The organism is Amycolatopsis tucumanensis (genome assembly GCF_021654135.1).
Lineage (GTDB): Bacteria > Actinomycetota > Actinomycetes > Mycobacteriales > Pseudonocardiaceae > Amycolatopsis_E > Amycolatopsis_E tucumanensis.
Map to the genome: position 1 here is coordinate 13,231 of NZ_JAKGSD010000041.1, position 55,972 is coordinate 69,202.

Sequence of the window (55,972 nt, forward strand, 5' to 3'; positions counted from 1 at the left end):
CTCGGGCTGAGGCACGGTTGCTTCGCGTCGGATCGCAGCGCCGTGTTGGTCGCGGGAGGTTGTTGCGGGCCGAGTCGCAGTGCTGAGCTTGGGCTGCGTGAGGTTGCGTCGTGCCGGATCGCAGCGCCATGCTGGGCGCGCGAGGTTGTTGCGCGCTGAGCGCGTGCCCTGCGTCAGCTTCCCGCCGCGCCCGGTCGCGGCCCGCGGCGGCCCAGCGCCGCCCCGCCCTGCCATCGCTCACCGCAGGGCGCGATCCGAGCGCACCGGAGCGAGCCGAGCGCACCGGACTGCGGTGCGAGCCGAGCGCACTGGAACGAGCCGGCCGCACCCCTCGCGAGCCGAGCGCACCGGTCGCGAGCCGACCGCACCCGTCGCGAGCCGAGCGCACCCGTCGCGAGCCGATCGCACCGGAGTGCGGCGCGCGCCTCCCGCCGAAAACCCTGCCGTGGCAAGGAAACGCGCGCCGCCGCCGTCACTCCACCCAGTCGAAGGTCTTCGTCACCGCCTTCTTCCAGTTGTGGTACTGCGCCTCGCGGTGCTGGGCGTCCATCGACGGGTTCCACTCCTTGTCCTGGGCCCAGTTGTTGCGGATGTCGTCCTCGCTCGCCCAGAAACCGACCGCCAAGCCGGCGGCGTACGCGGCGCCGAGGGCCGTCGTCTCCGCCACCACCGGGCGGATCACCGGGACGTCCAGGATGTCGGCCTGGAACTGCATCAACAGCTCGTTCACGACCATCCCGCCGTCGACCTTCAGCGACTTCAGCGGCACGCCCGAGTCCGCGTTCATCGCCTCGATCACCTCGCGCGTCTGGAACGCCGTCGCCTCCAGGACCGCCCGCGCGATGTGCCCCTTGTTCACATACCGCGTCAACCCGGCGATCACGCCACGCGCGTCCGACCGCCAGTACGGCGCGAACAGGCCCGAGAACGCCGGCACGAAGTACGCCCCGCCGTTGTCCTCCACCGTGCGCGCCAGCTCCTCGATCTCGGCCGCATTGCGGATGATCCCGAGGTTGTCCCGCAGCCACTGCACCAGCGAACCGGTCACCGCGATGGAACCCTCCAGCGCGTACACCGTGTCGTTCGACCCGATCTTGTAACAGACCGTCGTGAGGAGGCCGTTCTCCGACATCACCTTCTCCGTGCCGGTGTTCAGCAGCACGAAGTTGCCGGTGCCGTAGGTGTTCTTGGCCTCGCCGGGGGACAGGCACGCCTGCCCGAACGTCGCGGCCTGCTGGTCACCGAGGATGCCGGCGATCGGCACACCCGACAGCACGCCACGCGGGCGCACCTTGCCGTACTCCTCGGACGACGACCGGATCTCCGGCAGCATCGACATGGGAATCCCCATGTCCGCCGCGATTTCCTCGTCCCAGCTCAGCGTGTCCAGGTCCATCAGCAGGGTGCGCGAGGCGTTCGTCGGGTCCGTCACGTGCACCCCGCCGTCCGGGCCGCCCGTCATGTTCCACACGGTCCAGGTGTCCATGTTGCCGAACACCAGATCGCCGGCCTCGGCGCGTTCCCGCGCGCCCTCCACGTTGTCCAGGATCCACTTGACCTTCGGCCCGGAGAAGTAGGTCGCCAGCGGCAAACCCGTCTTCGGCCGGTACCGCTCCTGGCCACCGCCGAGCTCGCCGAGCTGGTCGACGATCCGGTCGGTGCGGGTGTCCTGCCAGACGATCGCGTTGTAGACCGGCTTGCCCGTCTTCCGGTCCCACACCAGCGCCGTCTCGCGCTGGTTCGTGATGCCCACCGCGGCGATGTCCCCGGCCTGCAGGTCGGCCTTGGCGAGCGCGCCCGCGGTGACCGCACGCGTGTTCTCCCAGATCTCCTCCGCGTTGTGCTCGACCCACCCGGCCTGCGGGAAGATCTGCTCGTGCTCCCTCTGTTCGACGGCGACCACCCGGCCGGAGTGATCGAAGATCATCGCCCGCGTCGATGTGGTGCCCTGGTCGATGGCGGCGACATATGAGGCCATGGGACTCCTCCCGTTGATTTGCCTGCCTGTGGGCTACTCGGATCGCTGCACCTGCCGCCCGGACCGGGTCTGGTCCGTCTCGGGCAGAACGTCCCCCTCGGACCGGGCGCCGTCACCCGCGTCGCCGTCGGCGGAGCCGGGAACCCGGCCGGGCGGCGGCGTCGGTTCAGCACCCGGCGCCGGACGGACAGCCAGCACGCTGCCGATGAAGAAGTCGTAGACCAGAACACCGACCACACCGCCGACGAGCGGTCCCACTATCGGAATCCACCAGTACGAGCTGAACCACTCCCCGTTGCCCGGGAAGGCCGCATCACCCCACCCGGCGAAGAACGCCAGCAGCCGTGGCCCGAGGTCGCGGGCCGGGTTGATCGCGTACCCGGCGTTCGTCCCGTAGGTGAGGCCGATCGCGACCACGACCAGGCCGACCACGAACGGGGCGAGGTTGGCCGACGGGGGTTGGTTGCGGGCGTCGATGATCGCCGCGATGATGGCGACGAGGATCGCCGTTCCGACGATCTGGTCGACCAGCGGCCCCCACACACCGTTGCCGAAGTACTCCGCGGGGAACGTCGCGAAGATCGAGAACGTGCCCACCGAACCGTCCCGGCCCGTCGGGGGGTTCTGCGACGCGAGGAACGCGTCGATCGCGTTGTGGTACACCGCCAGGACCACGGCCGCGCCGGCGAACGCGCCGACCACCTGGGCCGCCCAGTAGGGCAGGACCTTCGCCCAGGGGAACTTGCGGCGGATGGCCCAGGCCAGGGTCACCGCCGGATTGATGTGGGCCCCGCTGACCCCGCCCGCCACGTAGACGGCGAAGACCACCGCGAGGCCCCAGCCCCACGCGATGATCAACCAGTTGGCGGGCCCGAAGTCGACGGTTTGGCGGCCCGAGCCCGGCAGGCCGACCACGGCCACGGCCACGGATCCGCAACCGAGGATGATGAGGATCGCGGTGCCGAGGAACTCGGCCAGTAGTTCACCCGCCGTGGTCTGCCGCATCCTCGTCCAGGGACGGGCTGTCCGGTCGGTCATGACACACCTCCCAATGCGCGAGACGACGTTGTCCCGAACGTCACATGGTGCTCGCCCGCCGACCGGACGACAAGCGCTTGCGCGGTGAGGACGTGCGGAAACGTGTCATGCTGGGTGGGTGCAGCGGACGTTCACGAGGGAAGGAACCGGAGTGACTGAGGCGAAGCTGGGGCCGGAGGCGAGGGAGGAGACCTGGCGGCGGCTCGGTGCGGAGACGTTCGACCTCGTGGTGATCGGCGGCGGGGTGGTCGGCGCGGGCACCGCGCTCGACGCGGCCACGCGCGGCCTGCGGGTCGCCCTGGTCGAGGCCCGTGACCTGGCGTCCGGCACGTCGAGCCGGTCGAGCAAGCTCTTCCACGGTGGCCTGCGGTACCTCGAACAGCTCGAGTTCGGTCTCGTCCGCGAGGCGCTGCGCGAGCGCGAGCTGATGCTCACCCGCATCGCGCCGCACCTGGTGAAGCCGGTCAGCTTCCTGTACCCGCTGCAGCACCGCGTCTGGGAACGTCCCTACACCGCGGCCGGCCTGTTCCTGTACGACACGATGGGCGGCGCGCGGTCGGTGCCGGGGCAGAAGCACCTCACCCGTGCGGGCGCACTTCGGCTGGTCCCCGCACTCAAACGCGATGCCCTGATCGGGGGAATCCGGTACTACGACTCGCAGGCCGACGACGCCCGCCACACCATGACCGTCGCCCGCACCGCCGCGCACTACGGCGCGGTGGTCCGGACCAGCACCCAGGTCGTCGGGTTCCTGCGGGAGGCCGACCGGGTGTCCGGTGTGCGCGTGCGGGACGTGGAGGACGGGCGCGAGACGGAGGTCCACGCGAACGCGGTCATCAACTGCACCGGGGTCTGGACCGACGAGCTGCAGCGCCTGTCCGGCAGCCGCGGCCGGTTCCGGGTGCGTGCGAGCAAGGGCGTGCACATCGTGGTGCCGCGGGACCGGATCGTGTCGGAGTCCGGGCTGATCCTGCGCACCGAGAAGTCCGTGTTGTTCGTGATCCCTTGGCGGAACCACTGGATCGTCGGCACGACGGACACCGACTGGAACCTCGACCTGGCGCACCCCGCGGCCACGAAGAACGACATCGACTACATCCTCGAGCACGTCAACTCGGTGCTCGCGACGCCGCTGACGCACGACGACATCGAGGGTGTCTACGCCGGACTGCGGCCGCTGCTGGCCGGGGAGAGCGAGGAGACGTCGAAGCTGTCCCGCGAGCACGCGGTGGCGCGCGTGGCGCCCGGGCTGGTCGCGATCGCGGGCGGCAAGTACACGACGTACCGGGTGATGGCCGCCGACGCGGTCGACGCCGCCGCGCCCGACCTGCCCGGCCGGTTGCAGCCGTCCATCACCGACAAGGTGCCGCTGCTCGGCGCCGACGGCTACCACGCGCTGGTCAACCAGGCCGACCACCTCGCCGCGCAGCACGGCCTGCACCCGTACCGGGTCCGGCACCTGCTCGACCGGTACGGCTCGCTGGTGCACGAGGTGCTGGCGCTCGGCGACGGCAAGCCGGAGCTGCTGCGGCCGATCGAGCACGCCCCGGACTACCTCGGGGTCGAGGCGGTGTACGCGGCCAGTCACGAGGGCGCGCTGCACCTGGAGGACATCCTCGCCCGGCGCACCCGCATCTCGATCGAGTACCCGCACCGCGGTGTGGATTGCGCCGAGGCGGTGGCGCGGATGGTCGCGGACGTGCTGGGCTGGTCCGAGGAGGCGGTCCGGCGCGAGGTCGAGGTGTACACCGCGAGGGTCGCCGCGGAGCGGGACTCGCAGACGCAGCCGAGCGACGAGGCAGCCGACGAGCGGCGGTCCAGCGCGCCGGAGGCCAGGGCCCGGTTGACCGCCCCGGTGGGGTGAGGTTTCCGGGCTGAGGGGCCACCCGGCGGGACGGCTGCCGCCGAGCTCGGCGTGCCGGGCTGACGGTGTGGCGGGGCTGACGGGCGCGGCCCGAGGGTGGTTCGCGGCCGTGCTGCGACCGGCCGAGCTCGGTGCGGCTGGGCCGGCGGCGCAGCCGCGCTGACGAGCGCGGCCCGAGGGTTGGTGGGTGGGCTGTGGTTCGCGACCGGCCGAGCTCGGTGCGGCTGGGCCGGCGGCGCCGCCGCGCTGACGAGCGCGGCCCAGGATTGGTGGGCGAGCGCTGTGGTTTGCGGCCGTGCCGCGACGGGAGCCGGGGCCTGCTGGTGGGAGTTCGTGGGCGCGCCGCTGGCGCGGCGTGTGCGTGCGGTCAGCTCGGGTGGGCGCGCTGGCGGCTGCGGCGCGCGGTCTCGCTGCGATCGGGGCTTGCCGGCCCCTTAACGGCAGGCCGCGAGTGCGCCGGGAGCGGTGGTAGCTCGCGTGGCGCGGCCTCGAGCGGGGCCGCGACCTGCCGCGAGCGGGGCTGACCCGCCGCGTGCAGCAGGCGCGGCGCACTGCGGCCGTGAGCGAGGTCTGTCAGGCTTCGCCGGCGAGGTTGGCCGCCGCGAAGCTTCCGGTGCCTGTGGTGCGCTCGTGCAGGACCACCGTGTCGCCGGCGAGCAGGGCCTTGCACGTCAGCCGGTTGCCGATCGGGTGCGACAGGGGCGCTATCAACAGCACCCGCTGCGGGCCCTCGGCGTTCGGTTGCGTCGTGCGGGCCATCTCCTCGTACACGTCCCGGTAGCAGACCAGGTTCGTGCCGTCGCCGGAGAACATCGTCTCGATCGAGCGCGGCAACGCGGTCTCCTCGTCCCGCCGCGGGGCGCGCGCGACCCGCGAAGTCACCAGCGGGCCTTCCGGATCCGTGGTCAGCACGTGGTCGACCTCGAGCAGCTCCAGCAAATCGGAACGGCCCTCGTCGATGTGCACCACCCGAGCACCGAGCAACTGGGAGGCGAACTGCAGGAGAATTGTTTCCGGCGCGTTTCCTCCGGTAATTGCGACCAGTTGCCCGGGGACGATCCCCTCGGATTTCAAAGTCGCATGCAGCCGCCGTAATGTGTCGAAGGTCTCCCGATACGTCATCGACCGGCCACGATGGGCGAAAGCGATCTGGTCGCCGCCATCTAACAGCACGTCGAGGATGCGGGTCAGAAAGACGCTGGACTCGCCCACGTTCCCCCCGTTCAGCGCTGAATCGGAATCTGAATCCAGATCACCACAACCCGCGACGGCGCGCGAGGAATTGTGTCAGCGAGCACAAGAGGACTGGGCCACATCCGGCTACGGACGCCGGACCGCCAGCCCGAGCGCGCCCGCCGCGAACCGGGCGACCGCGGCGACGGCGTCCCGCTCGGCCACCTCGTCGTCCGGAGAGGTCCAGACCTCGATGGTCCCGTCGGTGCCGAGCACGACCTCGCCCAGCATCGCACCGGTCCGCGGCTCCGCGATCACCCACGCGTAGCTCTCGTCCCGCGCCCACTCACGCGCCCGCCGCGCCACGTACTGGCTCGGCGCGGTCACCCCGGCCGCCGTCAGCGCCGGGCGGTCGTCCAGCTGGTCGTCGGATCGCAGCTGCCGCAGGTAGTACCGGCCGGCGTTGATCTCCACCGGATCCATCAGCGCCGCCAGCCCAGCACGACCGCCATCACCACCGGCACCAGCAGCACCACCCACATGCCGCGGGTCAGCACGAACACCGCCACCGCGGCGATCACCAGCAGCGGGAGCAGCCCGAGTCCGACCTTCCGCGCGGGCGGCCGGGCGGGCGCGGGCCGGTCGAGCACCCGCGGCCGAGGCGCGGGCAGGTCGGCGAACAACGGCGCGAGGTCCGACCGGGTCCGGGCCGCCGCGACCTGCGCCGAGCGCCGCCCGAACTCGTCGATGTCCAGCCTGCCGGTGCGGACGTGCTCGGACAAGGCGTCCATGGCCTCCGTGCGCTCGGCGTCGGACAGCCGCAGGTCCGGTTCGTCGCTCACCGGCGCCGGTCCCGCCTGCCGTGGGCGCCGTGCCGGTGCTTCTCCCAGTCCGAACCCCAGAAATTACTCGCGGCCGCGGTGAACACGAACGGCATGGCGACCCACCACCAGGTTGAGGTGGCGAAGGCCAGCACGATCGCCGCCACCCACAGGAACGGCACCGCGGCGGCCGCCACGCGCTGCGGCAACGGGCGGTCCGACCACTGCCGCGGCGGCCGGTCCGGCTTCTTCTCGACCGCCTTCGCCGGCTGCTCGAACACCGGGTGCGGCTCGGGGAGGTCGGCGAACAGCTCGGCGAGGTCCCGCCGCGTGCGGGCGGCGGTGACCTTCGCCGAACGGTCGCCGTACTCGTCGAGGTCCAGGCGCCCGGCGCTCAGGTGCTCGCCGAGAGCCTTCAGCGCGGACTCCCGGTCGTTGTCGCCGATGCGCAGATCGGGCGAGGGAACCTCGGTCACACCGTCAGGTTAGTCCTTGATTTCGAGCAGGGAAGCGCCTTGCGTGACAGCGGCGCCGACCTCGACGGAAAGTCCGGTCACGGTGCCCGACTTGTGCGCGGTGACCGGGTTCTCCATCTTCATCGCCTCGAGCACCACGAGCAGCTCGCCGGCCTCGACCTGCTGGCCGTCCTCGACCGCGACCTTGACGATGGTGCCCTGCATCGGCGCGGCCACGGTGTCGCCGCTCGCCGCGGCCTTCGTGCCACCGCCCCGCTTGCGCGGCTTGGCCTTCGCGCCACCGCCGCCCTTGCCGCCGCCGCTCGCCAGCGCGAGGTCGCCGGGCAGCGACACCTCCAGCCGACGACCGCCGACCTCGACGACCACCGTCTGACGTGGCTCGGCGTCCTCGTCGGCCTCCGCGGCCGCGGTGAACGGCTCGATCTGGTTGTCGAACTCCGTCTCGATCCAGCGGGTGTGCACGGAGAAGCCGTCCTCATCGCCGACGAACGCCGGGTCGCGCACGATGACGCGGTGGAACGGCAGGACCGTCGCCATGCCCTCGACGACCATCTCGTCCAGCGCGCGGCGGCTGCGCTCCAGCGCGTTCTGCCGGTCGGTGCCGGTGACGATGACCTTGGCCAGCATCGAGTCGAACTGGCCGCCGATGACGCTGCCGGTGACCACGCCGGAGTCGACGCGGACGCCGGGGCCCTCCGGGAAGACCAGCTTGGTGACGGTGCCCGGCGCGGGCAGGAAGTTGCGCCCGGCGTCCTCACCGTTGATGCGGAACTCGATGGAGTGGCCGCGCGGCTCGGGGTCCTCGGTGAACCGCAGCTTCTCGCCCTGGGCGATGCGGAACATCTCGCGCACCAGGTCGACGCCCGCGGTCTCCTCGGACACCGGGTGCTCGACCTGCAGGCGGGTGTTGACCTCCAGGAACGAGATCGTCCCGTCCAGGCCCACCAGGTACTCGACCGTGCCGGCGCCGGAGTAGCCGGCCTCCTTGCAGATCGCCTTGGCCGACTCGTGGATGGTGCGGCGCTGCTCGTCGGTCAGGAACGGCGCGGGCGCCTCCTCGACCAGCTTCTGGTGGCGGCGCTGCAGCGAGCAGTCACGGGTGCCGACGACCACGACGTTGCCGTGCAGGTCGGCCAGGACCTGCGCCTCGACGTGGCGAGGCTTGTCCAGGTAGCGCTCGACGAAGCACTCGCCCCGGCCGAACGCGGCGACCGCCTCGCGGGTGGCCGACTCGAACAGCTCGGGGATCTCCTCCTTGGTGCGGGCGACCTTCAGGCCGCGGCCGCCACCACCGAAGGCCGCCTTGATCGCGACGGGCAGGCCGTGCTCGTCGGCGAAGGCGATGATCTCGTCCGCGTTCGACACAGGGTCCTTGGTGCCCGGGACCAGCGGGGCACCGGCCTTGAGCGCGATGTGCCGCGCGGTGACCTTGTCGCCGAGGTCGCGGATCGCCTGCGGGCTCGGCCCGATCCAGGTCAGGCCCGCGTCGATGACCGCCTGCGCGAAGTCGGCGTTCTCGGAGAGGAAGCCGTAGCCGGGGTGGACGGAGTCGGCGCCGGAGCGCTTGGCCACGTCGATGAGCTTGTCGATGACGAGGTAGCTCTCCGCGGCCGTGGTGCCGCCGAGGGCGAACGCCTCGTCGGCGAGCTGGACGTGCGGCGCGTCCCGGTCGGGCTCGGCGTACACCGCGACACTCGCGAGCCCGGCGTCCTTGGCCGCTCTGATGACGCGGACCGCGATTTCACCCCGGTTGGCGACGAGGATCTTCGTCACCGGTCCGCCCTGGGTCGCGCTGGCCTGCTCGGGCACGCCCTTACCTCCATCTGGTCCTTCACGCAATCCCCCCGGAGCGTCGCGCGGCGCTTCCGCGGGCCTTTCCCGGAGTTTACGGCGGAGTAGTCGTGCTGCGGTGAGACCCGGCTCACGCTTACCCTGAAGGGGAAAGGGGTGGGCACGTGGGCAGGGGACGCGCGCCTCGTTCGGTTGTCGTGACCGCGGTCGTGGCGGCCGTCGTGGCGTTGTCTGCGCTGGTCACCGTGCGGTTGCTGCGCGAGGACGGGACGAGCGCGCAGGTGCCGGCCGACGGCGGCGGGACCAACGCGGTGACGGCGGGCGCGGACTGCGGCGAGGGGCCCTGCCAGGTGGTGGCGCGGGCGACCGTGGACGGCAAACCGGTCGAGCTGCTCGCCGATTCCCAAGGCGGCAACGGGCGATTTCAGGCGGGCGCGAACACGATCGAGGTGACGGTGACGGCGCTGGGCGGGCGCCTGGACGCGAACTCGTTGTCCTGCGTGAGCGGCACGGTGTCGGCCTGCCTGGTGCACGCCCGGCAGGAGGGGGCTGCGATCGCCCAGCTGCTCGTCGACCGCGCCGGGACCTGGCGCTCGGTCGACAAGCCCTACTACTCCAGCGGCGGGGTCGTGCGGCTGGACGACGTCGCCGGCGACACCGCGCCGGAGGTGGTGGTCGTGCAGACGTCGCCGGTGCTGGCGCGGGTGTTCGCGCTCGACGGCAGTGCGCTGGGCTGCACCCGGCGCTACACCTCGGTCAGCCAGTTGCGTGGCTGGCCCGAGGTGCAGCTCAACCCGGGCGACCTGCGCGCCTGCAGCTAGGCCCGCGCGGGCTGCGGCGCGTCGAGCAGCGGCGCCGCGGTGGGGGAGTTCAGGACCTCGTCGTCGAGGAGGCCCTCCGTGCGCGCGATCCACGTCGGGATCGCGATCTGGCCCGCCACGTTCGTCGCGGTGCGCATCATGTCCAGGATCGGGTCGATGCCGTAGATCACGGCGATCCCGGTGGCGATCACCTCGGGCGGCAGGTTCAGCGTGCTCAGCGTCAGCGTGAGCATCGTGAACCAGCCGGTCACCCCGGCCGTGGCGATCGCGCCGAACACCGCGACCACGACGATCAGCAGGTAGTCGCCGAAGGACAGCGAGATGCCGAACAGGTTCGCGATGAAGATCGTGGCCACCGCGGGGTAAACCGCGGCGCAACCGTCCATTTTGGTCGTCGTGCCGAGCGGGACCGCGAAGCTCGCGTAGCCCGGGTCGACGCCGAGGTTCACCGCCGTCTGGCGGCTCAGCGGCAGCGTCGCGCCGGACGAGCGGGACACGAACGCGAACTGCAGCGCCGTCCACGCCTTGCGGAAGAACACCGCCGGGCTCACCTTGCCGACGAAGCGCAGCAGCAGCGGGTACACGCCGAACAGCACCAGCAGCGTGCCCGCGTAGACGGCGACGATCAGCGACAGCAGCGGCCGCACGAACTGGTCGCCGTAGGTGGCGAACGCGTTGCCGATCAGGCCGAGCACACCCAGCGGCGCGAGCCGGATGATCCAGCCCAGCACCTTCTGCACGATGTCGAACACCGCGCGGTTGAAGTTCACGAACGGCTCGGCGCGGTCGCCCAGCGCGTACGCGGCGAGGCCGACGGCCAGCGACACGAGCACGACCTGCAGGATCTCGCCGTCGGCGAAGGCCTCGAACAGGTTGCTCGGCACCAGGTTGTTGATCAGGTCCAGCCACGATCCCTGGTCGCGCGAGGCGAGCTTCTCCACGGTCGAGGGCTGGGGCTGCAGCGAGACGCCGCTGCCCGGGTTCACGATCTTGCCGATGACGATGCCGATGAGCACCGCGATCAGCGAGGTCGTCGCGAACCACAGCACGGTCTTGCCCCCGAGCCGGGCCGCGGTGCGCGCGCCGCCGAGGCCGCGCAGGCTCACGATGCCGAGCACGATGGCGGTGAAGACCAGCGGCAGGACGGTGACCTGCAGCAGGTTCGTGAAGATCGACCCGATCGTGTCGAGGGTCGTGACGAGCCAGTCCTGGCCGGTCTGCTTCGCGAGGATGCCCAGCAGGGCGCCCACGACGAGGGCGACGACCACGATCAGGCCGAAGACCTTGGGTTTGGTGTAGGTCCGTAACAGGGACACGGGTTCGCTCCGGGGCGTGAAAGTCACTGGTTGTGCCGCGTGTGGTCAACACGCGGCGTCACCGGACTCTTCCCCATGACCCCTTCGTGTGGGGCAGTTCTCAGGATGTGGGAGACCAGAGGTCGGTCACGCTGATCCCGATCTCCGCGAGCAGCCGCCGGGTCAGCGGCAGGCTGATCCCGATCACGCTGGACGGGTCGCCGTCGATGCCCTCGACGAACCACCCGCCGAGCCCGTCGAGCGTGAACGCGCCCGCGACCCGCAGTGGTTCGCCGGTGCCGACGTAGGCGTCGATCTCGGCCTCGGTCGGCGACGAGAACCGCACTCGCGTGGTCTGGGTACCGACGGCCTGGCCGGCCTTCTCGCCGCCCTTGACCAGCAGCACCGCGTGGCCGGTGAGCAGGTCGCCGCTGCCGCCTGCCATCTGCGCCCACCGCTTGCGCGCGGTCTCCGCGTCGCCCGGCTTGCCGAGCATCTCGCCGTTGAACGAGAGCATCGAGTCGCAGCCGACGACCACCGCGTCCGCGTGCGTGCGGGCGACCTCGGCCAGCACGGCCTCGGCCTTGGCGAGCGCGAGGGCGGTGACGAGCTCCTCGCGGGACGGGTCGGTCAGGGCCGCGGCCACGGCGTCCTCGTCGACGCCGGAGACCACGACACTCGGTTCGATGCCCGCGGCGCGCAGAACCGCCAGGCGCGCGGGGGACTGTGAGGCGAGAACGAAGTGCACGTCGGGAGGGTATCCGTCAGGCACGCGCGGCGGCTGGGGCGGGCGCGGGCCGCGGCGCCGGGCGGCGCATGGCGGCCGCCGCGATGATTCCCAGCAGCAGCACGGCCACCGGGAGCAGCATCGTCTCGCGCGCCGCGTCCGTCAGCGCCTGTGCCTGGTTCCCGCCGCTGCTCGCCATGCCCGCGCTGATCCGGGCCTGCAGCAGCACCCCGCACGCCGCGCTGCCGAGCACGCCGCCGACCTGGCGGGCCGTGTTGAAGATGCCCGACGCGGTGCCGGCCAGCCGCGGCTCGACCGAGCTCATCGTCACGTTGCTCATCGGCGCGAACACCGAACCGGTGCCCACTCCGCACAGCAGCAGGCCGGGGAAGGTGACCCACCAGGTGCTCGTCTCCCGCGCCATCAACGCGATGAGCCCGAGCCCGGCGGCGAGCGCGACGATCCCGAAGATCACCAGGTACTTCGGGTTCGTCCGGTCCGACAAGCGGCCGATGAACGGCGCGATGATCCCGGACAGCAGCGACATCGGCGCGGTGACCAGCCCGGCCTCGGTGGGGGACAGCAGCAGCACGTCCTGCACGTAGATCACCAGCGGCAGGAACATCGCGGTCATGGTGAAGCCGATCGTGACCGAGGTCAGTGTGCCCGCGGAGAAGTTGCGGTTGGCGAACACCCGCAGCGGCAGCAGCGGCTCGCGGCGGTTGTAGCGCTGCCACACCACGAACCCGGCGAGCAGCAGCACTCCGGCGGCGATCACCTCGACCACGTTGACCGGGCCGGCGACCGTGCCCCAGTTGTAGTGCTGCCCGTTCTGCAGCCCGAAGACCAGCAGCGACAGCCCGGCGACCGACAGCAGGATGCCGGGCAGGTCGAACGAGTGGGAGTTGCGTGGCTGCCAGTCCGGCACCATCAGCGCCGCGAGCACCAGGCCGGCCACGCCCACCGGCACGTTGACGAAGAAGATCCACTCCCAGCCCAGCTGGTCGACCAGCACACCGCCGAGCAGCGGCCCGGCGATGGTGGCCAGGCCGGCGACCCCGCCCCACATGCCCATCGCCGGGCCGCGCTTGGCAGGCGGGAACAGGTGCGTGATGAACGCCAGCGTCTGCGGCGTCATCAGCGCCGCGCCCAGCCCCTGCACCGCGCGTGCCGCGATCAGCGTCTCGGCGGTGCCGGACAGGCCGCACCACAGCGACGCGAGCGTGAACACCGCGAGCCCGGCCAGGTACACGCGCTTCGGGCCGAAGCGGTCGCCGAGCCTGCTGGTGAACAGCATCGGCACCGCGTAGGTGAGCAGGTAGACGCTCATCACCCAGACGATGGCGTTGAGGTCGGTGTTCAGGCCCTTCACCATCGACGGGACCGCGATGGACACGATCGTGGTGTCCAGCAGGATCATGAAGAACCCGACGCACAGCGCGATCAGCGCCGCCCACGGGTTAGCTCGCTCTGTCATCGGATCTGTCCTCAGTGGATTCGGTGGGGACGAGGGAGAGTGCGGGGTCCTGGGTGTCGTAGTCGATCCACTGCAGGCGCCCGGACTTGATGTCGTGGACCAGTTCCCGGGTCCACTCGAGTTCGAACCGCACCTGCGCGGCGGTGTAGCGCCAGTCCACCCAGTAGATGGGCGGCACCTCGGCGGTCAGCTTGCGGGTGACGACCTCTTGCGCGGCGGCTTTCGCTTCGAGCTGCAGGAGGCGCTTTTCCAGCTGCTCCAGCGAGTCCTCGCGCCCGAGGTCGTCCATCACCCCGAGACCGCTGACGTACTCGGGGTACTCGGTCGCGATCGTGCTGAGCATCGTCCTGGCGCGGTCGATGAACGCGTCGCGGCCCTGTTCGGTGAGGGCGTAGACGGTCCGTTCCGGCCGTCGGCCCTCGCGCTGGGTCTCGAAGACCTCGATGTGCCCGACGGCCAGCAGGCGGTCGACCGTGTGGTAGAGCGAGCCGGTCTTGACCGCGACGCGGTGCTCCAGGTGCCGGTCGCGCATCAGCTGGGTCATTTCGTACGGGTGCATCGGCCGCTCGTTCAGCAGTTCCAGGACGGCCAGTGCCATGGGTGTGAGTTTGGGTGCGGCCATGATCGCTCCAGTCCGTTTATTCCGCGTGGACTATACGGCGCTGACTATTGGGCCGGCAAGGAGGGGGCGAGTGGCGGGGTGGCGTGGCGGGTCGGTCGGCGGGTGGCGCGGCGGGTCGACTGGCGCGGTGGCGTGGCGCGGCGGGTCGCCTGGTGCGGCGGGTCGCTTGGCGGGGTGGCGTGGCGGGTCGGCTGGCGGGATGGTGCGCCGGGTCGGTCGGCGGGTGGCGCGGCGGGTCGGCTGGCGCGGTGGCGCGGCGGGTCGCCTGGCGGGGTGGCGTGGCGGGTCGCCTGGCGGGGTGATGCGGCGGGTCGGTCGGCGGGTGGCGCGGCGAGTCGGCTGGCGGGGTGCGGCGGGTCGTCGGCGGGGTGGCGCGGCGGGTCGCCTGGTGCGGCGGGTCGCTTGGCGGGATGGTGCGCCGGGTCGGCTGGCGGGGTCGGTCGGCGGGCCGGCGCAGCGGCGTCAGTGCGCGGCTTCGTCCCGGACGGCGGCGATGTGGTTGCCGATCAGGGTCTGCAGGCCCTCGGCGTCACCGTCGGCGAGCAGGTCGCAGATGCGCTCGTGCTCGGTGAGGATGATCGGCGGGCGCACCGTGTTGTCGCGCAGCGCGGTGTTGACCATGCGCAGCTGGCGGTCGCGCAGGCCGGAGTAGAACTCGGCGAACAGGGCGTTGCCCGCGGCCTCGACGAGCGTGGCGTGGAACTCGCGGTCGAGCTGGGTGAAGCGGGCGGTGTGCTCGGGCATCGACACGGCGCGCTGCTCGTCGAGCACGGCACGCATCTTCGCGGCGACCTCGCGGTGCGTCCCAGCGGCGATGATCTTCGTGGCCGCGTGACGCTCCAGGAAGATCCTGGCCTCGGCGATGTCGTGCACCTCGTTCGGCGACACCGGGACGACCAGCGCGCCGCGCTTCGGGTACAGCCGCAGCAAGCCCTCGGCGGACAGCCGCAGGAACGCCTCGCGGACCGGGGTGCGGGACAGCTCCAGCGCTTCGGCGACCTCGCCCTCGCTGATCAGCCTCCCGCCTTCGAGACGGCCGTCCAGGATGCGGTCCTTGGTCCACTGGTAGGCCCGGTCGCCGGCCGCCTGTGAGCGGTCCCTCGTTGACATGGGCGCATCGTAGCCAGGAGGCTGATAGATACAAGATAGATGCAACAGGAGGTGATCCGGTGGCCGCGGGCAGGGCTTGGCTGATGTGGGGGCTGGGGGCGCTGTGCTACCTGACCGCGTTGTTCCACCGGATGAGCCTGTCGGTCGCCGGGCTCACCGCGCAGGAGCGGTTCTCGATCGACGCGACCGGGCTGGCCGCGTTCTCCGTGGTGCAGCTCGTGCTCTACGCGTTGCTGCAGGTGCCCGTCGGCGCGGCCGCCGACCGGTTCGGGCCGCGGCGCCTGCTCGCGCTCGGGATGGCGCTGATGGCGGCGGGGTCGATCGTGTTCGCGCTGGCCACGGCCTACCCGGCGGCGATGGCGGGCCGGGCGCTGATCGGCGCCGGTGACGCGTTCCTGTTCGTCAACGTGCTGCGGCTCGCGCACAACTGGTTCCCCGGCCGCCGGTACGCGCTGGTCGCGGCGCTCACCGGGATGATCGGCGGGCTCGGCCAGCTGATCGCGACCGCGCCGCTGGCCGCACTGCTCACCGGGTTCGGGTGGACGCCCGCGTTCCTGGTGGCCGGCGTGATCACGGCGGTGCTGCTGGTCGCCGTCGGCGTCGCGTTGCGGGACGGCCCGTCGGCGACCGTGCGCGAGGAGCCGCGGGAACCGTTGCGGGTCAGCCTTCGCCACGCGTGGCGCAACCGCGGCACGCGGCACGCGATGTGGACGCACTTCACGTTGATGGGCGCGTTCGTCACGTTCACCGCGGTGCTCGGCCAGCCGTACCTGGTGCACGCGCAGGGCCGGACCCCGGCGGCGGCGAGTGCGCTGCTGACCGTGGTGGTGGGCGGGTTCGTGCTGGCCGGGACGTTCGCCGGGCAGCTGGCTTCCCGGCGGCCCGGCGTGCGCGGGCCGATGGTCGCGACGGCAGCGGTGGTGAGCCTGGTGTGCTGGGCGGTGCTGGTCGTGGTGCCCGGACCGCTGCCGGTGGCCGTGCTCGGGCCGGTGCTGTTCCTGATCGGCGCGGCGGGCGCGGTGAGCATGCTCGCCTTCGACCTGGCGCGCTCGGCCAACCACGGGCACCAGGCCGGGGTCGCGAGCGGCGTGGCCAACATGGGCGGGTTCACCTTCGCGGTGGTCGCCGAGCTGGGGGCCGGTCTGCTGCTGGACGAACTGCTGCGGCACGGGGTGGCCGGGCCGCTGGCCTACCGGCTGTCGTTCCTGGTGGCTCTCGTGATGGGACTGGCAGGCACCGTGCGGCTGCTGACGCTGCACAAGCACGCCGGAGTGCGCCCCCGCGAGCTGGAATTGGCTGCTTAGCCGAACGTTCTGCGCCGGTGGCCTGGGCCACCGGCGCAGAACTGGAAACTCAACGCGGCCAGGCCGAAGCCCGCCACGCGCCGGAACCCGGCTGCGGCAACGGCTGCCGCACCAGGGCGGCGCGGTCTGCCCAGAACGAGGTCCGCTCCGGCTTCTCCGGCTCGTCGCCGGGCGCGGAAGCGGCCGCGGCCACCACGGCGGTCAGCGCCGCCAGCTCGGCCTCGCTCGGGTCGCCGCGCACGATGCGCAGCAACGGCCGGGCGGGCGGGGTCTCTTCGGACTCGCTCATCGCTCCCCCTTACAGCGGGATGTTGCCGTGCTTCTTGGGCGGCAGCGTCTCGCGCTTGTCACGCAGCATGGACAGCGCCCGCGCCACGTGCCCGCGCGTGTGCGACGGCACGATCACCGAGTCGACGTAACCGCGCTCGGCCGCTTCGTACGGGTTGAGCAGCGTGTCCTCGTACTCCTGGATCAGCTCGGCCCGCAGCGCCTCGACGTCCTTGCCCTCCTCGGCGGCCTTGGCGAGCGTCTTGCGGTGCACGATGTTGGCCGCGCCCTGGGCGCCCATCACCGCGACCTGCGCGGTCGGCCACGCCAGGTTGATGTCCGCGCCGAGGTGCTTGGAGCCCATGACGTCGTAGGCGCCGCCGTAGGCCTTGCGCGTGATGACCGTGACCAGCGGGACCGTCGCCTCGGCGTAGGCGTAGATCAGCTTCGCGCCGCGGCGGATGATGCCGTTCCACTCCTGGTCGGTGCCCGGCAGGAAGCCTGGCACGTCGACGAAGGTCAGCACCGGCACGTTGAACGCGTCGCAGGTCCGCACGAACCGCGCCGCCTTCTCCGAGGCGTCGATGTCGAGGCAGCCGGCGAACTGCGTCGGCTGGTTGGCGACCACGCCGACCGCGTGCCCGTCGACCCGGCCGAACCCGACGATCACGTTCGGCGCGAACAGCTCCTGGACCTCCAGGAACTCGCCGTCGTCGAGCACGCGGGTGATGACCTCGTGCATGTCGTAGGGCTGGTTCGGCGAGTCCGGGATCAGGGTGTCCAGCTCGAGGTCGGACTCGGTGACGCCGTCGGCGATGGACCCGTCGGTCGGCTCCGGCGAGTCGAACACCGGCGGCTCGGACAGGTTGTTCGACGGCAGGAAGGACAGCAGCTCCTTGACGTAGGCGATCGCGTCCTCCTCGTCGGTGCCGAGGTAGTGCGCGTTGCCCGACTTGGTGTTGTGCGTCCGGGCGCCGCCCAGCTCCTCGAACGTCACCTCTTCGCCGGTCACGGTCTTCACGACGTCCGGACCGGTGATGAACATGTGCGAGGTCTGGTCGACCATCACGATGAAGTCGGTGAGCGCGGGGGAGTAGACGTGCCCGCCCGCGTTGGCGCCCATGATGAGCGAGATCTGCGGGACGACACCGGAGGCCTTCACGTTGCGGGTGAAGATCTCGCCGTACAGGCCGAGCGAGACCACGCCCTCCTGGATGCGCGCGCCGCCGCCCTCGTTGATGCCGATGATCGGTCGGCCGGTCTTGATGGCCAGGTCCATCACCTTGACGATCTTCTCGCCGTAGACCTCGCCGAGCGAACCGCCGAACACGGTCACGTCCTGGCTGAACACGCACACCGGGCGGCCGTCGATGGTGCCGTACCCGGTCACCACCCCGTCGCCGTACGGGCGGTTCTTCTCCTGCCCGAAGTTCGTCGACCGGTGCCGCGCCAGTTCGTCGAGCTCGACGAACGAGCCGGGATCGAGCAGCAGGTCGATCCGCTCGCGGGCGGTCTTCTTGCCCTTCGCGTGCTGACGCTCCACGGCACGGGCGGACCCGGCGTGCACCGCCTCGTCGTTCCGGCGGTACAGGTCGGCCAGCTTCCCGGCCGTGGTGTGGATGTCCGGCTCCTCCGCCGGAGGCGTCCCGATCGGCTCCGTCGCGCTGCTCATGACGGGAGCCTATCTACTGCGCAAGGGGCGCGTGTGTGGCGTGAACCTCACCTGGCGAACCGCGACCAGGCGTCGAGCAGCCGCCGGGCCGATCCGCCCACCGGCCCGACCGCGTCGGCCAGGGTCTTCGCGTCCGGCAGCCGCGCCGAGTCGACCGCCGCCACCGCCTGCGCGGCGTCCGAAACGGTCGACGAGCACACCGAGAGCAGGTAGTCCGGCACGGTCAGGGCCGGGTCGGTCACCCCGACCACCGGCGTGCCGACGGCGGTTACCAGCGGGAACACCGTGCCCGGGATGCCGATGGCGGCTTCGGCGCGTGCCGAGGCCTGCACGGACGGGACGTCGCTGATCTCGTAGCGGTCCCACAAGGCGCGGTTCTCGCGCGGGTGCAGGCCGACGAGGATCCGCTTGCCTGCCGCCGCGAGTTTCTCCGCCGACGCGAGCAGCAGTTCGGTGCCGGGCGCCGCGGAACCGGTGCCGTCCGGGTGGGTGACGCTGGTGAGCACGAGGACGAGGCCCGGCTCCGGCTTGCGCTCGGGCAGACCGTCGGTCTGCGGTGAGCCGACGACCTTGATGCGGCGGCGCGTGCCGAGGTAGGCGCCGAACGCGCGGGCCTCGGCGGGGGAGGACGACGTGATCAGCCGCGGGTGCAGCTCCTTCGCCCGCGCGGCCCGGACCGGCTGCTGGTAGGCGAGCGAACTGGCGACGAGCGGCAGCTTCCGGAAGCGGGCCGCGCAGTCGGCGGGCCAGTCCCCGGCGCCGGTGACGACGAGCAGGTCCGCCCGCGGCGCGGTGTCCGGGGTCGCGACCGGAACCGGGTCGCCCGGGGTGACGCCGGTCAGGTCCGGGACCAGCTGGGTCAGCCGCCAGCCGCGCCGCGCGGCCTCGGCCAGCAGGGGTTTGACGTGGTAGGTGCCCCAGGGTTCGTTGGTCGCGATCAGCACGCGCGGGGCTCGGGAGGCGCTGGCGGTCCCGCCACCGAGGGCGGCGAGCGCGACGGCACCGCCGAGCACCGCACGCCGGGACACCGGTTTCGTCATGATCGACAAGCTAGGCGGCGCGGACGGCCTGCGGGTGAACAGCGAGCGAACGGTGTCAGCGCATCAGCTGCTCCCACACGTCAACCAGGCGGCCAGCTCGCCGGGCTCGGTCAGCGCCCGCCAGACCTTCTCCGGCAGGTGCTTCAGGTGGCGCTCGAAGACGAGCGTGGCGCGGCCTTCCGGCTGACGGCGCAGTTCGCCGAGGTCGGTCACCGCACCTTCTCCTCGTAGCGCCTGGTCAGCAGGGCCGTGCGCTCCTCGGGCCACGGGCAGCGGATCTCGCCGAAGGTGGCGGCGAAGAACAGCTCCAGGTGGGTGTGCCAGGCGGCCAGCAGCTCGGCCCGCAGGTGCTTCAGCGCGAACGGGACCGTCTGCGTGAGCTCGATCCGGGTGCCGAGTTCGGCGTCGGCGACGATTTCGAACCGGACGCGGCCCGCGGGTGCGCCGTCGTGCAGCCACTCGTACTCCAGGACGTGCGGCGCGGACGCGGTGACGATCTTCCCCGCGGGCACGTAGCCGTTGGTGGCGCGCAGTGGCGGCGGGCCGCCGGGGTCGACCGGGGAGTCCTCGGTGAGCAGCCGCCAGATCTCCGCAGGCGGTTTCCAGACCAGGTCGCGGGCGAACCGCAGCTCGTACCCGGCGGCCGTCTCGTGCGCCGAGCCCTCGCCGAGGCCGAACTGGTCGATGTAGTGCTCCATCGCGGTCAGCCAGTCCGGCGGCGGGGGCGCGTCGGCGCCGTCCAGCCGTGCGGTCAGTGCACCGAGGCAGGTGTCCCAGCCGATCGCGTTCCGTCCGGCGGACAGCCGCCCGATGTCGCCGCCGCCGATCGTCTGGGTGAAGACCAGCAGGCAGCCGTCACCGTCCGGCAGCAGCTCGAACCGCAGGACGTCGAGGTTCCAGGTGAAGGCGAACACCTTCGGCGGGTCGAATTCGAGGACCTCGCCGGTGCCGCCGTCGTCGACGGGCGCCTCGTCGGGGAAGACGAACCGGATCGGCGCGCCGATCCGCGCCTCGGTCTCGACGCGCGCCGGGAACCAGTGCGCCAGTTCGGCCGGGTCGGTGACGGCTCGCCAGACCTTCTCGGGCCGGTGCCGCAGGCGACGTTCGAAGCGCAGCACGGGTTTCCCTGCGATGGTGCGGAATTCGGTCACCTCGGGTCCTCCATCGAGTCCAGGTGGCGTTCGAGGGCGTCCAGGCTGGCGTCCCACATGCGCCGGTAGGGGGCCAGCCAGGCGTCGATCTCGGCGAGCGGCTCCGGGCGCAGCCGGTACCAGCGGCGTTGCGCGTCCTGCCGGACCTCGACCAGCCCCGCCTCGCGCAGCACCTTGAGGTGCTTGGACACCGCGGGCTGGGTGAGGCGCAGGCGCTCCACGAGGTCCCCGACCGGGCGCTCCGACGTGCGGAGCAGGTCGAGGATCTCGCGCCGCCGCGGCTCGGCGAGGACCTCGAACGTTGATGCCATACGAGGAATATAACCGCTGAGGAATATAAGTCAAGCTGTCACATCGGTGTTCCCCGGGCACTTCGGAGTGCCTTCTTCCGCGACCGCGCCGGCCGGGACAAGATCGGCTCATGAGCGAAGAACTCCTCGACCTCGTCGCCGGCCGCCAGTTCGGCACCCTGGCCACGATCCGCCGCGACGGCAGGCCGCAACTGTCCACAGTGGTCTACGGCTGGTACCCGGAGGAGAAGCTCATCCGGATCAGCTCGACCGCGGACCGCGCGAAGGTGCGGAACCTGCTCCGGGACCCGCGCGCGGTGCTGCACGTCGCGGCGCCGGACGGAATGGCGTACGCGGTCGTGGAGGGCGACGTCGACGTGTCGCCGGTCAGCACCGAGCCGGGAGACGCGACCGGACGCGAGATGACCGAGCTCGCCTCGCGGTTCGAGGACCCGTACGCCGACCTCGACCGCTTCTACCAGCGAATGGTCGACGAGCAGCGCGTGGTGATCCGCCTCCCGGTGTCCCGTGTGTACGGTCTCCCGCCGGGCGCGCTTCCCGTTCCGGACTAGAGCCCGAGGCCGCGCAGCAGGATGTCGAACCCCTGGCGGAACTCCTCCTCCGGCGGGATCGACCGGGCCTGCGCGGCGGTTTCGGACAGGATCGGGAACTCCTCCGGCGGCAGGTCGGCCAGCGCGGCCGTGCCCGCGCCCGACAGCGCCCCGAAGTGTTCCACCTGCAGCGCGCCGAACACGTAACCCACGATCGTCCGGAACGCGATCGCCCGCCGCTTGCCGGTGAGACCCGCGTCGGTCAGGACGGTCAGCATCGTCTCGCCCCAGCGGATCGAACTCGGCACGCGGTGGCGGTGCATCAGCAGCAACGGCACCACCGCCGGGTGCCGTGAAACCGCGATCCGGACCCGGTCGGCCAGCACGCTCAACCGCTCGCCGGCCGAACCGCGCGGCACCGTCACCTCGATCGCCTGCAGCACCAGGTCGACCACCAGGCCTTCGAGCTCGTCGCGGTCGGACACGTAGCGGTAGAGCGACATCGTGCCCATGCCGAGTTCCTTGGCGACCGTGCGCATCGACAACGCGTCGAGCCCGTCGCGGTCGAGGACGGCCAGTGCCGCGGTGGCGATCTGCGTGGTGGTCAGCGAGCGGGGTCGTGGCATGGCGTTTGACAGCGTACATCATACGCGCATACGTTCGTAGGCGTACACCACACGCCTACGGAGGGATCCACCATGCGCGAGTTCGAACTGGACGCGGTCGGCGGCGAGCGCGTCCGCGTTCCCGACCCGGAACGCCTGGTCCACCTGCAGTTCCGGCGCTTCGCCGGCTGCCCGATCTGCAACCTCCACCTCCGCTCGGTCGTGCAGCGGCACGACGAGATCGAAGCCGCAGGCATCCGCGAGGTGGTCTTCTTTCACTCGCCCGCCGACGAACTGCGCGACTACGACCTCCCGTTCGCCGTCATCGCCGACCCGGACAAGCGCTACTACCGCGAGTTCGGCGTCGAGTCCGGCCGCCGCGCCCTGCTGCACCCGCGGACGTGGGGCGCGATCCTGCGCGGCTCCGCCCTGACGCTGCTCGGCAGATTCCGGCCGCCCGCGGTCCGGCAGGAGGGCGGGCGGCTCGGGCTGCCCGCGGACTTCCTCATCGACCAGGGTGGCCGCGTGGTGGCGCGGAAGTACGGCGAGCACGCCTACGACCAGTGGTCGGTCGACGAACTGCTGGCCCACGCGCGGACGGCGGTGGTCCGGTGAAGCACGGGCTGATGCTGTTCACGGATTCCTTCGGCAGCGGCGCTTCCTCGACGGAAGTGTTCGGCTGGGCGCTCAGCTACGCCGCGGAAGCCGAGCTCGCCGGGTGGGACGAGATCTGGACGACCGAGCACCACTTCACCAGCGCCGTGCACACCCCGTCGGCGGTGGCGATGGCGGCGTTCCTGCTCGGGCGCACCGGCCTCGGCGTCGGCACCGCGGTCGCGGTGCTGCCCAACCACCACCCGGTCGCGCTGGCCGAGCAGGCCGCGCTGCTGCACCACGTCGGCGACGGGCGGTTCACACTCGGCGTCGGGCGCGGCCAGCCCCGCGCGGATCTGGAGGTCTTCGGCGACGGGCTCGCCGGGTACCGCGACATCTCGGGGCGGCTCGCGCAGTTGTCGGAGGCGTTGCGCAACGGCGAGTTCGACGACTTCCGGGTCGTGCCGGACGTGCCGGGGCGGTCGCCGCTCGCGTTGTCCGCGGCCTCGGTGCCGACCGCGCGGCTGGCCGGGCGGTTCGGGTTGCCGATCATCCTCGGACCGTTCGTGAGCCTCGCCGACAAGCGTGCGATGGTCGACGCGCAGATCGAGGCGGCGGCCGGGCACGGGCACCGGATCGACCCGGCCGACAACGTCGATTCGAGCTACTTCGCGATCGCCGACACCACCGACGCTGCGCGGGAATCGCTGGTCGACGGGCTGCGGGCGATGTTGCTGCGCGGCGCGCCGGGCGCGCGGTGGCTGGTCGAGCAGCCGGAGATGACGGCCGACCGCGCTGACGCGATGGCCCGGCAGCTCGTGCGCAACGTGATCGCCGGTGACCCGGACGAGTGCGCGCGGCAGTTGCGTGAGCGGGAGGAGCTGCTCGGCGCTGGCCGGATCATCCTGATGCCCGAGGGGGCGGGCTCGGCCGGCGCCGTGCTGCGCACGGTGCGGCGGGCCGGCGCCGAAGTCTTCACAGCGGCTCACTGCTCGGCTTGAATCGGACGATGAGCACAGGCGGCTTGTCGAAAGCCCGGCTGGGGCGGCTCCACGACGTGATGGCCGGTTACGTCGAACGCGGCGAGGTCCCCGGGGTGATCACGCTCGTCGAGCGCCACGGGGAGGTGCACGTGGACGTGCTCGGCTCGGTCGCGTTCGGCGGGCCCGCGTTGAGCCGGGACAGCCTGTTCCGCATCAGCTCGATGACCAAACCCATCGCCGCGGCGGCCGCGATGGCGCTCGTCGAGCAGTGCCGGCTCCGGCTCGGCGAGCCGCTGGACGAGCTGCTGCCGGAGCTGGCGGACAGGCGGGTGCTCGCCCGGATCGACGGGCCGCTCGACGAGACGGTCCCCGCCGAGCGGGCCATCACGCTGCGGGACCTGCTGACGTTCCGGATGGGGTTCGGCCAGCTGTACCTGCCGGAGGAGCCGCCCATCGTGCGGGCGGCGCACGAAGCGGGCATCGGAATGGGCCCGCCGAGGCCGTCGGAGATGCCGGAGCCGGACGAGTGGATGCGGCGCCTCGGCTCGCTGCCGCTGATGTGCCCGCCCGGCGGCCGCTGGCTCTACAACACGGGTTCGGACGTGCTGGGGGTGCTGCTGGCGCGAGTGGGCGGTTCGCTGGAGGAGGTGCTGCGCGAGACCGTGCTGGACCCGCTGGGGATGGACGACACACGGTTCACCGCGGACGCGGACCGGCTGGTCACCGCGTACGGGGGCGACCTGACGGTCTACGACCCGCCGGACGGCGAGTGGTCCCGCCCGCCCCGGTTCCCGTCCGCCGCCGGCGGCCTGGTGTCCACGGTGGACGACCTGCTGAGCTTCGGCCGGATGATGCTCCACTTCGGACGGTCCGGCAGCGGGCGGGTGCTGGCGCGGCCCACGGTGGAGGCCATGGTGACCGACCAGCTGACGCCGGGGGAGAAGGCGGTGTCCGGCTTCTACCCCGGTTACTTCGACACGCGTGGCTGGGGCTTCGGCCTGTCGATGACCACCGCGCGCGACGACATCGCGTCGGTGCCCGGCCGGTTCGGCTGGGACGGCGGGCTCGGCACGTCGTGGTTCTCCGACCCGAAGGAGGACCTGGTCGGGATCCTGCTGACGCAGAAGGCCGGGTTCCCGCAGTACAACAACCTGTACCTGGACTTCTGGACCTCGGTGTACCAGTCAATCGCCGATTAGCGCGGCCTCCTCGTCGCGGGTGAGCCCGGCCTTGCGCGGGCGGTCCAGGCCACGGGCGCGCTCCTCGTCGAGGGCCGCGCGCACGGTGTCGACGAGCGGGCGGATCTCCAGCCCGGCCGCGTGCGCCGCCGACGCGTCGTGTGCGGCGAGGCCGTGGTGGCTCTCCGGCAGCCACAGCGGCAGCGACTTCGGGCCGAACCACGGCTGGACGCCCGCCGCGGTCAGGGTTTCCTCGGCGACCGGGACCAGTTCGGTGCCGGGCGGGGCGACGAGGTCGGCGATCTCCTCCAGCACCGGGCCCAGCGGAGCGACCGGGCTGACCGCGTCGTAGGCGCCGGTGAGGCGCTGCTCGCCTGCCGTCACGATCCACGCCGCGAGGTCGCGGACGTCGACGTGCTGGAACGGCTGCTTCGGGGTGTCGGGCACCGCCACGCGGCCGCCGCGGCTGAAGCGAGCCGGCCAGTAGCCGAAGCGGTCCATGTAGTCACCCGGGCCGGTGATCTGCCCCGGCCGCACGATGAACAGCCGGTCGCCGAGGGCGTCGCGGGCCGCGTGCTCGCAGGCGACCTGCACGCCGCCGTAGACCTCCGGCGTCATCTCGGCCAGGTCGATCCGGTCGTGTTCGATCGGTTCGTGCTGCGGGGATTCCGCGGTCTGGCCGAGCGTCGCGGTGTCCGCGTAAGTGTTGATCGTGGAGACGTACGTCCAGTGCCGGGTGGTGATGACGCGCAACGCGTCGCGGACCCAGCGCAGCCCGGTGTACGCGATGTCGACCACCGCGTCGAACCGCTCACCCGCCAGTACGTCGATCGAGCCCGGCTCGTCCCGGTCGACGCGGACGTGCCGCGCGCCGTCCGGCACGCTCCCCGACACGCCACGCGCCGCGCACACGACGTCGTGACCGCGCCGGACCGCTTCCGCCGCAACGGTTTTCGAGAGGAACGACGTCCCACCCAGCACCAGCAACCGCATGTGATCGACTCTGCCTGAGCCCGTGAATGGCGGGCCAGGGATTTCGCGCAGAGCGGATCAGGTCAGCGGGGTCAACAGCCGGTGCGGCTCCCGCAGCGCGACGCTCACCGGGTCGTCCCGGTGGTCGCGCTTCGCACCGGGGCCGAGGCTCACCACCAGGTCCGCCGGCGCGGGGACGGTCCGGCAGCGCGGGCAGAGCCCGGACTCCGTGACGGCCGTGCCGCAGTCCGCGTGGCTGAAGACGCGCCGCGGCCCGGCGGGCGGCCCGAACTCGTGCTCGCCCCACTGCGCCAACGCGAACACCGCGGGCCACAGGGCGATGCCGCGCTCGGTGAGGACGTACTCGTGGCCGGACGGCCGCGGACGCCGTTCGAGCAGGCCCGCGGCGACCAGGGACTTCAGCCGGTCGGTGAGGACGGCGCGCGGGATGTCCAGGTGCGCGCACAGGTCGCCGAACCGGCGGACGCCGTAGAAGAAGTCCCGCAGGACGAGCAGCGTCCACCGCTTGCCGACGACCTCCAGCGCCCGCGCCAGTGAGCAGTCCTGGGTCGCGTAGTCCTTGCCGAGTGCCACGGATCCAGCATAGCGACTGGTTCAGTTATTGAACTACTGCTGCTAGTGTCCCTTCTAGTTCGTTGACTGAACTGGAGGGGTGATGGCAACGCTGGTAATCGCGTGCGCCGCGGCGTTCCTGGTGCTGGTGAACTTCACCGCGCCGCTCGCCACGCTCGGCGAGATCGCGGACGCGCTCGGGGCGGGGCCCGCCGGGCAGACGTGGATCCTCGGGAGCATCAGCCTCGGCCTGGCCGCGGCGCTGCTGATCGCGGGGAGTCTCGCGGACACGTTCGGCCGCAGGCGGGTGTTCGTGCTGGGCGGAGCGGGGCTCGCGGCCGGCAGCGTGCTGTGCGCGCTGGCCCCGGCGACGTGGGCGTTCGTCCTGGGGCGGATCGTGCAGGGCGTGGCCGGGGCGGCGTTGCTGGTGTCCAGCCTGGGGCTCATCGCGCACGCCCACCCGGCCGGGGCGGCGCGCGTGCGGGCGACGGGGCTGTGGGGCGCGATGCTCGGTGGCGGGATCACGGTCGGGCCGGTGATGGCCGCGCTGTTGACCGCGCCGGCGGGCTGGCGGTCGGTGTACTGGCTGATCGCGCTGCTCGGCGCGGCGGTGGCGGCCGCGGGCGCGCGGTTGCCGGAGTCCCGGGGGATCCCGCGGCCGACGGACTTCGCGGGCCTGCTGACGCTCGGGCCGGGGATCGCGCTGCTGGTCGCGGCCCTGACCGAGGCCCGCGCGGGGTGGGACGCGGGTGTGGTCGTCTGGGCGGCGCCGGCGGTGGTCCTGCTGGGGGTGTTCGTCGTGGTCGAGTTGCGGGTCGCGGAGCCGATGATCGACCTGCGGCTGCTGCGCGCCCCGGCGTTCCGCGCGGCCACGACGGGGGCGCTGACCAGCGGGATCGCGGTCGTGTCGTACATGACGTTCCTGCCCAGCCTGTTGCACCGGCTGCTCGGGCTGACCCCGCTCGCCGCGGCGGCGGTGGTGTCGATCTGGTCGGGCGTGTCGTTCGTGGTGGCCGCCCAGGCCCGGCGGGTGACGGGACGGCTGGGCGACCGGCGCCAGGCCGCGCTGGGGCTCGGCCTGTGCGCGGCGGGGGAGCTGGCCACGCTCGGGTTGACGGCGCACTCGTCGTGGTGGCACTTCGCGCCCGGGCTGGCCGTGGCGGGAGTCGGCACAGGCCTGTCGAACGCGGCGCTGGCGGGGCTCTCGGTGCGAACCGTGCCGCCCGACCGAGCCGCGATGGGCACCGGGGCCAACAACACGGCCCGCTACGTCGGATCCGCGCTGGGGATCGCCCTGGTCGCGGTCGTACTGGCGGTGGCGCCCGGTGCGGCCGGGGTGAACTACGCGGCCGCGATCACGGGCGCGTTGGCCTTGCTCGGCGCTGTGGTGACGGCCCTGAGCCGGGAGCGCGTTCCGGAGCACGGGCTGGTGAGCAGCGGACGGGGCTAGTCGGTCATCCGCCGTCCGCTGCTCGCCGTCATCGCGCCAGGAGGTCTCGCAGCGCCTTGATCACCTCGGCCGGGCCTTCTTCCGCCATGAAGTGGCCCGAGGTCACCGTCCGGTGGTCGAGGTCCGGCGCCCACTTCCGCCACACTGCCGCGGCGTCGTAGCCGAGCGCGGCGCCCCAGTCCTGCTGCAGCACGGTCACCGGCATCGTCAGGTGGCGGCCGGCTTCGCGGTCGGCGGTGTCGTGCGTGATGTCGATCCCGGCGGTCGCCCGGTAGTCGGCGACGATCGAGGTCACCGCCTCACGCGAGGCGCGCAGGTACTCGGCCCGCACGTCCGCCGGGATCGCGTCCGGGTTCTGCGTCCACGCGTCCAGGAAGTAGCCGAAGAACTCGTCCGGCACGGCGCCGATCATCTTCTCCGCCAGCCCGGGCGGCTGCGCCATCAGGTACAGGTGGAACCCGACCGCCGCGCTCGCGCCGTGCATCACGTCCCACATGTCCAGCGTCGGCAGCACGTCCAGCGATGCCAGGTGCGTGACGGTGTCCGGGTGGTCCAGTCCGGCGCGGATCGCGACCAGCGCGCCGCGGTCGTGCCCGGCCAGCGCGAACCGCGAGTGCCCGAACGCGCGGGCCACCGCCACGACGTCGGCGGCCATCGTGCGCTTGGAGTACGTCTCGCCGGTGTCCGCGGGCTTGTCGCTGTCGCCGTAGCCACGCAGGTCCGGCACGATCACGGTGTGGTCGGCGACGAGGTCGGCGGCCACGTGCCGCCACATCAGGTGGGTCTGCGGGAAGCCGTGCAACAGCACGACCGGGCTGCCGGAACCGCCGATGGCCACGTTGAGTGAAACGCCCTCGGCGACGGGAACCCGCTGGTAGTCGAATCCGGTGATCTGCATGGCACCGAGCGTGCGCCGGCCCGGTCAGCAACGGATCAGCACGCGCTCAGCGGCTACAGTGCGTGGTGATGGGCTCGTCCGTGCGGTTCGCGGTGCTCGGCCCGCTGATCGCCGAGGCCGGGCGAGGTCCGCTCGACCTCAAGGGACCGCGGCACCGGGCCGTTCTCGCGCGTCTGCTGATCGCGCGCGGCCGGGTGGTGCCGGTCGACCGCCTCGTCGACGACCTGTGGGCCGACCCGCCCGATGGCGCGGTCGGTGCCATCCAGACCTTCGTCGCGGCGTTGCGTCGCGCGCTGGAACCCGACCGGCCGCCGCGCACCCCCGCGCAGTTGCTCGTGACCACCGGCGGCGGCTACGCGCTGCGCGCCGAGGAGGTCGACGCGTGGCGTTTCGAGGAGGCGGTCACGAAGTCCGCCGGTCTCGCGCCGGCCGAAGCACTGTCCCTTGTGGACGAAGCGCTGGGTCTGTGGCGCGGCCCGGCCTACGCCGAGTTCGCCGATCAGGCCTGGGCGCGTGCGGAGATCGCCCGCTTGGACGAGCTGCGCCTGCTCGCGGTGGAACGCCGGGCGGACGCGTTGCTGGGCCTCGGGCGTGCCGCGGAAGCCGTGCCGGACCTGGAGGCCCACACCGGCGCGCATCCGTTGCGGGAGAACGGGTGGCGGCTGCTCGCGCTCGCGCTGTACCGGGCGGGCCGTCAGGGCGACGCGCTCGCCGCGCTGCGCCGGGCACGGCAGGCGCTGGCCGACGAACTGGGCGTCGACCCAGGGCCGGACCTGCGCGAGCTGGAGGCGGACATCCTCGCGCAGGCGCCCGAGCTGCGTGGTGCGGTGGCTGAGTCGGGTGGCCGGGCGCCGGGCTCGGTCGGGCGGGGCGATGAGTCGGAGGGTGAGGCGTCGGGCCTGCCGGGTGGCCGGGGCGCTGCGCTGGCGGGTCAGGCGTCGGGTGGGCGGGGCGCTGCGCTGGGGGGTCAGGCGTCGGGCGGGCGGGGCGCTGCGCTGGGGGAACCGCTCGTCGGGCGGGATGACGAGCTGGCACGGCTCGTCGAGGCCGCCGGGCGGGCGTCCCTCGTCCTCATCTCCGGCGAGGCGGGCGCTGGCAAGACCGCGCTCGCCGAAGCGTTCACCGCTGAGATGGCAGCGCGGGGCTGGTCCACCGCGTGGGGCGTCAACCCCGAGCACGAAGGCATGCCCGCCGCCTGGCCGTGGACCCGGATCCTCGACGCGCTCGGCATCGCGCCCCCGGCCGAGCCGAACCGCTTCCAGTGGCACCGCGCCGTGCGCGAACAGCTCGCCCGGCGGGGCAAGCTGCTGCTGGTCCTCGACGACCTGCACTGCGCAGGCGAGGAGACCCTGGCGCTGCTGTCCGCGCTGGTCACCGACCCGCTGCCGGGGCCGGTGCTGATCGTCGCCACCTACCGCAGCACCGACGTCGCCCCCGGGCTCGCCGGTTTCCTCGGCCGCATCGCGCGGGCCGAGCCGGTGCGGATTTACCTCGGCGGCCTGCCCGCGGACGCGGTGCCTGCGCTCGTGCGGGCCGCCACCGGCCGGGACGTCGACACCGGCACCGCCCGGACGATCCACCAGCGCAGCGGCGGCAACCCGTTCTTCGTGCGCGAACTGGCGCGCGTGCTCGACACCGAGGGTGCGCTCTCGGCGGTGCCGCCGGGCGTGCGGGACGTGGTCCGGTACCGCGTCGCGCAGCTGCCCGACGCGGTCCAGGCCGTGCTGCGGCAGGCCGCGGTCATCGGCACCGAGGTCGACCTGGACCTCCTGCCCGGCGACGCCCTCGACGCACTCGAACTCGCCGCCGAACGCGGTTTCCTCGTCGAACACGGGCCGGGCCGGTTCCGGTTCGCGCACGCCCTCGTCCGCGACACGCTCTACCAGGACCTGTCCCGCTCGCGCCGGGCCCGGTTGCACGCGCGGATCGGCGAGGCGATCGAACGCCTGCGGCCCGGGGACGGCGCCGCGCTGGCGCACCACTTCCTGCTCGCCGAGGCACCCGCCGCGGTGCGGTACGCGCGCGCCGCGGCCGAGGACGCCGAGCGCCGCTTCGCCCCGCACGAGGCCGCGCGGCTGTGGCAGGCCGCGCTCGACCACGCCGACCGCCGCGCGCCCGCCGAGCCGGATCGTGGCGTGGCCGGCGGGAGTGCTGCCGCTGCTGGCGGTGGTGGTGCGGCTGCCGGTGGGAATGGCGGTGTGGCTGGCGGCGCAGGTGGTGCGGTTGCCGGTGGGGATGGCGGTGTGGCTGGCGGCGCAGGTGGTGCGGTTGCCGGTCGGGATGGCGGTGTGGCTGGCGGCGCAGGTGGTGCGGTTGCCGGTGGGGATGGCAGTGTGGCTGGCGGCGCAGGTGGTGCGGTTGCCGGTGGGGCTGGTGGTGTGCCTGGCGGCGCAGCTGGTGCGGCTGCCGGTGGGGATCGTGGTGCGGCTGTGGGCGCGGATCGGGGTGTGGGCTCCGGCGCCGGCGTGCCGGAGCGGCTCGAGCTGATCATGGGCCTCGTGCGGGCGCTGGCCGTCGCCGGTGAGCTCGATCGAGCGCGCGAGCACCGGGCCGAGGCGCTCACCCTGGCCGAGCAGGTCGGTGACCCCGCGCTGACCGCACGCGTGCTCGTCGCCTTCGACGTGCCCGCGATCTGGACCGCCGCCGACGATCCCGCGCTCGCCCGGCGGATCGCCGACGCGACCGAGCGGACCCTGGACGCGTTGCCACCGGGCGAAGACGCGGTTCGCGCACGTCTGCTCGCCACGCTCGCCCTCGAACTGCGCAACACCGCGGGCGACCGGGGACCGCGGGCCGCGCGGGAAGCCGAGGCACTGGCCCGGCGCCTCGACGATCCCGCCCTGCTCGCGTTCGCGTTGAACGCCCGGTTCATGCAGTCCTTCGAGCGCGCCGGGCTCGCACCGGAGCGGGCCCGCATCGGGCGCGAGCTGGTCGAGCTGGCCCGGCGCCACGAACTGGTGACGTTCGAGGTGCTCGGCCACCTCGTCCTGGTGCAAGCCGCCTCGGCCCTCGCCGACTTCGCCACCGCCGACCGCCACGCGGAGGCGGCCGACGAGCTCGGCGAGAAGCACGAGATCCCGCTCGTCGGCGTGTTCACGCAGTGGTATCGCGCGATGCGGACGTCCGCGGCCGGGCAGCCCGCCGAAGCGGCGTACCGCGCGGCGGCGGCCCGGCTGGCAGGCACCGGGATGTCCGGTGTGGACAGTGGGATCCTCGGCTTCGCCCTGCTGTGCGACCGCCTCCAGCGCGGCGCCGACCCCGGGCACGACCTCGACTTCGGCGCCTACGAGCCGTGGTGCCGCCCGGTGGTGTCCGACGACGGGTCGGAGATCCCGCCCTCTCCGCGCGACCTGCTCTTCGAAGCCCGCACGTGCCTGCACGCCCTGGTAGCGATCCGCCGCGGCGACCGGCCGGCGATGGCCCGCCTGCACGCCGAACTGCTGCCCGCGGCGGGCGAACTGGCCGGCGCGGGCAGCGGACTGCTCACGCTCGGCCCGGTCAGCCGGTACCTGGACGAGCTGGCCCGCCACGGCAACGGTTGAGTTGAGGTGCCCACAAACTCCCGTGCTCGTGACGGCTGCCCGGTCGCGTCGCGGTCCGGGCGGCAGACGTGCGTGGTGGCTGCTTGGGCCGGCGCAGCGTGGCTTCGGCTCGAAGCGGTTCACGCCTCGCGATCGTGCCGGGCGGCCGGCGATGCGCGCGGCCGTTGCGGGGCAGGCCTTCGCGGTCCAGCCGCGAGCGGATGGAAGTGGTCGGGGTGGAGCCGGTCTCGGTCATGTCGGCCATCCTGCCCGGGGAGTACGACAATTCCACGCCTGCGGCCGAATTCCTTCACGAGGTGGTGCAGTCGTGCACTGGGACACCCACCGGTGGTGATGTTCCGGACCTCTGGCCGGAGGATCTCGTGGCAGCGCTGAGCCGAGTGGATCAGGTCGTCGATGACGTGGCGGAGGAACGGGCGGCTACCTGCGGGCCAAGAAGCTCGACAACCGCCGGCTCAGGAGGTGACTGCGTCAGGCGGCCGGGCGGCTCGCTCCCGCGTAGTCGTCCGTCCGCGTGCGGTACGTCGCGATCTGGATGGCCATGCCCTGCGTCGGCGCGTTGATCATCAGGCCGTTGCCCAGGTAGAGGCCCACGTGGTGGATGCGGGTCGCCGGGTTGCCGTAGAACACCAGGTCGCCCATCTTCGGCTCGGCGACCGCCGGGGTGGACCGGAACTGCATGTCCGCGGTGCGCAGCAGGTTCACGCCCGCCGCGTCGTAGGCGGCCTTCGTCAGCCCGGAGCAGTCGAACCCGGCCGCGCCCGCGTCCGGGCCGTTGCCGCCCCACACGTACGGCAGGCCGAGCTGGTCGAGGGCGAACCGGGTGGCCCGCACCGACGGCGCGGACGCCGACGCCGGATCCAGCGAAAGCTGCGCGTACAGCTGGGCGTTGCCGAGCGCCTGCTGGCGGAACAGGTCCGAGTCGCGGTAGTGCTCGATCGCCTTCCACCAGCCCTGCCCGGCCTGCAGGTCGGTGTTCCCGGCGCACAGCGTGCGGCCCGCGGCCACGGACGCGTCGTCGATGTCCTGGACGTCGCCCCGCGCGCCGGCCCGCTGCCACTCGGCCTGGGTGAGCTGCATCGGCCCGCTGCGCGGCTCCGTCGCGGCCTCACCGGCGGCGCCGGTCAGCGGCACCGCGCCCAGCGCCTTCGCCGGCGTCCCGTCCGCGCCCAGCGACCCGCCGCCGAACCGGCCGTGGTCCGTGCTGGCCTTGCCGATCCCGGCGAGCGTCACCCACGACAGGTGGCAGCCCGGGTCCTCCTCGCGCAACGTCAGCTCGCCCGTCGCGTACCCGATCAACGCGCGCTCCGGGATGTCCAGCGGACCGCTCAGCCCGGCCGCCCACTTCTCCAGCTCGCTGCGGCCCTGCTCCTGGGGCGCCTGCGCCTGCACCGGGGCGTTCGGCTCGAGCACGGTCGGCGCGGACGCGAGCGCCGCGTTGCCCGGCGGCGGCTCCGGCGGCACCACGTCGGCGGCGGCCCGCACCTGTTCGCCCGGCGGCTCGACCAGCAGCCACCCGCAGGTGCCCACGGCGGCGACGAGGATCAGCGCGATCAGGGCACGCCCGGCGGCGGCCCGCCCCCAGGATCGGAAACGCATGGTCACCTCGCCAACACTAAAAGACAACGGCCGCTCCGGACACAGTGATCCAACGACCGGACCCCCTCGTGCGTGACGGAGGGCGAATAGGCTTCCCACATGAACGCGATCAACGCCGGGCGGCTGCGCGCCGAACTGCTCGCCCCGCAGGGTCCGTACGCGGCGCTGGACGTCGTCCCCAGCACCGGCTCCACCAACGCCGACCTGCGGCGGGCGAGCGTCGAGGGCGCGGCGGACCGGACCGTGCTGATCGCCGAGGAGCAGACCTCCGGCGTCGGCAGGCGCGCGCGGGTGTGGGCGTCCCCCAAGGGCAGTGGCATCTATCTCAGCGTGCTGCTCCGCCCGGTGGAGGTCCCGTTCAGCGCGCTGGGCTCGCTGGCGATCGCGGCCGGGCTCGCGGTGACCGACCTGACCGGCGAACTGGGTGTCGACGCCGTTCTCAAGTGGCCCAACGACGTGCTCGCCGGCCCGGACCGCGGCAAGTGCGCGGGCATCCTGTCCGAGGCCGTCGCCGGGGACGAGCTGGGCGTGGTGCTCGGCATCGGGCTGAACGTCCGCCCGCTGGGCCCGGGTGTCGAGCCGGGCGCGGGCGGGCTGCTGCCGACGTCGCTGGCCGAGCAGGGCGCCCGCACCACCGACCGCACCGACATCGCCACGTTGCTGCTGGCCGCCCTCGCCGACCGGGAGGACCGCTGGCGCGCGGCGGGCGGCGACCTCGCGAAGGCCGGCCTGCTGGACGACTACCGGGCCCGCTGCGAGACCCTCGGTCAGGAGGTGCGCGTGCTGCTGCCGGGCGACCACACGATTCTCGGCACGGCCGAGGACGTCGACGGCGCCGGCCAGCTAAAAGTGCGTGGCCAGGACGGCAAGCGGCACATCGTGTTCGCCGGAGACGTCGTGCACCTGCGCCCGGTACGGTGAAGCGGTCGCGAGAGGAGTTCGCAGTGGCCTACCCCGACGATCTGCTCAGCGAGAACGAGCAGGTCATAGTGCACAGCCATCCGCACGCGAAGATGCTGATCTGGCCGGTGATCGGTTTTCTCGTGACGCTGGGGCTGGGCATCTGGCTCGTCACGCTCGCCGGCGACGCGCCCGCGCCGTGGAACGACGTGGCCCGCATCGCGATCGCCGTGGTCGCGGTGGTGCTGATCGTCTGGTTCTTCCTGGTGCCGCTGGTCCGCTGGCGCACCACCCACTTCATCGTCACGACCGACCGCCTCATCGTCCGCGAGGGCGTGATCAAGCGCACCGGCATCGACATCCCGCTGGGCCGGATCAGCAGCGTGCAGTTCGAGCACGGCATCGTGGACCGCCTCTTCGGCTGCGGGACGCTGGTGATCGAGTCCGCTTCGGACGAGCCGCTGCGGTTCGAGGACATCCCGCGCGTCGAACGGGTGCACACGATGATCTACCGGCAGGTCAACGACAACCCGTACGACGACTTCCCCGGCGAGCAGGGACCGCAACCCCGTGGCCGCGGCGTCCGGTGATCTCACCCGATCCAGCGACCTGCGGATCACGGAGCTGACCGCGGGTGACTGGCCGCTGTTCGAGCGGCTGCTCGGCCCGGGCGGGCTGCAGGGCGGCTGCTGGTGCGCCTGGTTCCGGATGACCAGCAGGCAGTTCCGCGAGACCGGTCCCGAGGGGCACAAGGCGCACGTGCGCGATGAGGTGCGCGCCGGGAAACCGTTGGGGCTGCTGGGGATCCTCGACGACGAGCCGGTCGCCTGGGTCGCGGTCTCGCCCCGGCTGGACAACCCGCGCCTGGCCACCTCCCGGGTCGCCGCGCTGCCGGACGACGATCCCACGGACGTGTGGTCGGTGACGTGTTTCTACGTGCACCGCCGCGCCCGCGGGCGGGGCATCGCGGCGGCGATGCTGCGCGCCGCGACCCGGCACGCGTTCGACCGCGGCGCCCGCGTGGTCGAGGGATATCCGGTGGACGCCAGGAAAAAGCGGCCCGCGGGCGAGCTCTACCACGGCACCGTCGAGATGTTCGCCGCGGCTGGTTTCGAATTGACCGCACGACGTGACACGGTTCGGGCACTCATGCGTATTTCGGCTCGATGAGGCAACCTGATGCCGAGGGGGAACCGGAGCGCGCGGCCGCGCGTCCGAGTCCGAGCCGACTGCTGTACTCGCGAGGAGGGGTGCCGTGACCGAGCATCGGGCGCAGGTGGAGGAACTGCTCGCCGACTACCGCCGCAGCCGGGAGAACCTCGCGTCGGCGCAGCGCGATCTCGCGGCCGTCACCGCTTCGGCCACCGACGCCGACGGGCTGATCACGGCGACCGTCGGCCCGCGCGGCACCCTGACTTCCCTGACCGTCGCGGACGGCGCGTACTGGCGGTACCGGCCGAACGAGCTGGCGCAGCAGATCGTGCGCGTCACCGCCGAAGCCACCGTGCGGGCGCTCGCGCGGGCCGGTGAGGTGCTGGCGCCGGTCTTGCCCGCGGGCACCGATCCGCAGGCGCTGCTGCTCGGCACCGGCGACCTCGACGCGACCGAGATCGCGCCCGCGAAGCCCCGTCTCGCCCCGGACGAGGAGAGCCTCGAGGACCACCGCTGGATGACGCGATGAGCGGCGGGTTCGAGGCCGACGCCGACCGGCTCGCGGTTTCCTCCGGCGACTTCGGCAACCTCGCGGAGCGCGCGGCGGCGGTCGCGGAGCGGCTGGAGCGCGCCCTCGCCGGCGCGGACGGGGCGTGGGGCGACGGCCCGGTCGGGCAGGCGATCGCGGCGTCGCACGTGCCGTCCGCCGAGGAGACGCTGGCCGGGCTGCGGAGCCTGTCCGGGCGGCTGACGGCGTTCGGGCAGACCGTCGGCGAGGCCGCCGGGCGCTACCGCGGGTCCGAAGAGGACGCGCAGCAGGCGATCACCGACACGGCACAGGGGTAGCGCATGGGCATCGAGCTGCCGCGGGAACTCGCCGATCTCGCCGCGGAAACCGGGCTGTCCTGGCCGGACGCGGACGAGGACAGGTTGCGTGAGCAGGCGTCCGCCTGGCGCGACGCGCACCGCGAACTGACCGCGCTCGCCGCGGAGGCCGACCAGCAGGCGGGCACCGCGGTCGCCGCGCTGTCCCGGGACGCCGGCGAGGCGGCCGGGCGGGCGTGGTCGGCGTTCGTCGACCCGGAGAACGGGCACCTCACCGCCGCCGCCCGTGGCGCCGCCGAAGCCGCCGACCGGTTGGACAACGCGGCCGAGCAGGTCGGCGCCGCGAAGGTCGAACTGGTGCGGCAGCTCGTCGAGGCCGCGAAGAACCGGGACGCGAGCCTCGCCGCCGCGGAGAACGGCCACCCGACCGCGATCCTCGGCGTCGAACCGATCCTGCGTGGCACCGCGGCGAACCTGGCGGTCGTGACGCACGGCCTCGCCGCGACCCTCGGGCCGGCGCCGGTCGGCTCGCTGGTCACCCCGCTCGTCGAGCCGAACCCGGGCGCCCGCACGCCGGACGGCCAGGGCGCCCTGCTCGGGGTGGTCACCGGGCTGGCGCCGGAACTGGTGGCGCCGGGCGTCACGCCGTCCCCCGCGGTGCTCGGCAGCGCGCCGCCGGCTGCGCCGTCCGCGCCGGCTGTGCCGTCGGCGGTGGCCTCGGCCGTGCTGACGCCGCCGGTGGTGCCGCCCGTGGTTCCCGAACCGGCCTTCGCCGACACCGACACGGGCCCGATCCAGCTGCCGGACCCGCCGACCCCGCCGTCGCTGCCGCAGTACGAGGGGCTGCTCGACTCCGGCGGCTTCGACGAGGTGCCGACGCCGTCGACCGGGCTGCCGAACGCGACCGTCGCCGCGGGGTTCTCCGAGAACGCCGTGCCGCCGATGGGAATGCCGGGGATGCCCGGACTGCCGGGCGCGCCCGCTCCGGCTGCCGGATACGCGCCGGCGGCTCCCGCGGCCGGGTACGCGGCCCCCTTCGCGCCGCAGGCACCAGTCGCGCCGCAGCCGCCGGTCGCACCGCAAGCACCGGTCGGGCCGCAGCCGCCGGTCGCGCCGGGCCCGCGCCAGCCGTACCAGCCGTATCCCGAACCCGCCTCGCGCGCGCCGGAGCCGATGGGCGCGCCGCGGCAGGAACGGGAAACGATCGTCGCGTTGTTCCGGGTCCACATGTTCCCGATCGGCCACCTGCCCGTCGCCACCGACAAGCCGGCGCGGCAGCTGCCGGCGCCGCCGTGCGAGGTCGACTACGCGCCGGGGCTGCGGTTCCCGCCGCACGACCACCCGCGCTCGGACCTGATCCGCACCGACGACGCGCTGGCGAAGGTCCAGGCCGGGTACGGCCGCCGTCCCTCGCCCGCCGGGACGCCCCCGGCCGAGGTGCTCGCTGGGTACGACCCGCTGGGCGGTCTGCACGAACGCGACTGGGACCGCCGGTTCCTCGCCGGGAAGCGCCGCGAGGTGCCGGAGTACGCGTGGCCGCCGGGCGAGCTGTACCCCGAGGGCGGCACCGCGGAGGGCGAGCCGGAGGTGCTGGCCGAGGGCACGGTGCTGGACCGGTTCGGCGATCCGCGCGGCCGGGTGTTCGCCCCGGACGGCACCCCGTTCGCGCGGCGGTCGCTGCCGCCGCCGGTCCGCGACACCGGCTACCGGCGGTACCGCGTGCTGCGGGACGTGCCGGTCTGGCGCGCGGTGTCGGCGCCGTGGTTCGGGCAGCCCGGCGGCGGCGAGCGGTACCGGGCAGTCTATTCGGCCGACGAGCTGGTCACCCTGGGGTATCTGGCGGACATCACGTTCGAGGAGGGCGCTGCGCAGTGAACGTCGAGTCGATCGTGCGGTGGCTGGCGGCCATCGGGGTGCCCGGCGAGGTGATCTCGATCGGCAAGGAGGCCGACAACGCGTGGTGCCTGCTGCGCGTCGAGGAGTCCGAAGAGGGCGGCCCGGTGTGGGAGGTGTTCTGGCGCGAGCAGGGCAACCGCTACGACTGGGCCCGGTTCACCAACGAGCAGGTCGCCTGCCACTACCTGTTCGGCAGGCTGGCGTGGTCGCAGGTCGCCCGCGGTGCGGTGGGGTTGCTGCCCGCGCCGGCTTAAGACGGGCTGACGGCACCGTTAAGGAATTCGCGCTGGTGCTCGCGAGGCGCCGCGGTGATGCTCGACCCATGATCACCCCCGACACCAAGGACTGGACCTGGGTGCTTCGCGCGCCGTGCCCGGAATGCGGTTTCGACGCCGCGACGTTCACGCGCGAAGACGTGCCCGCGATGCTGCGCGCGAACGCCGGCGCCTGGCGCGAGGCGCTGGGCCGGCCGGACGCGCGGGAGCGGCCGGCGCCGGACAAGTGGTCCACCTTGGAGTACGGCTGCCACGTGCGTGACGTGTGCCGGATCTACCTGGAGCGCCTGCGGCTGATCCGCACGCAGGACGCCCCGCGGTTCCCGAACTGGGACCAGGACGCGACGGCGGTCGAGGACCGGTACGACACCCAGGACCCGCGGGTGGTGGCGGACGAGCTGATCGCGGCGGCGGACCGGCTGGCCACGGCGCTCGCCGAGGTGACCGGCGCGGAGTGGGACCGGACCGGCACCCGCAGCGACGGCGCGCACTTCACCGTCGACACCTTCGCGCGCTACTTCATCCACGACCCGCTGCACCACCTCTGGGACGTGACCGGCGAGCGCTACCGCCGCAGGTAGCCGAGCGCCTCGTCGTGCAGGTGCCCGTTCGACGACAGCGCCGAGCCGCCGTCGAAGCGCTCCGCGCCGGTCAGGTCGGAGAACCGGCCGCCGGCCTCGGTGAGCAGGATCTGCATCGGCGCGACGTCCCACGGGTTGACGATCGGCTCGGCCGCCAGGTCGATCGCGCCCTCGGCGACCAGGCAGTGCTGCCAGAAGTCGCCGAAGGCGCGGGTTTCCCAGCAGGCGTCCACCAGGCCCAGGTACGCCTCGCGCGAGTGGTACTCGGTCCACGAGCCCAGGTCCGTCGTGGACAGGTAGGCGTCGGAGAGCGCGGACACCGCCGACACCGAGATCCGGCGCTCGCCCGCGGAGTCGCTCATCCACGCGCCCTCGCCCGCCGCGGCCCACCAGCGGCGGCCCAGCAGCGGCGCGCTGACCATGCCGACCACCGGCTGCCCGTCCTCGACCAGCGCGATCAACGTCGCCCACACCGGGCCGCCGCGCAGGAAGTTCTTCGTCCCGTCGATCGGGTCCAGCACCCACGCGCGGCCCGACTCCCAGTCCGTGCCGCCGCGTTCCTCGCCCGCCACGGCGTCGTCCGGGCGTTCGGCGGCGAGCACCTCGCGCACCGCGTCCTCGACCGCCGTGTCCGCGTCGGTGACCGGCGTGCGGTCCGGTTTGCTGCTGACCTTCAGGTCGCGGGCGCGGAACCGGGCCGTGGTGATCGAGTCCGCCGCGTCCGCGAGCTTCCCCGCCAGGATGAGATCGTCCGTGTAGCTCGCCACGCCACGATGTTTTCACGGGCCGCGGTCGTAGAGTTGGCCAGGTGAGCATGGTGTTGCTGGCCGAGGACGACCCGGCGATCGCGGACCCGCTGTCGCGTGCGCTCGAGCGGGAGGGCTACGACGTCGAAGTGGTGGGGGACGGCCCCGCGGTGCTCGACACCACCCAGGCCAAGCGGGTCGACCTGCTCGTGCTCGACCTCGGACTGCCCGGCATGGACGGTCTGGAGGTGTGCCGCAGGCTGCGCGCGAACGGCAGCGAGCTGCCGGTGCTGATGCTCACCGCCCGCACCGACGAGGTCGACTTCGTGGTGGGCCTCGACGCCGGCGCGGACGACTACGTGGCCAAGCCGTTCCGGCTCGCCGAGCTGCTGGCCCGCATCCGCGCCCTGCTGCGCCGCCGGGTGCCGGAGGTGCTGGAAGCCGGCGGGGTGCGCATGGACCTCGGCGCGCGGATGGTGCTCGTGGACGGCCGCGAGGTGCAGCTGGCGAACAAGGAGTTCGAGCTGCTGCGGGTGCTGATGAGCCACGCCGGGCAGGTGGTGAGCCGCGACGAGATCCTCGCCGAGGTGTGGAACGACCTGGAGTCCAAGACGTCCAAGACGCTCGACATGCACATGTCGTGGCTGCGCCGGAAGCTGTCGGTGACCAGCGACGGCAAGGGGTCGGTGATCCACCACGGCGACGGTGAGCGGCGGATCGCGACGGTCCGCGGCGTCGGCTTCCGGTTCAACGCAGACTAGTGCGCCGCCGGATCCTGCTCGCCATCCTGCTCGCCGTCGCGGTGACCGCGGCGGCGCTGGGCATCCCGCTCGGCGTGACCGCGTGGAAGCTGGTCGACAGCATCTACAACGAGGACCTGGCCGGCCGCGCCGCGCAGATCGCCGCGACGCTGGACACCGAGCTGGCCGACGGCGCGCTCGACCAGAACGACCTCACGCAGGTGTCGGTCGCCATCCCGCAGGGCGGCAAGCTGGTCGTCGAGGTGCCGGGCCAGGACCGGATGACCGAGGGCGCCGACCCGGGGGCGGACCCGGTGACGGCGACCGTCCAGCTGGCGCGGCAGGGGCACCTGGAGCTGTCGATCCCGTCCGGGCCGCTGCGGTCGCGGCAGACCACGGTCACGCTGGCGGTCCTGCTGCTGGTGGTGTTCTCGGTGACGATCGGGACGGTGGTGGCGACCGTGACCGCCCGGCGGCTGGCCAAGCCGTTGCGGCACGTGGCCGAGCGGGCGGCGCGGCTCGGCGGCGGGGACTTCCGGCCGGACACCAGCCGCTACGGGATCGGTGAGCTGGACATGGTCGCCGAGGCGCTGGACACGTCGGGGACCGCGCTGGCGCAGCTCGTGCAGCGGGAGCGGCAGCTGGTCGGGGACGTGTCGCACCAGCTGCGGAGCAGGTTGACCGCGTTGCAGTTGCGGCTGGAGTCGCTGACGGTGGCCGACGACCCGGACACGGCGGAGGAGGCACGGGCGGCGCAGGAGCAGGCGGACCGGTTGTCGGAGGCGCTGGAGGAGCTGCTGGCGGCGGCGCGTGCGGCGAGCGAGGTCGACACGGAGGCGCTGGAGCTGGCCGCGGAGCTGCCCGAGGTGTCGCAGGAGTGGCGGCAGTTGCTGCGCGCGGAGGGCCGCAACCTGCGCCTGCGGATCGGCGAGGGCCTGATGGCGCGGGCGACGCCGGGGCGGTTGCGCGAGGTGGTCGGCGTGCTGCTGGACAACGCGCTGCGGCACGGGGCGGGGACGGTCACGCTGGCCGCGCGCCGCGGCGAGACCGAGGGCACGGTGGTGGTCGAGGTGAGCGACACCGGCTCGGGAATCCCGGACGACCTCGCGCCGCACATCTTCGAGCGAGGCTTTTCCGGCGGCGGCTCGACGGGGGTCGGGCTGGCGCTGGCTCGTGCCCTGGCGGAAGCCGACGGCGGGCGGCTGGAACTGTCCAGCCGGCGGCCGGCGGTGTTCAGCCTGTTCCTGCGGGTGCCGAACCCGGGGGACGTGCCGGAGGTGCGCTGGCCCGCGGAGCGCGTGCCCCGCTGAGCGGGGCGAGCTTCAGCCGGCTGCCGTAAGCCCCCGAGGCGGCAGCGTCAGGCATTGCTGGGGCGGTTCGCCCGGGGCCGGTGGCGGAAGCGTGGCGCTGCCCGCGGGTGCCGGAAAGCATGAACGAGTGCTGGCCTGCGGAGCGCGTGCCGCCACTGAGCTGGGGCCGGCCGCAGCCGAACCCAGAGCGGTCAGCGTCAGGCGTTGCTGTCGGCCTCGTCGCGGGAGAGGTCCCTGCGGCGCTTCCCCAGTTCGTCCGGGAAGACCCACCGCTTGAAGCCCCAGAAGCGGAACACCATCGCCAGCAGCATGCCGATGATGGACCCGCTGACGAAGTCCGCCGCCTCCTGCGCGAACCGGCTCACGTGCGGCAGTTCCAGGTGCAGCACGTACCGCGACACCCACAGCGGAATCAGGTTCACGGCCACGGCCAGGCCGCTGATCACGAAGAACAGCGCCGCCTCGTGGTGCCTTTCCCGTCCCCCACGAGTCCGGAACGACCATTCGCGATTGAGAATGTAGGACACGATGGTCGCGACGATGATCGCGATCGCTTTCGCGGTGGTCGGCTTGTCTTCCAGCACGCTCAGTTTCAGCAGGTACCAGACACCGTTGTCGACGATGAAGGTCGTTCCGCCGACGATCCCGAATTTGAGCAGCTCCCGATGTTTGATCAACACCGAGCGCAGTGGCTCGGGCGTGTGCGACAACACGCTTTCCACAACGGTCACTTGCGCAGTGTACGTAGTCCGCGAAACGGGGGATCGTCAGGCGGCCGCGAGAGCCGGTTTCATCCCATTCATTTCGGCGGGTACGGGATCCACGGCAACCACCACCACGGCCGCCCGTGGTCCTTGGTCGTCGAGGTGGTCGTCGTGGTCGACGGGGTCGTCGGCGAAACCGTCGTCGTGCTGCTCGACGTCGTCGTGGTCGTCGATCCGCTCGTGGACGGGTCGGTCGTCGTCGCGGGCTTCGACGACGGCGTCACCGTCGTGCTGGTCGGGGCGAGCCCCGGCACCCCGCAGTGCGGCAACCAGCAGTCGAACGTGACGGTCCGCGAGGCGTGGGCGCGGCCCAGCGTCGCCGAGACGGTGACGGTCCGGGATTCCTTCTTCGGCCGGTCCAGCTCGAACCACAGCCGCAGGTGCTCACCGGGCTGGAGCGCGTTCAGGCTGGTGCAGGTGGTCGTCGGGCCGCTGTCGCACGCCGCCCGGAAGTTGCCCAGGATCAGCCGCGCGTCGGTGTCGATCGAGAGGGTGACGGGCTTGGTGTTCTCGCCCTTGTTGACCACGTCGACGGACAGCCATGTGGACCGGCCCCACGCGGGCTGGCCGCTCCACAGGGCCGTCGCTTCCAGGGCCAGGTCGTCCGGCAGTTCGGCGACCGCCACCGGCACGTTCACCGACAGGCGGATGTTCGCGCCCGCGTTCACCGTCCCGGTCACCTGCCCCGAGGACGCCGTCCGGTCCGCCTTCAGCAGGAACGTCAGCACCGCGGTCTCACCGGGCTGCAGCCCGCGCGGCGTGGTGCAGGTGACCGTGCCCTCGCCCGGCGGGCAGTTCACCAGCAACGGCCCGGCGGCGGCCTGCGCGGCGTAACCACCGGCGCCGCCACCACCGCCACCGGCAGGCACGACGCTGATGCCGGGCGGCAGGTTCAGCGTCGCCGCGACCGGTTCGGACACCGAGGCGCCGCTGTTGCGCACCGTGATCGGCAGGGCGACCGCGTCCCCGCCCGGTTCCAGTTCGAGTGCCGAAGCCGGGCCTTCCGCGGTGATGTTCGCGGGCCCGGCGGGCGGCGGTGGCGGCGGTGCCGGGGTCGGCGCGGGCGTGGGGGCCGGGGGCACGACCGGCGCGGGTGCCGGTTCGACGGCCGGCGCGGGCGGCGCGGCGGGCGGAGCAGCGGGCGGCGCCGGTGGCTGGGCCGGCGCGACGGCGGGCGGTGGCGCCGGAACCGACGCGGCCGCCGGGATTTCCTGCGTGCCGCCACCCGCGGCCAGCGCGGCGGCGACCGCGGCGGCCACCGCCGTCCCGGCGACGCCGACGCCGACGAACTGCCGCGGCCCGGCGGCGGCGAGCGAAGCCGCCCCACCGGCCGACCCGGCCGCGGCGCCCGCGGTCGCCACGGTCGCGGCCGTCGCCTTGCCCGCGGTCGCGAGGTAGCCCAGTGCCGCCCCACCGAGGACGATCGGCGCGATGATCGCCCGCAGCGCGCCGTTGAGCTCGGCCAGTTCGGCGGCCAGCGCGCGGCAGTCGTCGCACTCGTCCAGGTGCGCCTCGACCTGGGCGCGTTCTCGTTTCGACAGGCCGTCGCGGGTCCACGCGCCCAGCCGCTCGGCGCAGGCGCGGCACTTCTCGGCGGACGTCTCGGCGAGGTGGACCTGCAGGTAGGCCTGCCGCAGGCCTTCGCGGGCGCGGTAGGCGAGCGCGGACACCCCGTTCGGCGTCAGGCCCAGCAGCGGCGCGACCTCCGCCGGGCTCTGCTGTTCGATCTCGGTGTGCCACAGCACCGCCTGCCAGCGCTCGGGCAGGGACGCGAAGGCCTTGGCCGCCATCGTCCGCTCCAGGCCGGCGACGGCGGTGTCGGAGAACTGGACGGTCAGCGCCTCCGCGCCGACCGTCGTCATGTCCTCGTTGAGGTCGACGCGCTTGTCCTTGCGGGTCTTGTCGTAGGCGGTGTGCCGCAGCGCGGTGAGCAGGTAGGCGCGGAAGGCGCTGTCCGGGCCCTTGCCGCCGCGCAGCGTGTCGAGGACCTTCGCGAACGCGTCGGACACCAGGTCGTCGGCCTCGGCGTTGGACCGCGCGAGCTGACGCGCCAGGTTGTAGGCCGCGCCCACGTGCCGTTCGTAGAGCGTGCCGTAGGCGGCCAGGGTGCCGGTGCGGACGTCGGTGATCAACTCCGCGTCGCTCTTGCCCTCGAAATCGGCCGGAAGGGTGGACACCGCTCTCCTTATCCCCAGTGTTGCGCGATCAGTGTGACTGACCGGCCCGGCCTCGTCACGCAACACCTCGCCCTATTGACCCGCACGGTGTAATTCCGTCACGACCCGCCGCGTGGATCGTCACTTCACCGGAACAGCGGTCGCGGGACGAGAGGACGGTTGCCAGTGGACGTGCCGGCCATGGGTTTGCGGCTCGAACCGGAGCCCGGCGGCGACGGCCGATCCCTGGCTGAGCTGCGGGCGCGCTGGCGGTCCGCGAGCCTGGCCGCGGGTTGGCGTTTCCCCAGCGACTGGGCGTTGCCGGAGGTCGACACGGTGTGCGCGGCGTTGCTCCGCAGGGGCACGGCGGAAATCCCGATCGCGGGCCTGGCCAGGGCGCGGGCCGCGGCGGGTGCGGGGCTGGCCGAGACGCTCGCGGATCTGGCGGCGTTGCACGCCGTGATCACCCCGCCGGGGGATTCAGGTGGTCTGGTGAGCCCGGACGTGGACGCGCTGCCGTCCCGGCTACTGCGGGTGGCGGCGCTCGCGTGGGCCGAGGTCGCGATGGACAAGCTCGCCACCACCGAGGTCATCGACCCGCTCACCGGCCTGCCCACCGCGTCCTACCTGCGGACCCGGCTGCGCGAGTTGTACGGCCGGCCGGCGCACCAGGTGTCCGAGGACCACACGCTGCTGGTCGTCTCGGTCGACCTGTCCGGGGTGACCGGCTGGTCGCGGCTCACCGCGATGATCTTGATCGCCGAGGCGCTGCGGGTGGTGTTCGACGGCGGCGAGAGCATCGCGAAGCTCGGGCCGTCGACGGTCGCCGCGGCGGTCCCGCGCGACGGCCGGATCGCCGCGAAAGCCGTGATGCTGCGGCGCGAGCTGCACGAGCGCCTGTCGGTCGACGACCAGCTGGAATCGGTCAGCCCGCCGAAGATCAAGCTGGTCCGGCTGCCCGCGACGCACGATTCCGCGTGCGACCTGCTGCAGCGACTCGCACGAACCTGACCCTGTCGCCAACGATTGGCCGATTCGTGATTTCCTGAAAGGGTGACCCAGTCAGTGCCCGCCGCAGGCGGCGAACCGCTCAGCGAGCCGGCGCACCCGCGCCTGGCTCTGCGGACCTCGCTCGCCCGGTTGTCGGTGCGGCCGCGTTCGATCCTGCTGCTGTCGCTCGTCCCGCTGCTCGCGCTCGTCTTCGGTGTCGTCGGCTGGCTGCTCGACTGGCGGCTCGGCGTGGACAGCGCGGTCTACCGGGCGGGGGCGATCACGCTCCTGCACGGCGAACCGCTCTACGACGCGAACACCCTGCCGCCGGAGCCGTGGTGGGCGCTGCTGCCGTTCACCTACCCGCCGACGGCCGCGCTGCTGTTCGTGCCGCTGGCGATCCTGCCGGTCCAGATCGCCTGGGGTGTGCTGACCGCGATCTCGGTCCTGGCGATGGCGCTCGTGGTGCGGGTGGCGATCGGCTCGCTGCCGACCCCGCCCGCCGTCCGCCGCTGGTGGTCCTCGCCGGCCCGCGCGACGCTGCTGTTCTCGCTGGTCATGCTCGGTCTCGAGCCGGTCTGGCGGACGATCTTCCTCGGCCAGATCAACCTGATCCTGATGGCCGTCGTCGTGCTCGACGTCCTCGTGATCACCACCCGCAATTCCCGCTGGGGCGGGGTGCTGGTCGGCATCGCCTCGGCGGTGAAACTGACGCCGCTGGTGTTCGTCGCGCACCTGTTCCTGACCGGCCGCCGCCGCGAGGCGTTCCGCGCGTTCGGCGTGTTCCTCGGCCTGCAGCTGCTGATGCTGGCGCTGATCCCGGGCGACACGATCCGCTACTGGACCAAGACGATCTCCGACACCGGGCGCATCGGCCCGGTGCACTGGGCGGGCAACCAGTCGCTGAACGGCCTGATGAACCGGCTCACCGACCTCGCGCCGTGGGCCTCGAAGGCGGCGCTCGGCGTCGCGGCGCTGCTGGCGATCCCGGCCGTGTGGCTGATGCTGCGGTTCCACCGCCGCGGGCAGGCGCTGGCGGCCCTGCTGGTCACCGCGTTCTTCGGGCTGCTGGCCTCGCCGATTTCGTGGTCGCACCACTGGGTCTGGGCCGTGCCGCTGATCGTGCTGCTGGTGTCCCGGCTGCCGCAGGCCACGCTCGCGAACGCGTGGAAGCGCTGGGTCGCCACCGGCGCGGTGGTCGCGGTGTTCATCAGCTGCGTGCTGCTGGCGCTGCCCAACGGGCGCAACATCGAGCTGCACTGGAAGTTCTGGCAGACCGTGCTCGGCAACGCCTACATCCTCACGCCGCTGGTCCTGACGGTGGTGCTGGTGACGCGTTGGGCACTCCAGCGCCGGCGGGAGCGGGCGCGTGACGACGTTGCGGTCCCGGGCTGAGCCCGCACTCGTCGGCGTCCTCGTCCTGGGCGCGTTCGCGGCCGGGGTGGCCGTCTGGCTCGCGGGCTGGCACCTGGGTGCGGACAGCGCGGTCTACCGCGCCGGCGCGCTGACCTTCCTGCAGGGCGACGCGGTCTACACCCCGGAGCGGCTGACCACGCTGCCGTCGTGGGTGTCGCTGCCGTTCACCTACCCGCCCGCGGCGGCGTTGCTGTTCGTCCCGCTCACCGCGCTGCCCAGCGGACTGACCTGGGGGGTGCTGGCCGCGACGTCGGTGCTGTCGCTCGCCGTGGTGGTCCGCGTGAGCGGGCGGTTCCGCGGCTGGGCGGTCGCCGGGCTGACGGTGGGGGCGCTGGCGCTGGAGCCGGTCTGGAAGACGATCTTCCTCGGCCAGATCAACCTGGTGTTGCTCGCGCTGGTCGTGGTCGACGTGCTGGTGCTGGCCGGCTCGCGCTGGTCCGGCGTGCTGATCGGGGTCGCGGCCGCGGTGAAGCTGACGCCGCTGATCTTCGTGGCGCACCTGTTCGTCACCGGCCGGTGGCGCGACGGCCTGCGTGCGCTGGCCACGTTCGCCGGGCTCCAGGCCGTGATGTTCGTGCTGATGCCCGGCGACGCCGCGCGGTACTGGGCCGAGGCCGCGTTCGACCCGCACCGCGTCGGCGGGGTGTCCTGGATCTTCAACCAGTCGCTCGGCGGGCTGGTGAACCGGCTCTCGCACGAGGCGTCCTGGTCGACGGCGGTCGCGCTGGGCGTCGGGGCGGTGCTCGCGGTGCCCGCGGTGTGGCTGGTCCGGCGGCTGCACCGGCGTGGCGAGACGCTGGCCGCGCTGCTGGTGACCGCGTTCTTGGGGCTGCTGGTCTCGCCGGTGTCGTGGTCGCACCACTGGGTGTGGGCGGTGCCGCTGATCGTGCTGCTCGCGTCGAAGGCGCGCTGGGTGTGGGCGGGCCTGGTGGCCGCGTTCTTCGCCAGCTGCGTGGTGATGCTGGTGCCCAACGGCGGCGACACCGAGTTCGGGTGGGGGCCGGAGCTGTTCGTGCCCGGCAACGCGTACGTGCTGGCCGCCGCGCTGGGAATCCTCGGGCTGGCGGCTCGTGAGCTGCGTCTCGCCGTAATCTAGAGCCGTTATGGACAAGCGCACAGGTCTCCCGGTCGTCGGGATGGTGGGCGGCGGCCAGCTCGCCCGGATGACACATCAGGCCGCGATTTCGCTGGGACAGTCGCTCCGGGTCCTCGCGATCGACGAGAACGACGCCGCCGGCCTGGTCGCCGGGCAGGTCCAGATCGGTCACCACACCGACCTCGACGCGCTGCGCGAGTTCGCGAAGACCGTCGACGTGGTCACCTTCGACCACGAGCACGTCCCGTGGGAGCACCTGTTCGCGCTGGTCAACGAGGGCTTCACGGTGCGGCCGGGGCCGGACGCGCTGGCGTTCGCGCAGAACAAGCTGGTGATGCGCGACCACCTGTCGGCCACCGGCTTCCCGTGCCCGCCGTACGCCGAGGTGTCCGAAGTGGAGGACCTCCTCAAGTTCGGCGCCGAGCACGGCTGGCCGGTCGTGCTGAAGGCGGCCACCGGCGGCTACGACGGCCGTGGCGTGTGGATGGTCGAGTCCGACGCCGAGGCGCGCACGCTGGTGCCCGAGCTGCTCGCCGCGGGCACCGAGCTGCTTGTCGAGCAGCGCGTCGCCATGAAGCGGGAGCTGTCCGCGCTGGTCGCCCGCTCGCCGTTCGGGCAGGGCGCGGCCTGGCCGGTCGTGGAGACGGTGCAGGAGAACGGCATCAACACCGAGGTGCTGGCGCCCGCGCCGGGCCTGACCTCGCGGCAGGTGCACGAGGCGCAGGAGCTGGCGCTGCGGCTGGCGAACGAGCTGAACGTGGTCGGCATCCTGGCGGTCGAGCTGTTCGAGACCGACGGCGGCCTGTTGATCAACGAGCTGGCGATGCGGCCGCACAACTCCGGTCACTGGACGATGGACGGCTCGGCCACTTCGCAGTTCGAGCAGCACGTGCGCGCGGTCCTGGACTACCCGCTGGGCGTGACCGACCTGATCGCGCCGACGGTGATGGCCAACGTCCTCGGCGCGCCGGAAACGCCGCGGATGGCGCCCGACGAGCGGCTGCACCACCTGTTCGCGCGCTTCCCGGACGCGCGCGTGCACCTCTACGGCAAGGGCGAGCGGCCCGGCCGCAAGCTCGGGCACGTCAACTTCGTCGGCGGCGACCTGGACAGCCTGCGGACCCGCGCCAAGCTGGCCGCGCACTGGCTGTCGCACGCCGAATGGCCCGACGGCTACGACATCCACTGAGAGGAAGACGCGTGACCGACGTCGGCGTGATCATGGGCAGCGACTCCGACTGGCCCGTGCTCGAAGCGGCCGGGACGGCGCTGGACGAGTTCGGCGTGTCCTACGAGGTCGGCGTGTACTCCGCGCACCGGACACCGCAGCGGATGCTCGACTACGCGCGCAGCGCGGCGGATCGCGGCATCAAGGTGATCATCGCCGGCGCCGGGGGAGCCGCGCACCTGCCCGGCATGGTCGCCTCGGCGACGGTGCTGCCGGTGATCGGCGTGCCGGTCCCGCTGAAGTACCTGGACGGCATGGACTCGCTGCTGTCGATCGTGCAGATGCCGGCCGGCGTGCCGGTGGCGACGGTCTCGATCGGCGGCGCCCGCAACGCCGGGCTGCTGGCCGTGCGGATCCTGGCCGCGCAGGACCCGGCGCTGCGGGAGAAGATGGCCGCCTTCCAGGCCGACCTCGAACAGCTGGTCCTCGACAAGGACGCCAAGCTCCAGGAGAAGCTCCCCTCGCAGAAATGAAATTTGCGGGACGGTGCGGGTGGCGGAACCTCAGAAGCCCCCTCGCTGTGGGATCGCCTCCTCATGAACGCCGGTTCACCACGTCGGCGCTGTCCTCGCGAGGGGGCTCCTGAGAACCCGCGGCGGTGCCGGCTGCGTGGGTGGTGACAGCGGTGCTGCCGTGGAGTAGTTGGTCCTAGCTCGCGTTGTACTGCTTCGCGATGAAGGCCGCCGCCTGGTCGACGCTGCCGTCCCGGGCGTAGCTCAGGTGGCCGTAGCCCGGTCCGGTGCCCGTGCCGCCGCAGACGTTGTCGCCGCGGTTGCAGAACTCCAGTGACTTCGGGCCGTAGGTCGGGCTGGCCGTCTTGATCGTCTGCCCGTACAGGCCGAGCGGGTTGCCGAACGCGATTACCGCGACCACCCGCGGCGCCAGCTCGGCGGGGATGGTCTGCCCGGTGCCGAGGTAGGTCCGGATGCCGATGGCGATGTCGGTGACGCTCGCGCCCTGCGAGTAGCCGCCGATCGCGAACTTGGTGTCCGGGCACGCGGCCGCGGTGGACTTGATGTGGTTGCTCATGTCGGTGGCGCCGGGGCCGGCGCTGGTCTGGTCGTAGCTCGCGGCGTAGTTGACCGCGTAGGACGACACTGACGCCGAGGACAGCGCCGACTTCACGTCGGACACCAGCGGCGTGCCGGTGATGCCGAGGCCGGGCGCCTCGCCGCTGCCGCGGGCGAAGACGATCTCCAGGTCGGAGCACGCGGCCGCGCTGGTGGCGGCGGACGCGGTGCCGACCGTCGCGGTGCCGGCCAGCCCGACGACGGCGCAGGCGAGCAGGGTCAGTTTGCGAAGTCTGTTGTGGACCATTCACCGAGTGTCCCGCCATCGTGTTGGCAGGGCATCGGTGAAATCACCAGTGTCGGTGAACTCCCGGTCGGTCCGGTTTCCGGCGGGTACCCGGCGATCATGGAGTTCTCGCGCCGCACGCTGGGCATGTTCGCCGCATCCGCCGGGTTCGTCCGGGTCGAGCCGCCCGCGGCGCGAGCACCCGTCGGGCTGGTGCTGTCGCACGAGCAGTTTCCGACGGCCCGGCTGCTGGACTTCGCGCGGCAGGCGGAGGCGGCGGGCTTCGCGTTCGTCTGGGCCAGCGACCACCTGCAGCCGTGGCAGGACAACCAGGGGCACTCGATGTTCCCGTGGCTCACGCTCGCCCTGGTCGGCGAGCGCACGCGGCGGGTCACGTTCGGCTCCGGCGTGACCTGCCCGAGCTACCGGCACCACCCCACCGAGGTCGCGCAAGCGTTTGCCTCCCTCGAACTGCTGGCGCCGGGACGGACGTTCCTCGGGCTCGGCACCGGCGAGGCGGTCAACGAGCAGGCGGGCACCGGCCAGTACGGCCGCTACGCCGAGCGGCACGACCGGCTGGTCGAGGCGATCACGCTGATCCGGCGGTTGTGGACGGGGGAGCGGGTCACCTTCCGCGGCCGGTTCTTCTCGACCGACCAGCTCAAGCTGTACGACCTGCCGTCGAAACCGCCGCCGGTGTACGTGGCCGCGCAGGGCCCGAAGAGCGCGCGGCTGGCCGGCCAGGACGGCGACGGCTGGATCACCCAGGCCGGGGCCTCCCTCGACCCGGCGCTGCGGGACGCGTTCGCGGCCGGCGCGCGGGCGGCGGGGAAGAACCCGGACACGATGCCGAAGTGGGCGGAGCTGTTCGCCGTGGTCGGCGACCAGCGCGAGATCGACCTGGCCGCGCAGCGGTGGCGGTTCACGGTCAACCCGGCGGACCTGGCCAATCCGGAGGCGATCCAGGAGGCCGCGCAGGCGACGCCGCTGGCGGAGGTGGCAGGCCGCTGGGCGGTGGGCACCGATCCGGCGGTGCACGTCGCCGCGGCGCGGAAGCTGCTCGACGCGGGCGTGACGCCGTTCCTGCACTTCCCGCAGGAGGACCCGGGCGTGGCGATCGAGTTCTACCGCGCCCGGGTCCTGCCGGTGCTCTAAAGCTGCTGCCGCAGCTCGCGCTTGAGGATCTTGCCCGCCGCCGACACCGGGATCTCGTCGACGAACCGCAGCTCCCGGATCCGCTTGTAGGGCAGGACGTTGTCGTTGACCGCGGACAGGATCTCCGCCTCGGTCACGTTCTCCGCCGCCCGCACGACGAAGGCCACCGGCAGCTCGCCGACGTCGTCCTGCTTGCGCCCGACGACGGCCGCCGCCGCGACGCCGGGGTGCGCGATGAGCAGCTCCTCCAGCTCGCGCGGGTACACGTTGTACCCCTTGTACAGCAGCATGTCCTTCTTTCGGTCCACAATGGACAGGTAGCCGTCCTTGTCGAGGACGCCGATGTCGCCGGTGTGCAGCCAGCCGTCCACCAGCACGGCGGCGGTCTCGTCGGGCCGGTCGTGGTAGCCCGCCATCACCTGCGGCCCGCGGATGCACACCTCGCCCTGCTCGCCCTCGGGCACCGGGTCCTCGCCGCCCTCCAGCGGCACGATCTTGACCTCGGTGTCGAACACCGGCACGCCCACCGATCCCTGCTTGCGCAGGCCGGACCGGAACGCCGGGTTGATCGTGGCGCCCATGGTGACCTCGGTGAGGCCGTAGCCCTCGCTGATCACCGCGTCCGGGAACCGCGCGGCCAGCGCCTTCAGCATCTCGTGCGGCAGCGGCGCGGCGCCGGAGCTGATGCCCCGCACGCTCGACAGGTCGCGCGTGGCCAGGTCCGGGCTGGCCAGCAGGGCCGCGAACAGGGCGGGCGCGCCGCCGATCGAGGTGACCCGCAGGCGTTCGGCGTCGGCGAGGTAGGCGACCGGGTCGAAGCGGTCGTGCAGAGTGGTGGACCCGCCGCTCATCACCGGGACGTTGAGCCCGCCGATCGTGCCCATCGCGTGGAACCACGGCGTGAGGTTGATGCCCGAGCCGGTGCCCAGCCGGGTCGGCCACTCGTCCGGGCTGCCGATCTGGTCGAGGGTGAGGTCACCGTCGTCGTCCAGCGCCGGCAGCGAGCCGGTGCCCCAGCAGGCGTACTGCAGCGTGTTGACCACGACGTTGCGGTGCGGCAGCCGCACGCCCTTCGACCGGCCGGTGGTGCCGCCGGTGTAGGAGAGGTGCGCGAGGTGGGTCCGGGTGTCGATGTCCAGCTCGGGGCGGGTGTCCGGCTGGTCGGCGAGGAACGCCTGGAACTCCACCTGGTCGTCGGCGAGGTCGTCCGGCGCGACGACCACGACCAGCTCGACGGCGGTCTGTGCGCGCACCGCGGTGAGCACCGGGGCGACCTTGCCGAGCGTGACCACGGCGACGGCGCCGGAGTCGGCGAGCTGGTGGGCGAGGTCCGCGGGCGGCAGCAGCGGGTTCGCCGGGGTGAAGGTCGCGCCGGCGAGCAGGATCCCGTAGTAGGCGATCGGGTAGGGGAGGCAGTTGGGCAGATGGATGGCGACGGTCGCGCCCGGCCCGATGCCCCGGGCCCGGAGCGCGTTGGCGAACCGGCACGCGGCGCCGTAGGTCTGGGCGTAGGTGAGGGAGCGGTCGTGGTGGGTGAACGCGGTTCGGTCGCCGTAGCGCTTCGCGGCGCCGGCCAGGATCGACCCGGCGGGGACGTCGGGGTACTCCAGCGATCTCGGGAAGTGGGGCGGCCATGACCCAGCAGCAGTGATCGGCATCACCCCACCATAGAGCGAAGGTGCGGCCCAGAACACAATTCCGGCTGGTGAACGACTACTAACATGGACGGCGGACTTCTTACCCGTGCGAGGAAAGGTGACGAAGGTGTCGGAGACCCCGGGCCTCTACCAGCTGGCCGAGGAGCACGAGGAGCTGCGTGCTGCCGTGCGTGCGCTGGCGGAGAAGGAGATCGCACCTTACGCCGCCGAGGTGGACGAACAGGAGCGGTACCCGGTCGAGGCTCTGCGGGCGCTGAACGCCTCGGGCTTCAACGCGGTGCACATCCCCGACGAGTACGAGGGGCAGGGCGCGGACGCGATCGCGGCGTGCATCGTGATCGAGGAGGTCGCGCGGGTCGACGCGTCGGCGTCGCTGATCCCGGCGGTGAACAAGCTGGGGACGCAGCCGATCATCCTGTCGGCGTCGGACGAGCTGAAGAAGCTGGTGCTGCCGGAGATCGCGGCCGGTGCGACGGCGTCGTACGGGTTGTCGGAGCGGGAGGCCGGTTCGGACACCGCGTCGATGCGCACGCGGGCCCGGCTGGACGGTGACCACTGGGTGCTGAACGGGACGAAGGCGTGGATCACCAACGCCGGCGAGTCGACGTGGTACACGGTGATGGCGGTGACCGACCCGGACGCGCCGAAGAAGTCGAACGGGATTTCGGCGTTCGTGGTGCACAAGGACGACCCGGGCTTCTCGGTCGGCCCCAAGGAGCGCAAGCTGGGCATCAAGGGTTCGCCGACGCGGGAGATCTACTTCGAGAACTGCACGATCCCGGCGGACCGGATCATCGGCGAGCCGGGCACCGGGCTGAAGACGGCGCTGCGCACGCTGGACCACACCCGCCCGACGATCGGGGCGCAGGCGCTGGGCATCGCGCAGGGCGCTCTGGACGCGGCGGTCGCGTACGTGAAGGAGCGCAAGCAGTTCGGCAAGGCGATCGGTGAGTTCCAGGGCGTGCAGTTCATGCTGGCGGACATGGGCACGAAGATCGAGGCCGCCCGGCACCTCGTGTACGCCTCCGCGGCAGCCACCGAACGCGGCGACGCGCGTGCTGGATTCATGGCCTCGGCGGCGAAGTCCTACGCGTCCGACGTGGCGATGTCGGTGACCACGGACGCGGTGCAGCTCTTCGGCGGCGCCGGCTACACCCGCGACTTCCCGGTGGAACGCATGATGCGCGACGCGAAGATCACGCAGATCTACGAGGGCACGAACCAGATCCAGCGCATGGTGATGGCGCGGGCTCTGTTGAAGGGCTGATTCCCGCGGGTTTTTTGGCGCGGCGTCCGGGCGTTGGCTCGGGCGCCGCGTTTTTTTTTGTGCCCTTTCCTGCGACTTGCGCGAAACATCTGTTCGGAGAGGCGCAGGCGGGCCACTGGGCGGTCGACGAGGAAACGGGGACTCATCTCCGAAGTGCCATCGCCACAATGCAGGATCGGCTCGACACTCTTGCCTCTCGGGTGGCCTATCTCCAGCGAGCGCCGAAGTTGGGCAACGATGCTTATGTCCAGCAGGTCGCGGAGCACATGCGGCAAGCAATGGACTCGGATGATCGTTCGTTGGTCCCGGTGTTCCACATGTTGACTGCCGGCCTGGACAACCTGCGGCATGCGTTGGACGTGGCAATCCGCAACTATGATGCTGCCGACGACGAAGCCGCGCGAGGCATATCCGGCGATTCAAGGAATGAGTGTGAAGTGACTCGTCTGCCACGGTACATCTGCCTTCTGGCTGGTTCCTGTGCCGTCCTCATGGCATTGACTGCATGCTCCGAAACTGTCGCTGGGATGCCGTCACCCGCCGAACGAGCCTCTTCGTCGTCTGCCGCTGGTGCTGGGACGTTGACCGGCATGGACGCGTGCGCCGTGCTCGGACAGTTGGTCGAAGGTGAGGGATTCGGGCCGGGCGAGCGGAAAACT

The 55,972-nt window shown here is 72.5% G+C and carries 55 protein-coding genes (1 of these 55 cut by a window edge); 27 read left to right on the forward strand and 28 right to left on the reverse strand.

The window, feature by feature from the left end; all coding sequences use genetic code 11:
• Window positions 1–472: 472 nt before the first annotated feature.
• Window positions 473–1,978: a glycerol kinase GlpK gene (gene glpK, locus L2C96_RS31165; RefSeq protein ID WP_237338749.1), complete on the reverse strand. Its 1,506-nt coding sequence runs from the start codon at window positions 1,976–1,978 to the stop codon at window positions 473–475.
• Window positions 1,979–2,011: 33 nt separating this feature from the next.
• Window positions 2,012–3,016, reverse strand: a complete 1,005-nt coding sequence (locus tag L2C96_RS31170; RefSeq protein ID WP_235716323.1) for an MIP/aquaporin family protein — start codon at window positions 3,014–3,016, stop codon at window positions 2,012–2,014.
• A gap of 151 nt (window positions 3,017–3,167) precedes the next feature.
• Between L2C96_RS31170 and L2C96_RS31175 the strand changes: the two genes are divergently transcribed.
• Entirely contained in the window at window positions 3,168–4,880 is a 1,713-nt protein-coding gene (locus tag L2C96_RS31175) for a glycerol-3-phosphate dehydrogenase/oxidase (protein ID WP_237338750.1), read from the forward strand.
• A 573-nt stretch (window positions 4,881–5,453) separates the two neighbouring features.
• Here the strand turns inward: L2C96_RS31175 and L2C96_RS31180 are convergent.
• The 5 genes from L2C96_RS31180 to L2C96_RS31200 form a co-directional block, all read right to left on the reverse strand.
• Entirely contained in the window at window positions 5,454–6,092 is a 639-nt protein-coding gene (locus tag L2C96_RS31180; protein WP_193354416.1) for an AMP-binding protein, read from the reverse strand.
• Between the two features lie 108 nt (window positions 6,093–6,200).
• A complete protein-coding gene (locus tag L2C96_RS31185) occupies window positions 6,201–6,536 on the reverse strand; it encodes a hypothetical protein (protein WP_020423463.1) in 336 nt (111 codons plus the stop codon).
• Entirely contained in the window at window positions 6,536–6,895 is a 360-nt protein-coding gene (locus tag L2C96_RS31190) for a DUF1707 SHOCT-like domain-containing protein (RefSeq protein WP_020423462.1), read from the reverse strand. The genes L2C96_RS31185 and L2C96_RS31190 overlap by 1 nt, the downstream gene beginning before the upstream one ends.
• Complete coding sequence (locus L2C96_RS31195; protein ID WP_020423461.1) at window positions 6,892–7,350, reverse strand: DUF1707 SHOCT-like domain-containing protein; 459 nt, start codon at window positions 7,348–7,350, stop codon at window positions 6,892–6,894. Before L2C96_RS31195 ends, L2C96_RS31190 begins: the two co-directional genes overlap by 4 nt.
• A 9-nt stretch (window positions 7,351–7,359) precedes the next feature.
• Window positions 7,360–9,159 (reverse strand): acetyl/propionyl/methylcrotonyl-CoA carboxylase subunit alpha, encoded by a 1,800-nt coding sequence (locus tag L2C96_RS31200; RefSeq protein WP_237338751.1) that lies wholly within the window; start codon window positions 9,157–9,159, stop codon window positions 7,360–7,362.
• 179 nt (window positions 9,160–9,338) lie between these two features.
• Between L2C96_RS31200 and L2C96_RS31205 the strand changes: the two genes are divergently transcribed.
• The gene (locus L2C96_RS31205; protein ID WP_237338752.1) at window positions 9,339–9,962 is read left to right on the forward strand and encodes a hypothetical protein; all 624 of its coding nucleotides are present in this window, start codon (window positions 9,339–9,341) and stop codon (window positions 9,960–9,962) included.
• Here the strand turns inward: L2C96_RS31205 and L2C96_RS31210 are convergent.
• The 5 genes from L2C96_RS31210 to L2C96_RS31230 form a co-directional block, all read right to left on the reverse strand.
• The gene (locus tag L2C96_RS31210) at window positions 9,959–11,278 is read right to left on the reverse strand and encodes a dicarboxylate/amino acid:cation symporter (protein WP_020423458.1); all 1,320 of its coding nucleotides are present in this window, start codon (window positions 11,276–11,278) and stop codon (window positions 9,959–9,961) included. The two genes, L2C96_RS31205 and L2C96_RS31210, sit on opposite strands and share 4 nt — an antisense overlap.
• A 100-nt stretch (window positions 11,279–11,378) precedes the next feature.
• Window positions 11,379–12,005 (reverse strand): Maf family protein, encoded by a 627-nt coding sequence (locus L2C96_RS31215; RefSeq protein WP_237338753.1) that lies wholly within the window; start codon window positions 12,003–12,005, stop codon window positions 11,379–11,381.
• A 16-nt stretch (window positions 12,006–12,021) separates the two neighbouring features.
• Window positions 12,022–13,461, reverse strand: a complete 1,440-nt coding sequence (locus tag L2C96_RS31220; RefSeq protein WP_237338754.1) for an MFS transporter — start codon at window positions 13,459–13,461, stop codon at window positions 12,022–12,024.
• A complete protein-coding gene (locus L2C96_RS31225) occupies window positions 13,445–14,059 on the reverse strand; it encodes a PadR family transcriptional regulator (protein ID WP_237338755.1) in 615 nt (204 codons plus the stop codon). The genes L2C96_RS31220 and L2C96_RS31225 overlap by 17 nt, the downstream gene beginning before the upstream one ends.
• A gap of 486 nt (window positions 14,060–14,545) precedes the next feature.
• Window positions 14,546–15,193: a GntR family transcriptional regulator gene (locus L2C96_RS31230; protein WP_237338756.1), complete on the reverse strand. Its 648-nt coding sequence runs from the start codon at window positions 15,191–15,193 to the stop codon at window positions 14,546–14,548.
• Window positions 15,194–15,252: 59 nt separating this feature from the next.
• Here L2C96_RS31230 and L2C96_RS31235 point away from each other — a divergent pair, with 59 nt between their 5' ends.
• Window positions 15,253–16,497, forward strand: coding sequence for an MFS transporter (locus tag L2C96_RS31235; protein ID WP_237338757.1), 1,245 nt, complete (start codon window positions 15,253–15,255; stop codon window positions 16,495–16,497).
• Between the two features lie 49 nt (window positions 16,498–16,546).
• Here L2C96_RS31235 and L2C96_RS31240 read toward each other — a convergent pair whose 3' ends face one another.
• From L2C96_RS31240 to L2C96_RS31265, 6 genes are all read right to left on the reverse strand, one after another.
• Complete coding sequence (locus L2C96_RS31240) at window positions 16,547–16,786, reverse strand: acyl-CoA carboxylase epsilon subunit (protein ID WP_237338758.1); 240 nt, start codon at window positions 16,784–16,786, stop codon at window positions 16,547–16,549.
• A 9-nt stretch (window positions 16,787–16,795) separates the two neighbouring features.
• On the reverse strand, window positions 16,796–18,436 hold the full coding sequence (locus L2C96_RS31245; protein ID WP_017986835.1) for an acyl-CoA carboxylase subunit beta: 1,641 nt from the start codon (window positions 18,434–18,436) through the stop codon (window positions 16,796–16,798).
• Window positions 18,437–18,483: 47 nt separating this feature from the next.
• Window positions 18,484–19,476: a hypothetical protein gene (locus L2C96_RS31250; protein WP_237338759.1), complete on the reverse strand. Its 993-nt coding sequence runs from the start codon at window positions 19,474–19,476 to the stop codon at window positions 18,484–18,486.
• 63 nt (window positions 19,477–19,539) lie between these two features.
• Complete coding sequence (locus L2C96_RS31255; RefSeq protein WP_237338760.1) at window positions 19,540–19,689, reverse strand: SRPBCC family protein; 150 nt, start codon at window positions 19,687–19,689, stop codon at window positions 19,540–19,542.
• The gene (locus L2C96_RS31260; RefSeq protein ID WP_237338761.1) at window positions 19,686–20,627 is read right to left on the reverse strand and encodes an SRPBCC family protein; all 942 of its coding nucleotides are present in this window, start codon (window positions 20,625–20,627) and stop codon (window positions 19,686–19,688) included. Before L2C96_RS31260 ends, L2C96_RS31255 begins: the two co-directional genes overlap by 4 nt.
• A complete protein-coding gene (locus tag L2C96_RS31265) occupies window positions 20,624–20,938 on the reverse strand; it encodes an ArsR/SmtB family transcription factor (RefSeq protein ID WP_020423046.1) in 315 nt (104 codons plus the stop codon). The genes L2C96_RS31260 and L2C96_RS31265 overlap by 4 nt, the downstream gene beginning before the upstream one ends.
• Window positions 20,939–21,048: 110 nt before the next feature.
• Between L2C96_RS31265 and L2C96_RS31270 the strand changes: the two genes are divergently transcribed.
• Window positions 21,049–21,489 (forward strand): PPOX class F420-dependent oxidoreductase, encoded by a 441-nt coding sequence (locus L2C96_RS31270; RefSeq protein WP_237338762.1) that lies wholly within the window; start codon window positions 21,049–21,051, stop codon window positions 21,487–21,489.
• On the opposite strand, the gene L2C96_RS31275 is transcribed toward L2C96_RS31270, so the two are convergent.
• Entirely contained in the window at window positions 21,486–22,094 is a 609-nt protein-coding gene (locus tag L2C96_RS31275; protein WP_237338763.1) for a TetR/AcrR family transcriptional regulator, read from the reverse strand. The genes L2C96_RS31270 and L2C96_RS31275 overlap by 4 nt on opposite strands.
• Window positions 22,095–22,166: 72 nt before the next feature.
• Between L2C96_RS31275 and L2C96_RS31280 the strand changes: the two genes are divergently transcribed.
• From L2C96_RS31280 to L2C96_RS31290, 3 genes are read left to right on the forward strand one after another with little or no spacing between them, the layout of a single operon-like run.
• The gene (locus L2C96_RS31280) at window positions 22,167–22,688 is read left to right on the forward strand and encodes a peroxiredoxin-like family protein (protein ID WP_020423043.1); all 522 of its coding nucleotides are present in this window, start codon (window positions 22,167–22,169) and stop codon (window positions 22,686–22,688) included.
• Window positions 22,685–23,668, forward strand: a complete 984-nt coding sequence (locus L2C96_RS31285) for an LLM class flavin-dependent oxidoreductase (protein WP_237338764.1) — start codon at window positions 22,685–22,687, stop codon at window positions 23,666–23,668. The genes L2C96_RS31280 and L2C96_RS31285 overlap by 4 nt, the downstream gene beginning before the upstream one ends.
• A gap of 8 nt (window positions 23,669–23,676) precedes the next feature.
• Complete coding sequence (locus tag L2C96_RS31290; RefSeq protein ID WP_237338765.1) at window positions 23,677–24,849, forward strand: serine hydrolase domain-containing protein; 1,173 nt, start codon at window positions 23,677–23,679, stop codon at window positions 24,847–24,849.
• Here the strand turns inward: L2C96_RS31290 and L2C96_RS31295 are convergent.
• Entirely contained in the window at window positions 24,835–25,821 is a 987-nt protein-coding gene (locus L2C96_RS31295; protein ID WP_237338766.1) for an NAD-dependent epimerase/dehydratase family protein, read from the reverse strand. The two genes, L2C96_RS31290 and L2C96_RS31295, sit on opposite strands and share 15 nt — an antisense overlap.
• Before the next feature lie 57 nt (window positions 25,822–25,878).
• Window positions 25,879–26,394, reverse strand: coding sequence for a winged helix-turn-helix transcriptional regulator (locus L2C96_RS31300; RefSeq protein ID WP_237338767.1), 516 nt, complete (start codon window positions 26,392–26,394; stop codon window positions 25,879–25,881).
• Window positions 26,395–26,476: 82 nt separating this feature from the next.
• Here L2C96_RS31300 and L2C96_RS31305 point away from each other — a divergent pair, with 82 nt between their 5' ends.
• The gene (locus L2C96_RS31305; protein ID WP_237338768.1) at window positions 26,477–27,823 is read left to right on the forward strand and encodes an MFS transporter; all 1,347 of its coding nucleotides are present in this window, start codon (window positions 26,477–26,479) and stop codon (window positions 27,821–27,823) included.
• Window positions 27,824–27,851: 28 nt separating this feature from the next.
• On the opposite strand, the gene L2C96_RS31310 is transcribed toward L2C96_RS31305, so the two are convergent.
• Window positions 27,852–28,721 (reverse strand): alpha/beta fold hydrolase, encoded by an 870-nt coding sequence (locus L2C96_RS31310; RefSeq protein WP_237338769.1) that lies wholly within the window; start codon window positions 28,719–28,721, stop codon window positions 27,852–27,854.
• 68 nt (window positions 28,722–28,789) lie between these two features.
• Between L2C96_RS31310 and L2C96_RS31315 the strand changes: the two genes are divergently transcribed.
• Window positions 28,790–32,263, forward strand: a complete 3,474-nt coding sequence (locus tag L2C96_RS31315; RefSeq protein ID WP_237338770.1) for an ATP-binding protein — start codon at window positions 28,790–28,792, stop codon at window positions 32,261–32,263.
• 471 nt (window positions 32,264–32,734) lie between these two features.
• Here L2C96_RS31315 and L2C96_RS31320 read toward each other — a convergent pair whose 3' ends face one another.
• On the reverse strand, window positions 32,735–33,862 hold the full coding sequence (locus L2C96_RS31320) for a C40 family peptidase (RefSeq protein ID WP_237338771.1): 1,128 nt from the start codon (window positions 33,860–33,862) through the stop codon (window positions 32,735–32,737).
• 99 nt (window positions 33,863–33,961) lie between these two features.
• On the opposite strand from L2C96_RS31320, the gene L2C96_RS31325 reads away from it, so the two are divergent.
• The 8 genes from L2C96_RS31325 to L2C96_RS31360 all read left to right on the forward strand — a co-directional run bounded on the left by L2C96_RS31325 (window position 33,962) and on the right by L2C96_RS31360 (window position 39,491).
• Window positions 33,962–34,783 carry a biotin--[acetyl-CoA-carboxylase] ligase gene (locus L2C96_RS31325; protein WP_237338772.1) on the forward strand — a complete coding sequence of 274 codons (822 nt, stop codon included), beginning with the start codon at window positions 33,962–33,964 and terminating at the stop codon, window positions 34,781–34,783.
• 23 nt (window positions 34,784–34,806) lie between these two features.
• Window positions 34,807–35,352, forward strand: a complete 546-nt coding sequence (locus tag L2C96_RS31330) for a PH domain-containing protein (protein ID WP_017986847.1) — start codon at window positions 34,807–34,809, stop codon at window positions 35,350–35,352.
• On the forward strand, window positions 35,333–35,932 hold the full coding sequence (locus tag L2C96_RS31335; protein ID WP_237338773.1) for a GNAT family N-acetyltransferase: 600 nt from the start codon (window positions 35,333–35,335) through the stop codon (window positions 35,930–35,932). Before L2C96_RS31330 ends, L2C96_RS31335 begins: the two co-directional genes overlap by 20 nt.
• Before the next feature lie 85 nt (window positions 35,933–36,017).
• Window positions 36,018–36,443 (forward strand): YbaB/EbfC family nucleoid-associated protein, encoded by a 426-nt coding sequence (locus L2C96_RS31340; protein WP_020423032.1) that lies wholly within the window; start codon window positions 36,018–36,020, stop codon window positions 36,441–36,443.
• Window positions 36,440–36,760: a hypothetical protein gene (locus L2C96_RS31345; protein ID WP_020423031.1), complete on the forward strand. Its 321-nt coding sequence runs from the start codon at window positions 36,440–36,442 to the stop codon at window positions 36,758–36,760. Before L2C96_RS31340 ends, L2C96_RS31345 begins: the two co-directional genes overlap by 4 nt.
• 3 nt (window positions 36,761–36,763) lie before the next feature.
• Entirely contained in the window at window positions 36,764–38,614 is a 1,851-nt protein-coding gene (locus tag L2C96_RS31350) for a TNT domain-containing protein (RefSeq protein ID WP_237338774.1), read from the forward strand.
• Window positions 38,611–38,889: a hypothetical protein gene (locus L2C96_RS31355; protein ID WP_017986852.1), complete on the forward strand. Its 279-nt coding sequence runs from the start codon at window positions 38,611–38,613 to the stop codon at window positions 38,887–38,889. The genes L2C96_RS31350 and L2C96_RS31355 overlap by 4 nt, the downstream gene beginning before the upstream one ends.
• Before the next feature lie 68 nt (window positions 38,890–38,957).
• A complete protein-coding gene (locus L2C96_RS31360) occupies window positions 38,958–39,491 on the forward strand; it encodes a DinB family protein (RefSeq protein WP_237338775.1) in 534 nt (177 codons plus the stop codon).
• Here L2C96_RS31360 and hisN read toward each other — a convergent pair.
• Entirely contained in the window at window positions 39,476–40,258 is a 783-nt protein-coding gene (gene hisN / locus L2C96_RS31365; RefSeq protein ID WP_020423028.1) for a histidinol-phosphatase, read from the reverse strand. The two genes, L2C96_RS31360 and hisN, sit on opposite strands and share 16 nt — an antisense overlap.
• A gap of 47 nt (window positions 40,259–40,305) precedes the next feature.
• On the opposite strand from hisN, the gene L2C96_RS31370 reads away from it, so the two are divergent.
• Both L2C96_RS31370 and L2C96_RS31375 read left to right on the forward strand, forming a co-directional pair.
• Complete coding sequence (locus tag L2C96_RS31370; protein WP_237338793.1) at window positions 40,306–40,998, forward strand: response regulator transcription factor; 693 nt, start codon at window positions 40,306–40,308, stop codon at window positions 40,996–40,998.
• Window positions 40,998–42,287 carry a sensor histidine kinase gene (locus tag L2C96_RS31375; RefSeq protein ID WP_020423027.1) on the forward strand — a complete coding sequence of 430 codons (1,290 nt, stop codon included), beginning with the start codon at window positions 40,998–41,000 and terminating at the stop codon, window positions 42,285–42,287. Before L2C96_RS31370 ends, L2C96_RS31375 begins: the two co-directional genes overlap by 1 nt.
• 197 nt (window positions 42,288–42,484) lie before the next feature.
• Here L2C96_RS31375 and L2C96_RS31380 read toward each other — a convergent pair whose 3' ends face one another.
• Both L2C96_RS31380 and L2C96_RS31385 read right to left on the reverse strand, forming a co-directional pair.
• Window positions 42,485–43,018 (reverse strand): GtrA family protein, encoded by a 534-nt coding sequence (locus L2C96_RS31380; protein ID WP_020423026.1) that lies wholly within the window; start codon window positions 43,016–43,018, stop codon window positions 42,485–42,487.
• Between the two features lie 68 nt (window positions 43,019–43,086).
• Window positions 43,087–45,228 (reverse strand): sigma-70 family RNA polymerase sigma factor, encoded by a 2,142-nt coding sequence (locus tag L2C96_RS31385; RefSeq protein WP_237338776.1) that lies wholly within the window; start codon window positions 45,226–45,228, stop codon window positions 43,087–43,089.
• Between the two features lie 165 nt (window positions 45,229–45,393).
• Between L2C96_RS31385 and L2C96_RS31390 the strand changes: the two genes are divergently transcribed.
• From L2C96_RS31390 to purE, 5 genes are read left to right on the forward strand one after another with little or no spacing between them, the layout of a single operon-like run.
• Window positions 45,394–46,218, forward strand: a complete 825-nt coding sequence (locus L2C96_RS31390) for a hypothetical protein (protein WP_020421000.1) — start codon at window positions 45,394–45,396, stop codon at window positions 46,216–46,218.
• A gap of 42 nt (window positions 46,219–46,260) precedes the next feature.
• On the forward strand, window positions 46,261–47,592 hold the full coding sequence (locus L2C96_RS31395) for a glycosyltransferase 87 family protein (protein WP_020420999.1): 1,332 nt from the start codon (window positions 46,261–46,263) through the stop codon (window positions 47,590–47,592).
• A complete protein-coding gene (locus tag L2C96_RS31400; RefSeq protein WP_237338777.1) occupies window positions 47,567–48,709 on the forward strand; it encodes a glycosyltransferase 87 family protein in 1,143 nt (380 codons plus the stop codon). The genes L2C96_RS31395 and L2C96_RS31400 overlap by 26 nt, the downstream gene beginning before the upstream one ends.
• Window positions 48,710–48,716: 7 nt before the next feature.
• Window positions 48,717–49,898 carry a 5-(carboxyamino)imidazole ribonucleotide synthase gene (locus L2C96_RS31405; protein ID WP_237338778.1) on the forward strand — a complete coding sequence of 394 codons (1,182 nt, stop codon included), beginning with the start codon at window positions 48,717–48,719 and terminating at the stop codon, window positions 49,896–49,898.
• Window positions 49,871–50,410: a 5-(carboxyamino)imidazole ribonucleotide mutase gene (purE, locus tag L2C96_RS31410; RefSeq protein ID WP_051123614.1), complete on the forward strand. Its 540-nt coding sequence runs from the start codon at window positions 49,871–49,873 to the stop codon at window positions 50,408–50,410. Before L2C96_RS31405 ends, purE begins: the two co-directional genes overlap by 28 nt.
• 175 nt (window positions 50,411–50,585) lie before the next feature.
• Here purE and L2C96_RS31415 read toward each other — a convergent pair whose 3' ends face one another.
• Complete coding sequence (locus L2C96_RS31415) at window positions 50,586–51,254, reverse strand: cutinase family protein (protein WP_237338779.1); 669 nt, start codon at window positions 51,252–51,254, stop codon at window positions 50,586–50,588.
• 99 nt (window positions 51,255–51,353) lie between these two features.
• On the opposite strand from L2C96_RS31415, the gene L2C96_RS31420 reads away from it, so the two are divergent.
• Window positions 51,354–52,388, forward strand: coding sequence for a F420-dependent hydroxymycolic acid dehydrogenase (locus tag L2C96_RS31420; RefSeq protein WP_237338780.1), 1,035 nt, complete (start codon window positions 51,354–51,356; stop codon window positions 52,386–52,388).
• On the opposite strand, the gene L2C96_RS31425 is transcribed toward L2C96_RS31420, so the two are convergent.
• Window positions 52,385–54,046, reverse strand: a complete 1,662-nt coding sequence (locus L2C96_RS31425; protein WP_237338781.1) for a class I adenylate-forming enzyme family protein — start codon at window positions 54,044–54,046, stop codon at window positions 52,385–52,387. The two genes, L2C96_RS31420 and L2C96_RS31425, sit on opposite strands and share 4 nt — an antisense overlap.
• Before the next feature lie 97 nt (window positions 54,047–54,143).
• Between L2C96_RS31425 and L2C96_RS31430 the strand changes: the two genes are divergently transcribed.
• On the forward strand, window positions 54,144–55,313 hold the full coding sequence (locus tag L2C96_RS31430; RefSeq protein ID WP_020420991.1) for an acyl-CoA dehydrogenase family protein: 1,170 nt from the start codon (window positions 54,144–54,146) through the stop codon (window positions 55,311–55,313).
• A 167-nt stretch (window positions 55,314–55,480) separates the two neighbouring features.
• Window positions 55,481–55,972: the 5' portion of a DUF3558 domain-containing protein gene (locus L2C96_RS31435; protein ID WP_237338782.1), read on the forward strand. The gene runs 312 nt beyond the window's last position; 492 of the gene's 804 nt are visible here — the first part of the coding sequence; it begins with the start codon at window positions 55,481–55,483; its stop codon lies off the right edge, out of view.

What these genes read in the sequence shown, in the direction of transcription:
- L2C96_RS31405 (WP_237338778.1), top strand. Translation starts at nt 48,717, where the DNA reads ATGGACAAGCGCACAGGTCTCCCGGTCGTCGGGATGGTGGGCGGCGGC.
- L2C96_RS31425 (WP_237338781.1), bottom strand. Translation starts at nt 54,046, where the DNA reads ATGCCGATCACTGCTGCTGGGTCATGGCCGCCCCACTTCCCGAGATCG.
- L2C96_RS31220 (WP_237338754.1), bottom strand. Translation starts at nt 13,461, where the DNA reads ATGACAGAGCGAGCTAACCCGTGGGCGGCGCTGATCGCGCTGTGCGTC.
- L2C96_RS31415 (WP_237338779.1), bottom strand. Translation starts at nt 51,254, where the DNA reads ATGGTCCACAACAGACTTCGCAAACTGACCCTGCTCGCCTGCGCCGTC.
- L2C96_RS31310 (WP_237338769.1), bottom strand. Translation starts at nt 28,721, where the DNA reads ATGCAGATCACCGGATTCGACTACCAGCGGGTTCCCGTCGCCGAGGGC.
- L2C96_RS31350 (WP_237338774.1), top strand. Translation starts at nt 36,764, where the DNA reads ATGGGCATCGAGCTGCCGCGGGAACTCGCCGATCTCGCCGCGGAAACC.
- L2C96_RS31245 (WP_017986835.1), bottom strand. Translation starts at nt 18,436, where the DNA reads ATGAGCAGCGCGACGGAGCCGATCGGGACGCCTCCGGCGGAGGAGCCG.
- L2C96_RS31315 (WP_237338770.1), top strand. Translation starts at nt 28,790, where the DNA reads ATGGGCTCGTCCGTGCGGTTCGCGGTGCTCGGCCCGCTGATCGCCGAG.
- L2C96_RS31230 (WP_237338756.1), bottom strand. Translation starts at nt 15,193, where the DNA reads ATGTCAACGAGGGACCGCTCACAGGCGGCCGGCGACCGGGCCTACCAG.
- L2C96_RS31170 (WP_235716323.1), bottom strand. Translation starts at nt 3,016, where the DNA reads ATGACCGACCGGACAGCCCGTCCCTGGACGAGGATGCGGCAGACCACG.
- L2C96_RS31185 (WP_020423463.1), bottom strand. Translation starts at nt 6,536, where the DNA reads ATGGATCCGGTGGAGATCAACGCCGGCCGGTACTACCTGCGGCAGCTG.
- L2C96_RS31345 (WP_020423031.1), top strand. Translation starts at nt 36,440, where the DNA reads ATGAGCGGCGGGTTCGAGGCCGACGCCGACCGGCTCGCGGTTTCCTCC.
- glpK (WP_237338749.1), bottom strand. Translation starts at nt 1,978, where the DNA reads ATGGCCTCATATGTCGCCGCCATCGACCAGGGCACCACATCGACGCGG.
- L2C96_RS31280 (WP_020423043.1), top strand. Translation starts at nt 22,167, where the DNA reads ATGCGCGAGTTCGAACTGGACGCGGTCGGCGGCGAGCGCGTCCGCGTT.
- L2C96_RS31370 (WP_237338793.1), top strand. Translation starts at nt 40,306, where the DNA reads ATGGTGTTGCTGGCCGAGGACGACCCGGCGATCGCGGACCCGCTGTCG.
- L2C96_RS31420 (WP_237338780.1), top strand. Translation starts at nt 51,354, where the DNA reads ATGGAGTTCTCGCGCCGCACGCTGGGCATGTTCGCCGCATCCGCCGGG.
- L2C96_RS31320 (WP_237338771.1), bottom strand. Translation starts at nt 33,862, where the DNA reads ATGCGTTTCCGATCCTGGGGGCGGGCCGCCGCCGGGCGTGCCCTGATC.
- purE (WP_051123614.1), top strand. Translation starts at nt 49,871, where the DNA reads ATGGCCCGACGGCTACGACATCCACTGAGAGGAAGACGCGTGACCGAC.
- L2C96_RS31225 (WP_237338755.1), bottom strand. Translation starts at nt 14,059, where the DNA reads ATGGCACTGGCCGTCCTGGAACTGCTGAACGAGCGGCCGATGCACCCG.
- L2C96_RS31265 (WP_020423046.1), bottom strand. Translation starts at nt 20,938, where the DNA reads ATGGCATCAACGTTCGAGGTCCTCGCCGAGCCGCGGCGGCGCGAGATC.
- L2C96_RS31290 (WP_237338765.1), top strand. Translation starts at nt 23,677, where the DNA reads ATGAGCACAGGCGGCTTGTCGAAAGCCCGGCTGGGGCGGCTCCACGAC.
- L2C96_RS31240 (WP_237338758.1), bottom strand. Translation starts at nt 16,786, where the DNA reads ATGAGCGAGTCCGAAGAGACCCCGCCCGCCCGGCCGTTGCTGCGCATC.
- L2C96_RS31270 (WP_237338762.1), top strand. Translation starts at nt 21,049, where the DNA reads ATGAGCGAAGAACTCCTCGACCTCGTCGCCGGCCGCCAGTTCGGCACC.
- L2C96_RS31305 (WP_237338768.1), top strand. Translation starts at nt 26,477, where the DNA reads ATGGCAACGCTGGTAATCGCGTGCGCCGCGGCGTTCCTGGTGCTGGTG.
- L2C96_RS31295 (WP_237338766.1), bottom strand. Translation starts at nt 25,821, where the DNA reads ATGCGGTTGCTGGTGCTGGGTGGGACGTCGTTCCTCTCGAAAACCGTT.
- L2C96_RS31360 (WP_237338775.1), top strand. Translation starts at nt 38,958, where the DNA reads ATGATCACCCCCGACACCAAGGACTGGACCTGGGTGCTTCGCGCGCCG.
- L2C96_RS31275 (WP_237338763.1), bottom strand. Translation starts at nt 22,094, where the DNA reads ATGCCACGACCCCGCTCGCTGACCACCACGCAGATCGCCACCGCGGCA.
- L2C96_RS31250 (WP_237338759.1), bottom strand. Translation starts at nt 19,476, where the DNA reads ATGACGAAACCGGTGTCCCGGCGTGCGGTGCTCGGCGGTGCCGTCGCG.
- L2C96_RS31325 (WP_237338772.1), top strand. Translation starts at nt 33,962, where the DNA reads ATGAACGCGATCAACGCCGGGCGGCTGCGCGCCGAACTGCTCGCCCCG.